Annotated in this window: 43 protein-coding genes, 1 rRNA gene, 1 pseudogene, 1 riboswitch and 1 other annotated feature; of the genes and pseudogenes, 40 read left to right on the top strand and 5 right to left on the bottom strand. The window is 29.3% G+C overall.

Annotation, left to right across the window (positions count from 1 at the left end):
- Positions 1 to 8 precede the first annotated feature (8 nt).
- Positions 9 to 116, top strand: a 5S ribosomal RNA gene (rrf, locus tag OCV55_RS10635).
- Between the two features lie 57 nt (positions 117 to 173).
- Here rrf and OCV55_RS10630 read toward each other — a convergent pair.
- On the bottom strand, positions 174 to 851 hold the full coding sequence (locus OCV55_RS10630) for a YjjG family noncanonical pyrimidine nucleotidase (protein ID WP_032089765.1): 678 nt from the start codon (positions 849 to 851) through the stop codon (positions 174 to 176).
- A gap of 179 nt (positions 852 to 1,030) precedes the next feature.
- On the opposite strand from OCV55_RS10630, the gene OCV55_RS10625 reads away from it, so the two are divergent.
- The 13 genes from OCV55_RS10625 (at position 1,031) to OCV55_RS10565 (ending at position 10,766) form a co-directional block, all read left to right on the top strand.
- Positions 1,031 to 2,512: a Y-family DNA polymerase gene (locus OCV55_RS10625; RefSeq protein WP_394802868.1), complete on the top strand. Its 1,482-nt coding sequence runs from the start codon at positions 1,031 to 1,033 to the stop codon at positions 2,510 to 2,512.
- Positions 2,512 to 2,919 carry a YolD-like family protein gene (locus OCV55_RS10620; protein WP_032089767.1) on the top strand — a complete coding sequence of 136 codons (408 nt, stop codon included), beginning with the start codon at positions 2,512 to 2,514 and terminating at the stop codon, positions 2,917 to 2,919. Before OCV55_RS10625 ends, OCV55_RS10620 begins: the two co-directional genes overlap by 1 nt.
- Positions 2,920 to 2,982: 63 nt before the next feature.
- Positions 2,983 to 3,255 carry a DUF2624 family protein gene (locus tag OCV55_RS10615; protein WP_032089768.1) on the top strand — a complete coding sequence of 91 codons (273 nt, stop codon included), beginning with the start codon at positions 2,983 to 2,985 and terminating at the stop codon, positions 3,253 to 3,255.
- Between the two features lie 73 nt (positions 3,256 to 3,328).
- Positions 3,329 to 3,946 carry a LiaF transmembrane domain-containing protein gene (locus OCV55_RS10610; protein WP_147580592.1) on the top strand — a complete coding sequence of 206 codons (618 nt, stop codon included), beginning with the start codon at positions 3,329 to 3,331 and terminating at the stop codon, positions 3,944 to 3,946.
- A 14-nt stretch (positions 3,947 to 3,960) separates the two neighbouring features.
- On the top strand, positions 3,961 to 5,163 hold the full coding sequence (locus tag OCV55_RS10605) for a class I SAM-dependent rRNA methyltransferase (protein ID WP_117783123.1): 1,203 nt from the start codon (positions 3,961 to 3,963) through the stop codon (positions 5,161 to 5,163).
- 99 nt (positions 5,164 to 5,262) lie between these two features.
- Complete coding sequence (locus OCV55_RS10600; protein WP_022002329.1) at positions 5,263 to 5,511, top strand: helix-turn-helix transcriptional regulator; 249 nt, start codon at positions 5,263 to 5,265, stop codon at positions 5,509 to 5,511.
- A 184-nt stretch (positions 5,512 to 5,695) separates the two neighbouring features.
- Entirely contained in the window at positions 5,696 to 7,054 is a 1,359-nt protein-coding gene (locus OCV55_RS10595) for an MATE family efflux transporter (protein ID WP_147580591.1), read from the top strand.
- A 78-nt stretch (positions 7,055 to 7,132) separates the two neighbouring features.
- On the top strand, positions 7,133 to 7,741 hold the full coding sequence (locus OCV55_RS10590; protein WP_147580590.1) for a helix-turn-helix domain-containing protein: 609 nt from the start codon (positions 7,133 to 7,135) through the stop codon (positions 7,739 to 7,741).
- A gap of 44 nt (positions 7,742 to 7,785) precedes the next feature.
- Positions 7,786 to 8,184 (top strand): C-GCAxxG-C-C family protein, encoded by a 399-nt coding sequence (locus OCV55_RS10585; RefSeq protein ID WP_117827202.1) that lies wholly within the window; start codon positions 7,786 to 7,788, stop codon positions 8,182 to 8,184.
- Positions 8,177 to 8,668, top strand: a complete 492-nt coding sequence (locus tag OCV55_RS10580; RefSeq protein ID WP_267309909.1) for an HD domain-containing protein — start codon at positions 8,177 to 8,179, stop codon at positions 8,666 to 8,668. Before OCV55_RS10585 ends, OCV55_RS10580 begins: the two co-directional genes overlap by 8 nt.
- 130 nt (positions 8,669 to 8,798) lie before the next feature.
- A complete protein-coding gene (locus OCV55_RS10575; RefSeq protein WP_147580589.1) occupies positions 8,799 to 9,614 on the top strand; it encodes a Cof-type HAD-IIB family hydrolase in 816 nt (271 codons plus the stop codon).
- A gap of 28 nt (positions 9,615 to 9,642) precedes the next feature.
- A complete protein-coding gene (locus OCV55_RS10570; protein WP_147580588.1) occupies positions 9,643 to 10,146 on the top strand; it encodes a GNAT family N-acetyltransferase in 504 nt (167 codons plus the stop codon).
- A complete protein-coding gene (locus OCV55_RS10565) occupies positions 10,143 to 10,766 on the top strand; it encodes a pentapeptide repeat-containing protein (protein ID WP_022002322.1) in 624 nt (207 codons plus the stop codon). Before OCV55_RS10570 ends, OCV55_RS10565 begins: the two co-directional genes overlap by 4 nt.
- 24 nt (positions 10,767 to 10,790) lie before the next feature.
- Here OCV55_RS10565 and OCV55_RS10560 read toward each other — a convergent pair whose 3' ends face one another.
- Complete coding sequence (locus OCV55_RS10560) at positions 10,791 to 11,807, bottom strand: M42 family metallopeptidase (protein WP_147580587.1); 1,017 nt, start codon at positions 11,805 to 11,807, stop codon at positions 10,791 to 10,793.
- A gap of 106 nt (positions 11,808 to 11,913) precedes the next feature.
- A riboswitch (Lysine riboswitch) is annotated at positions 11,914 to 12,082 on the top strand.
- 48 nt (positions 12,083 to 12,130) lie between these two features.
- On the opposite strand from OCV55_RS10560, the gene OCV55_RS10555 reads away from it, so the two are divergent.
- From OCV55_RS10555 to OCV55_RS10515, 9 genes are all read left to right on the top strand, one after another.
- Positions 12,131 to 13,627, top strand: coding sequence for a Na+/H+ antiporter NhaC family protein (locus OCV55_RS10555; RefSeq protein WP_032089777.1), 1,497 nt, complete (start codon positions 12,131 to 12,133; stop codon positions 13,625 to 13,627).
- A 51-nt stretch (positions 13,628 to 13,678) separates the two neighbouring features.
- On the top strand, positions 13,679 to 14,356 hold the full coding sequence (locus OCV55_RS10550; protein ID WP_147580586.1) for a Pr6Pr family membrane protein: 678 nt from the start codon (positions 13,679 to 13,681) through the stop codon (positions 14,354 to 14,356).
- A gap of 169 nt (positions 14,357 to 14,525) precedes the next feature.
- On the top strand, positions 14,526 to 15,449 hold the full coding sequence (locus OCV55_RS10545) for an AEC family transporter (RefSeq protein WP_022002318.1): 924 nt from the start codon (positions 14,526 to 14,528) through the stop codon (positions 15,447 to 15,449).
- Between the two features lie 9 nt (positions 15,450 to 15,458).
- Complete coding sequence (locus OCV55_RS10540; RefSeq protein ID WP_147580585.1) at positions 15,459 to 15,857, top strand: GNAT family N-acetyltransferase; 399 nt, start codon at positions 15,459 to 15,461, stop codon at positions 15,855 to 15,857.
- A gap of 222 nt (positions 15,858 to 16,079) precedes the next feature.
- Positions 16,080 to 18,152, top strand: coding sequence for a carbohydrate-binding domain-containing protein (locus OCV55_RS10535; RefSeq protein WP_147580584.1), 2,073 nt, complete (start codon positions 16,080 to 16,082; stop codon positions 18,150 to 18,152).
- 87 nt (positions 18,153 to 18,239) lie between these two features.
- Positions 18,240 to 18,473, top strand: a binding site (T-box leader).
- 43 nt (positions 18,474 to 18,516) lie between these two features.
- On the top strand, positions 18,517 to 19,383 hold the full coding sequence (locus OCV55_RS10530; protein WP_032089781.1) for a shikimate dehydrogenase: 867 nt from the start codon (positions 18,517 to 18,519) through the stop codon (positions 19,381 to 19,383).
- 86 nt (positions 19,384 to 19,469) lie between these two features.
- Positions 19,470 to 19,757, top strand: a complete 288-nt coding sequence (locus OCV55_RS10525) for a putative quinol monooxygenase (protein WP_147580583.1) — start codon at positions 19,470 to 19,472, stop codon at positions 19,755 to 19,757.
- A complete protein-coding gene (locus OCV55_RS10520) occupies positions 19,757 to 20,278 on the top strand; it encodes a nitroreductase family protein (RefSeq protein WP_147580582.1) in 522 nt (173 codons plus the stop codon). Before OCV55_RS10525 ends, OCV55_RS10520 begins: the two co-directional genes overlap by 1 nt.
- 2 nt (positions 20,279 to 20,280) lie before the next feature.
- Positions 20,281 to 20,694: a peptide deformylase gene (locus OCV55_RS10515; RefSeq protein WP_032089784.1), complete on the top strand. Its 414-nt coding sequence runs from the start codon at positions 20,281 to 20,283 to the stop codon at positions 20,692 to 20,694.
- Positions 20,695 to 20,719: 25 nt separating this feature from the next.
- Here OCV55_RS10515 and OCV55_RS10510 read toward each other — a convergent pair whose 3' ends face one another.
- A complete protein-coding gene (locus tag OCV55_RS10510; RefSeq protein WP_147580581.1) occupies positions 20,720 to 21,883 on the bottom strand; it encodes an FprA family A-type flavoprotein in 1,164 nt (387 codons plus the stop codon).
- Positions 21,884 to 22,092: 209 nt separating this feature from the next.
- Here OCV55_RS10510 and OCV55_RS10505 point away from each other — a divergent pair, with 209 nt between their 5' ends.
- From OCV55_RS10505 to OCV55_RS10490, 4 genes are all read left to right on the top strand, one after another.
- On the top strand, positions 22,093 to 22,734 hold the full coding sequence (locus tag OCV55_RS10505) for a LytR/AlgR family response regulator transcription factor (protein WP_267309913.1): 642 nt from the start codon (positions 22,093 to 22,095) through the stop codon (positions 22,732 to 22,734).
- A gap of 247 nt (positions 22,735 to 22,981) precedes the next feature.
- The gene (locus OCV55_RS10500) at positions 22,982 to 23,275 is read left to right on the top strand and encodes a MetQ/NlpA family ABC transporter substrate-binding protein (RefSeq protein ID WP_147580596.1); all 294 of its coding nucleotides are present in this window, start codon (positions 22,982 to 22,984) and stop codon (positions 23,273 to 23,275) included.
- A 527-nt stretch (positions 23,276 to 23,802) separates the two neighbouring features.
- Positions 23,803 to 24,348 (top strand): V4R domain-containing protein, encoded by a 546-nt coding sequence (locus tag OCV55_RS10495; RefSeq protein WP_147580580.1) that lies wholly within the window; start codon positions 23,803 to 23,805, stop codon positions 24,346 to 24,348.
- Positions 24,335 to 25,621, top strand: a complete 1,287-nt coding sequence (locus OCV55_RS10490) for a diguanylate cyclase domain-containing protein (RefSeq protein ID WP_147580579.1) — start codon at positions 24,335 to 24,337, stop codon at positions 25,619 to 25,621. The genes OCV55_RS10495 and OCV55_RS10490 overlap by 14 nt, the downstream gene beginning before the upstream one ends.
- 108 nt (positions 25,622 to 25,729) lie before the next feature.
- Here the strand turns inward: OCV55_RS10490 and OCV55_RS10485 are convergent, their stop codons facing one another.
- Positions 25,730 to 25,969 carry a hypothetical protein gene (locus OCV55_RS10485; protein ID WP_147580578.1) on the bottom strand — a complete coding sequence of 80 codons (240 nt, stop codon included), beginning with the start codon at positions 25,967 to 25,969 and terminating at the stop codon, positions 25,730 to 25,732.
- A gap of 78 nt (positions 25,970 to 26,047) precedes the next feature.
- Between OCV55_RS10485 and OCV55_RS14145 the strand changes: the two genes are divergently transcribed.
- The 8 genes from OCV55_RS14145 (at position 26,048) to OCV55_RS10445 (ending at position 36,816) form a co-directional block, all read left to right on the top strand.
- Positions 26,048 to 26,332: a DUF4143 domain-containing protein gene (locus OCV55_RS14145; protein ID WP_394802867.1), complete on the top strand. Its 285-nt coding sequence runs from the start codon at positions 26,048 to 26,050 to the stop codon at positions 26,330 to 26,332.
- 241 nt (positions 26,333 to 26,573) lie between these two features.
- Positions 26,574 to 29,141 (top strand): ATP-dependent chaperone ClpB, encoded by a 2,568-nt coding sequence (gene clpB, locus OCV55_RS10475; RefSeq protein WP_032089790.1) that lies wholly within the window; start codon positions 26,574 to 26,576, stop codon positions 29,139 to 29,141.
- 182 nt (positions 29,142 to 29,323) lie between these two features.
- Complete coding sequence (locus OCV55_RS10470) at positions 29,324 to 30,064, top strand: RsmE family RNA methyltransferase (protein ID WP_147580577.1); 741 nt, start codon at positions 29,324 to 29,326, stop codon at positions 30,062 to 30,064.
- Positions 30,061 to 30,813, top strand: coding sequence for a hypothetical protein (locus OCV55_RS10465; protein WP_147580576.1), 753 nt, complete (start codon positions 30,061 to 30,063; stop codon positions 30,811 to 30,813). The genes OCV55_RS10470 and OCV55_RS10465 overlap by 4 nt, the downstream gene beginning before the upstream one ends.
- An 8-nt stretch (positions 30,814 to 30,821) precedes the next feature.
- Positions 30,822 to 32,102 carry a tRNA (N(6)-L-threonylcarbamoyladenosine(37)-C(2))-methylthiotransferase MtaB gene (mtaB, locus tag OCV55_RS10460; protein WP_022002491.1) on the top strand — a complete coding sequence of 427 codons (1,281 nt, stop codon included), beginning with the start codon at positions 30,822 to 30,824 and terminating at the stop codon, positions 32,100 to 32,102.
- Positions 32,102 to 33,568, top strand: coding sequence for a UDP-N-acetylmuramoyl-L-alanyl-D-glutamate--2,6-diaminopimelate ligase (locus OCV55_RS10455; RefSeq protein ID WP_147580575.1), 1,467 nt, complete (start codon positions 32,102 to 32,104; stop codon positions 33,566 to 33,568). The genes mtaB and OCV55_RS10455 overlap by 1 nt, the downstream gene beginning before the upstream one ends.
- Positions 33,546 to 34,187, top strand: a complete 642-nt coding sequence (gene deoC, locus OCV55_RS10450) for a deoxyribose-phosphate aldolase (RefSeq protein WP_022002489.1) — start codon at positions 33,546 to 33,548, stop codon at positions 34,185 to 34,187. The genes OCV55_RS10455 and deoC overlap by 23 nt, the downstream gene beginning before the upstream one ends.
- 142 nt (positions 34,188 to 34,329) lie before the next feature.
- Positions 34,330 to 36,816, top strand: a complete 2,487-nt coding sequence (locus OCV55_RS10445) for an excinuclease ABC subunit UvrA (RefSeq protein ID WP_147580574.1) — start codon at positions 34,330 to 34,332, stop codon at positions 36,814 to 36,816.
- 25 nt (positions 36,817 to 36,841) lie between these two features.
- On the opposite strand, the gene OCV55_RS10440 is transcribed toward OCV55_RS10445, so the two are convergent.
- Entirely contained in the window at positions 36,842 to 37,531 is a 690-nt protein-coding gene (locus OCV55_RS10440; RefSeq protein ID WP_052010826.1) for a BglG family transcription antiterminator, read from the bottom strand.
- Positions 37,532 to 37,767: 236 nt separating this feature from the next.
- Here OCV55_RS10440 and pflB point away from each other — a divergent pair, with 236 nt between their 5' ends.
- From pflB to OCV55_RS10415, 5 genes and pseudogenes are all read left to right on the top strand, one after another.
- Entirely contained in the window at positions 37,768 to 40,032 is a 2,265-nt protein-coding gene (gene pflB, locus OCV55_RS10435) for a formate C-acetyltransferase (protein WP_032089796.1), read from the top strand.
- 62 nt (positions 40,033 to 40,094) lie between these two features.
- The gene (pflA, locus tag OCV55_RS10430) at positions 40,095 to 40,850 is read left to right on the top strand and encodes a pyruvate formate-lyase-activating protein (RefSeq protein WP_147580573.1); all 756 of its coding nucleotides are present in this window, start codon (positions 40,095 to 40,097) and stop codon (positions 40,848 to 40,850) included.
- Positions 40,851 to 40,979: 129 nt separating this feature from the next.
- Positions 40,980 to 41,855 (top strand): ROK family protein, encoded by an 876-nt coding sequence (locus OCV55_RS10425; RefSeq protein ID WP_147580572.1) that lies wholly within the window; start codon positions 40,980 to 40,982, stop codon positions 41,853 to 41,855.
- A gap of 85 nt (positions 41,856 to 41,940) precedes the next feature.
- A pseudogene (locus OCV55_RS10420) lies at positions 41,941 to 43,533 on the top strand (peptide ABC transporter substrate-binding protein).
- Between the two features lie 210 nt (positions 43,534 to 43,743).
- On the top strand, positions 43,744 to 45,008 hold a 1,265-nt coding region (locus OCV55_RS10415), incomplete at its 3' end, for a peptide ABC transporter substrate-binding protein (RefSeq protein ID WP_147580595.1).

Below are 45,008 nucleotides of genomic sequence, written 5' to 3'. Positions count from 1 at the left end.
AAGAAGAATCTGGTAATGATAGCATGATGGACACACCTGTACCCATTCCGAACACAGAAGTTAAGCATCATCGCGGCGAAGATAGTACATTGTGCGAAAATAGCTCGTTGCCAGTTCCTTTTTTTTTTTACGTTTTTTTATTCATCAAAAAAGGTTCTCCTGTATGAGAACCCTTATAACATATTTTCTAATTCTTTTAAATCATGGATAATATAATCAATTTTTATGGATGCTTTATCATGTTGTGGATTATACCAACATGTATCAATTTGTGCATTTATACCGCCTTGCATATCACTTGTAAGAGAATCACCGATAATAAGTGCTGTATCTTTATCAAAGTGTTCAATATGTCTAAAACAGTAATCAAAAAACTCAATTTTAGGTTTTTGGTATCCAATTTCTTCAGATATAAAAATATCTTTAAAATATTTATTTAAATCTAATAACTTTAATCGATTATATTGTGTACTAGCCACGCCATTTGTCACAACATAAAGATCATATTTTTTAGAAAGATATTCTAATATTTCAATGGCATGTTTAATCAAATACGTACCATGCCCTAAATTCCATTGATATTCATCTTCAAATGCAACACCATCTTCATTAATTCCAAGTTTATTAAATAATTTAACAAAACGCGTATAAACTACTGTTTTTTTATCAATTAATCCTAATTCAAAATCTTTCCATAATTTTGAATTTATTTCTTCATAAATTTCAAATATTTCTGATGTTAATTCTAAATGATGATCACTAAATGTTTTATGCATAGCATAGTCTTCAGCTTTTTTAAAATCAAGTAAAGTACCATCTATATCAAATAAAAGTGTTTTATATTCTTTCATAAATTCCTCCTAGGTCTTTATTATATAGAAAAGTTTAAAAAAATAAATAAAAAAGTGTATACACCATAAATAATCAGTTAAATATTATTTATAAAATAACTTATTACTTTTTTTGAATTTTTGTTATATATTTAGATAAGATATTTTACTATATTTTTATGAAAGAAAGGAGATGCAAAATGGGCATTTTTTTAGCGATAGATCTTAAATCATTTTATGCTTCTGTCGAATGTATTGAAAAAGGTTATGATCCTTTAGATACAAATCTTGTTGTTGCTGATGCTAGCAGGACAGAAAAAACAATTTGTCTAGCTGTTTCTCCTTCTTTAAAGAAATATGGTATTTCAGGTAGAGCAAGATTATTTGAAGTAATCCAAATCATTAACAGAGAAAATAATAAAAGGTTAAAAGAAAGTCATTATTTTAATGGTGAATCATGCTTAGAAAGTAAACTACAAAAAAATAAACATTTAAAAATAGCTTATGAAATAGCAACTCCAAGAATGTCCCATTATATGAAGTGGAGCCAAGAAATATATAAAATTTATCTTAAATATGTTTCTCCTGAAGACATTCATGTTTATTCAATTGATGAAGTTTTTATGGATATAACACATTATACTCACATTTATCAAAAAACACCTAAAGAGTTAGCTTCCCAAATTTTAAGTGATATTTATGAAACAACAGGCCTTATAGCGACAGCAGGAATTGGTACGAATTTATATTTATGTAAAGTCGCAATGGATATAGTTGCTAAGCATATAAACAAAGATGATAATGGGCAACGTATTGCCTTACTTAATGAAGAAAGATATCGAAAGTATTTATGGAATCATCGTCCAATCACTGATTTTTGGCGAGTAGGGAAAGGATATGCTAAAAAATTAGAAAAAGAAGGACTTTATACAATGGGAGATATCGCAAAATGTTCACAAGGTGCAGAGAATGAATATTATAATGAAAAACTTCTTTATGATTTATTTGGTGTTAATGCTGAGTTACTTATTGACCATGCATGGGGTTATGAATCATGTACAATGAAAGATATTAAAAATTATAAACCCGAAAGAAATAGTATTGGAACAGGTCAGGTATTAAGTCGTCCTTATAATTTTGAAAAAACAAAATTGATTGTTAAAGAAATGTTAGATTTGTTAGCACTTGATTTAGTAGAAAAAGGATTAGTAACCAATCAAATTGTTTTAACGATTGGTTATGATAAAGATAATGAATATCATGGAGAAATGATGATTGATCGTTATAATCGAAAGATTCCTAAACATGCACACGGAACAATCAATTTAGAGCGTTATACTTCATCATCAAAATTGATAATTAAAGAAGTAATAAAGAAATTTGATGAAATAGTAAATAGGAATTTATTGGTTAAAAGAATCAATATTTCAGCATCCAATGTTTTATATGAAGATAAAGTAAAAGATATGATTTATCATCAACAATTGAATTTATTTACAAATCATCAAAATATAAATCAAAAATATGAAAAAGAATCTTTAGAAAAAGAAAAGAATTTACAAAAAGCAACTCTTAAAATCAAACAAAAATATGGTAAAAATGCAATTCTTAAAGGAATGAATTTAGAAGAAGGAGCAACAACAAGAGAAAGAAATGAAATTATAGGGGGACATAAAGCGTAATGGCCACAATCAAAAATATTCATGATTATAGTGATATCATAAATCTTCCTTATAAAAAATCTAAAAAGTATAAACATATGTCTCAAAAAAATCGTGCAGCACAGTTTGCTCCTTTTGCTGCTCTTACAGGACATAAACAACTTATTCAAGAAACCCAAAGGCTAACAGAAGATAAAAAGGAGCTTGATGAAAATAAAAAAAGTATTTTAAATCAAAAATTACTTTATTTTATAGAAACTAAAGAAAAGATAAAAATTACTTACTTCAAAAAAGATCAAAAAAAATCAGGTGGAGATTATTTGACGACCATTCAAAGAATAAAAAAGATAGATTCAATTTATCAAACAATTACTCTTCAAAATGGTCAAATTATTAAAATGGAAGACATTTATGAAATCGAACAATAGGTCATATTCGTTGAATCCCTTATTTATTAGAGATATAATATTTGTAAGAAAGAAGGGGTGAATATGAAGGATATGAACGCATTAAATCATAAGTTACAAACCATGACAAGAAAGGAGTTAGGGGCAATTTGTAAATCACATAATTGTAAAATCAATGATGATAATTTATCGATTGCTTTACATTTGATGAAGAATAATCCTTCATCAATCCTAATCGAAGAATATCAAATTATATTTCTTATTGAATTAAAGAAAGAAACTTCTAAAGAAATATCAGATGAATTCGAAGATATCTTAAAACATGATTTCATTCATGAAATCGAATTACTTCATTAATAGCACATAAGTGCTATTTTTGTTTAATCAAAATGCTATTTATATGCTATAATGATGAATTGAGGAGAAATTTATGAAAAAAATTGAAAATACCGTTATAGGCCTTATTTTGATCATTATTGGAGTTATTATCGGACTAAATGCTTTTCATATTACAAATATAGATTTATTCTTTGATGGATGGTGGACATTATTTATTATTGTTCCTTGTTTTTTTGGTTTATTTAAAGATCAAGATAAAACAGGAAACATCATAGGTTTGATTGTAGGTATCTATTTATTGCTTTATTGTCAAGGATTAATAAATTTTCAATTTGCATGGAAATTAGTGGTTCCTGTTATCTTTGTATTAATAGGATTGAAAATGATTTTTAAAGATACTTTTAATAAAAAGAAACATCGTCAAAATATTTATGATAATCAGTTATATACAGGTGGAAATTATGATGTTACTTTTAATGGATTGATATTAGATTTATCAAAGGCTTATTTAAATGAGGAAACGAACATTACGATTTCAACTTTGTTTGGTGGGGTTGATTTATATTTGCCAGATGATGTAAATATTCAAATACAATCATCTAATTTTTTAGGTGGTGTCGATCTTCATAAAAGAGAAAATAAAATAGAAAATACAAAAGTTATTTATCTTAATGCACGTTGTATTTTTGGTGGTATAAATATTAAATAAAAGGAGTCAATAGAATGGAAAGAAATTATCCAGAAATTATTATTTCAGATGAAGGTGTTACTTGGCTTGATAAAGGTCAAATGTGGATGTATAAAAATAATTTAGAACAATGTGATCCTCAAATAAAAAATGGTGAACTTGTTGATATTGTTACAAATAAAGGAAGATATTTAGGAACAGGTTTTATTTCTTTAAAAAGTCATATTACGGTACGTATTTTATCTAAAGATAGAAAAGAAATAATTGATCGTGAATTTTTTAAAAAGAGAATTCAACAAGCTTATGATTTTAGAAAAACTGTTGAAGGAGATAATTTATCTAATTGTCGTTTAATTTTTGGAGAAGCTGATTTATTACCTGGACTTGTGATAGATCGTTATAATGATATTTTAGTAAGTCAAATCAGTTCTTATGGTTTAGAACAAATTAAAGATATGATTTATGAAATTGTTTTAGATGTCTTAAAAGCAGATGGAGAAGATGTTAAAGGTATTTATGAAAGAAATGATATCCAAATTAGAACTAAAGAAGGTTTAGAACAATATAAAGGCTATTATAAAAATAAAGATTTACCTACACAAACAATTATTAATGAAAATGGTTTATTATTACATGTAGATGTTGAAAATGGACAAAAAACAGGATATTTTTTAGATCAAAAATCAAATCGTTATTTACTTAGAAAAATTGCTCATGGAAAACGTGTCGTTGACTGTTTTAGTCATACAGGTGGTTTTGCCTTAAATGCTGCTATGGGAAATGCTAGTCATGTTGTTTCTGTTGATGTTTCTAAAACAGCATTAGATCAAGGCTATCAAAATGCTAAACTTAATCATTTAGAAGAAAAAATTGATTTTGTACAAGCAGATGTCTTTGATTATTTAGATGAATTAAAAGAAAATGAATTTGATATAATTGTTTTAGATCCACCAGCATTTACGAAATCAAGAAGAACTGTTCAAAAAGCTTATAATGGTTATAAAAGAATCAATAAACAAGCAATGAAAGTTTTAAAAAATGGAGGATATCTTATTACATGTAGTTGTTCACGTTTTATGGAAACAGCTAATTTTGAAAAAATGTTAAGAGAAGCTGCAAGTGAAGCAGGCGTTGTTTTAAAACAAGTTTCTGTTACTCAACAAAATGCAGATCATCCTATTTTATGGACAATGGAAGAAACATCTTATTTAAAATTCTATATTTTCCAAATTATTTAAGAGTTAGATTTTTTCTGACTCTTTTCTAAATTATTTCCTTGGAAATAATTTATTGCAACAAAATAACAGAAAGAATATAATACATATTGGGTGAAAAAGATGGATAAAAGTACAAATGCGGTTGCTTATGCACCGGGATATTATATTCGAGATATACTTACAACTTTAAATATCTCTTATAACGATTTTGCACAAAAGATGGATATGAATCTAGATGAAGTGACACAACTTATTTTAGGGGAATGTGAACTTAATGAAGAAATTGCTAAAAAATTAGAAGCATTCTTTCATGTGGAGGCATCACGTTGGCTTACTTTAGAAAAGCAATATCGTATGACAAAGAAATGATTTCATTTCTTTTTTCTTTGTCAAAATATGCTTTATAAGCATAATATTATCTACAATAAAAGTATTGGAATAATAAAAATAAAGAAGATAAAATATCACTATACATTTAAGTTATAGTAGATTGCACAATTATTATTGTACATCTTGAATTAAAAGAAATAGAATAGTAAACAGGAGGGATAATATGAAGAAAAAGAAAACATTTGATATGTTAAATGGTTCTATTTGGAACAAGCTCATACTTTTTGCTTTACCATTAGCAGCAAGTAGTATTTTACAACAATTATTTAATGCAGCAGATGTTGCTGTTGTCGGAAGTTTTGCAGGAAGCGGGGCATTAGCTGCCGTTGGAGCAAATGGTCCAATCATTAATTTACTTGTTAACTCATTTGTAGGGTTATCAATAGGTGCTAATGTTGTTATTGCATCATTTATAGGACAAAATGATGAAAAGAGAACATCACTTGCAGCACATACTTCAATTTTAATGTCGGTGATTATTGGAATTGTTTTATTGTTTGTAGGATTCTTTTTCGCAAGACCTATTTTAGAGTTGATGTCAACACCAGATGATATTATTAATCTTGCAGAAGTATATTTAAAAATTTATTTTATTGGGGTTCCTTTTGTCATGCTCTATAACTTTGCTGCAGCTGTTTTAAGAAGTAAAGGAGATACTCAAAGACCACTTATTGCATTATTTATTGGTGGAGTCATTAACATTATTTTAAATTTATTCTTTGTTGTTGTTTTACATATGTCTGTAGAAGGAGTAGCTATTGGAACTGTTGTTTCTAATATCTTTAGTTCTATGATGTTACTTTATTGGTTAATACATGAAACAGATGCTTTAAGAATTGATTTAAAAGAATTAAAAATTAATGGAAGAATTTTAAAAAGAATTGCGAAAATTGGGGTTCCAGCTGGTTTACAAGGTATGGTTTTCTCTATTTCAAATGTTTGCATTCAATCATCATTAAATGCTTTAGGATCAGATGCTATTGCAGCCAGTTCAGCAGCTTTAAACTATGAATATTTTGCTTATTATATATTAAGTTCATTTGCTCAAGCTGCGGTTACATTTATTGGACAAAATTATAGTGCTAAAAAATATGACCGTTGTAAAAAGATTACACTTCAATCTTTCTTATTAGGGGGAGCAACAACAATGGTTGCTTGTATGATATTTGTAATCTTTGATCATTTCTTTATTAGTTTCTTTACATCAGATGCTTCAGTAGCTAGTTTAGCTTATACAAGAATGAAAATTATTTTACCATTCCAATTCCTTAACATGTCAATTGAAGTTTTCTCAAGTGTAATGAGAGGTGTTGGTTATTCAAGTGTTCCAGCAGGTATTTGTGTTGCGGGAATTTGTGGAGTAAGACTTGCTTACTTATATACAATTTATCCATCAATTGCCTCATACGATCATTTATTAATCATTTATCCAATTAGTTGGTTTGTTACTGTATTAGCACTAGCACTTGTTTATTTCATTCATGTACGCCCAAAAGTTTATCATCATCAAGCAGCCAATTAAGGCTGCTTTTCTTATCTCTACGATACGTTTGTTTACATTTTGTATGAATATACATAAAATGCAAGTGAGGTGAAAGTTATGAATCAAGAAAAAATAGGAAGTTTTATTGCTCAAAGAAGAAAAGATAAAAAGCTTACACAAGCTAAACTTGCAAGCTATTTAGGAATTAGTGATCGGACAATTTCTAAATGGGAAAGAGGAAAGGGTCTACCAGATCCTATGTATATGTTAGAACTCTGTCAAATATTAGATATTTCAGTCAATGAGCTGTTAACGGGAGAATTTATCGAAGAAAGAAATTATCAACAAAAAGCAGAAGATAATTTATTAATGATGGCCAATCAGGAAGTAAAACAAACAAAGAAAATGTTCTTTTATGAAAATGTTATTGGCATTGGTTCAACGAGTATCTTTTTGATTTTAATTTTTATGTCTGTTTATTTTGTTGAAAACAGTGTATTAAAAGTCATCTTGTTTATCTTAAGCTTTATCTTTTTGATTATTGGTGTATCAATTGCTTTAAAAATAGAAACAGAAGAAGGCTATTATGAATGTCAAAAGTGTCATCATAAATATATTCCAAGCTATCAACAAGTTTATTTTGCAATGCATTATGGAAGAACAAGATATATGAAATGTCCACATTGTCAAAAAAGAAGTTGGCAAAAAAAGATTTATTCAAAATAAAAATTCGTTATAATAAAGATATAAAAAGAAAAGGAATTTGAAAGATGAATAAACATATAGAAAAAGCAAAAGAATTAAGAAATGCTACACCCATGGTTCATAATTGTGCACAAACAATTATGGAAGTTTATGCCGATGATTTAGGAATCAATAAAGAACTTGCTAATCATTTGGGATGTAACTTTGGTGGTGGTATGAAATGTGGGAGCGTCTGTGGTGCTATTACCAGTGGTTTAATGATTTTAGGAGCAAAAGGAATTGATTCACCAGCAAAAGTGAACCAATTTATCAAAACAATTTCTAATAATCATCATGGACTTATTAATTGTGCAGATTTACTTAAAGAAAATGCAAAGAATGGTGGACAAAAGAAACCTCATTGTGATGGGATGATTCAAGAAGTAATCGAACTTATTGATCAAATGGAGAAAGAAAATGATTGAAGAAATTGAACAAGGCATGATTTTATATACTCAAGGAAATAAAATCAAACATGATGTTGCCCATTTTTTAAAAGTGCATCAATATGCACGTATTATTGGAAAATTAGAGCATTTAGAAAAAAGAGAACAAGAAATACTCGAAGTAGCTGCTATTGTTCATGATATAGCTTGTCCAATGTGTCGTGAAAAATATGGAAATTCTACAGGATATTTACAAGAACAAGAAGGACCAGTTTTAGTAAAAGATTTCTTAAAAAATTATTCTTTAGATGAAGCTTTTATTGAACGTGTGGCTTATTTAGTAGGACATCATCATACGTATAAAGATGTAGATGGTTTAGATTATCAAATTTTATTAGAAGCTGACTTTTTAGTAAATGGTGATGAATCGAATTTCACTAAAGAAGCTATCGAAAAAATGAAAAAGAATGTTTTTAAAACAAAAACAGGAATAGAACTATTAAATCATATTTTTGAATTATAAAATATGTTATAATGAAAGTCCTTGGCAGGGGCGTGAAAAAGCAATGTGAAAACATTGTTTTTTCTTTTTAAGAAATAATTTTGTTTTTTATAAAGGCTTTGTTATAATAGTCGCAAAGGTAGGTAGAAAAATGTATAAATTAATAGCATTAGATTTAGATGGAACATTAACAGATAAAAATAAAAATATTTTAGAAGAAACAAAGCAAGAACTTATTAAATTAGCACAAAAAGGTGTTATTATTGTTTTAGCTTCTGGAAGACCAACAGCTGGTATCTTTAAAGAAGCAAAAGAATTAACTTTAGATCAAGTAGGAGGATATTTATTATCTTTCAATGGAGCAAGAGTTTTAGATTATAAAACAAATGAAGTTGTTTATGAACAAACATTATCAAGTAAAGTTGCTCATGAAATGTATGATCGTGCCAAAGCATTTGGTTTATCACCACTTACATATAACGCTACTGAAATCATTACAGAAGATATTGGAGATCATTGGATTCAATTAGAAAGTTTCACAACAAAAATGAATATTAAACATGTTCAAGATTTTAAAAAAGAAGTGAACTTTGATGTCAATAAAGTATTGATTACTGGAGAACCTGCATATGTGGCTCAAATTTTAGATGAATTCAAAGCTCCATATGAAGGAAAGATGTCTATTTATAGAAGTGATCCTTATTTTATTGAATGTATGGCAAATGGAATTGATAAAGCTGCTTCTTTAGATGTTTTATGTAAGAAATTAGGAATTAAACAAGAAGAAACAATTGCTTTTGGTGATGGTTATAATGATTTATCATTAATTGAATATTGTGGATATGGTGTTGCTATGGAAAATGCTGTAGATGAAGTAAAAGAAAGAGCAAACTACATTACTTTATCTAACAACGATAATGGAATTGCTTATTGTTTAAAACAATTAGAAGAAAAAGGACTTATTTAAACTCTTAAGAAATTAAGAGTTTTTTAAAATGATAAAAAAACAAATCGCTTTTCATAGCACAGAAATAGAAGAAGTGTATACCCTTTATCAACAAGCATTTCCAAAAAATGAACAAATGGATTTAACTCGATTATTTGATGAATTACATTTAGGCGCTATTTATGGTTATTATCAAGAAAATCAACTTGTAGGTTTTGCCATTTTATGTATTCAAAGTCAAATAGCGCATATTTTATATCTTGCTGTAAAAAAAGAATATCGTGATCAAGGTATAGGAAGCTATATTCTTAATGATCTAGCAAAACAATATGATTCTAAAAAGATTATTGTAGATATTGAAAAAATTAAAGATACTTCTAATAAAGAACAAAGAATAAAAAGAAAACAATTTTATTTAAAAAATGATTTTAAAGAAACAGATGTCTTTTATGCTTGGCAAGGAGAAGATTATGTTATTTTAAGTAAAAATGGAATTGTTCAAAAAAAAGAATTTTGGAATTTTTGGGATTCCTTAAAGAAGGAGAAAAAATGAAGTTAGTTGCACCTAAACTATCCTATATAGAAAAAACAAGTTTTGAAGAATGTTTAAAAAAAATGAAATTTCAAGATGTTCATATTGATCAAAATATTCAACAAAGAACAATTATTCAAGATTTAACTTTTGATGGTTGTCTTTTTGAAAATATTGATTTTACTAAAGTTTCATTAAAGCATCTTGATTTAATAGATGTTACTTTTGATAAATGTGATCTATCAAATCAAAATTTTGATCATCAATATTTAAATCGTGTACAATTTAAAAACTGTAAATTAACAGGAACTTCTTTTATTGAAACAAATTTAAAAGATGTTTTATTTGATCATTGTCAGGGACGTTATAGTAATTTATCATCAAGTCAATTGTTAAATGTTATGTTTGATCATTGTGATTTACAAGAAGCATCATTTTATGATGCAAACTTTAAAAAAATACAATTTAATGAAACAAATTTAATACAAAGTGAACTTGCTTCATTACATCATAAAGGATTAGATTTATCTACATGTCAAATACAAGGGGCAATGTTTGATCTAGCAAGTTTAAAAGGATTGATTATTAATGATTTTCAAGCTGTAGATTTAATAGGGATCCTTGGTGTTAAAGTAAAATAAAAATGTTGTCATTTGACAACATTTTTATGCTATATAAGCAAGTAATAATTTTAAAGTATTTTCTACAGCTTGAAGATGTGTTCTTTCCATACCATGACTAGCTGCTACACCTGGGCCAATTAAAGCGCCTTTAATATTTTGACCACCATGTAAAGCGGCTGAAACATCACTGCTGTAATAAGGATAAATATCAATAGCGTATTGTAACTGATGCGTACTTGCAAGTTCAATGAGTTTAGAAGTTAAATCATAATCATAAGGTCCACTACCATCTTTAGCACAAATACTGACATCATATTCACTACAAGCTAAATCTTCACCAATACATCCCATATCTACAGCAATCAATTCATCAATATTAGGATGAATATAACTACTTCCGTGTCCTACTTCTTCATAAGTAGAAATAATAACAATGAGATTATGTTTGGGTTTAATATGATTATTAGCTAAATGCTTAAGTATTCCAAATAAAATAGCGACAGACATTTTATCATCTAAAAAACGTGATTTAATAAAACCAGATGCTGTAATTTCAGTTTTAGGATTATAAGCAATATAATCACCATTTTGAATACCTAAAGCTTGTACATCTTCTTTATTTTTAACTACTTCATCAATTCTTACATGCATATTTTCACAATCTCTCGGTGCACTTTTAGCATCTTTATAAACATGAACAGCAGGATAATTAGAAAGAATTGTTCCTGTATAACATTTACCACTTCTTGTATGAATACGACAATATTCACCATCCAATGTAGGAATAATTGGACCACCAACATTTGTAAAAGCTAATGTGCCATCACTTTTAATACTTCTAACCATTAATCCTAAAGTATCCACATGACCACAAAATCCTACTGTATAATCATCTTGACCTTCAACATAAATTTCTAGATTTCCTTTATTTGTTTGATGCGTATGAAATCCTAAATTCTCAGCTTCTTTTTGACAATGGTGAATGACTTCTTTGGTATATCCAGAAGGACTATCAATTGCCATGATTTCTTTTAAAAAGTTTATGATATAATCATTCATTTTACTACCTCCTAAAGGTATTATATCATAATAAATTGTACTTGATTTCATACAATTTGATTGACAAGTATGTTGGACTTTGTTATTCTTGAAAAGACAAAATAGAAGAATTGGTAGAGGTGCATGAATCAAGAGTAATTGTTGATAATGTTTGGTGACAGTCAACAATGAAAGGGAAACGTGCCGAAGAAAATAACAGCACCAAATGTTATTTATCTGGGAAATTATAAAATATATAATTTCTTGTCACTTTTTAGTGGAGAGCTATCTTGTATGTAAAGTACTTTGATATTCTCAAGGTACTTTTTTTATGGAGGGAAAGAATGAATTATGTAAAGACAATATGGGCTTTATTACCGCCTGTAATCGCAATTATTTTTGCTTTAAAAACAAAAGAAGTTTATATTTCATTACTCATTGGAATTGTTTCAGGAACTTTATTACTAACAAATTTTCATCTTGTTGAAAGTTTAAATTTATTGTTTGATACAGTTGTTAATTGTTTAAGTAAACCTTCTAATATTGGAATTTTAATATTTTTAGTAATGTTAGGAATTATTGTGACTTTAATGACTAAAAGTGGAGGAAGTCAAGCTTATGGAAAATGGGCTAAAAAGAAGATGAAATCTTCTAAACAATCTTTGTTTTCTACTTTTATTTTAGGCGTTGTTATCTTTGTTGATGATTACTTTAACTGTTTAACAGTTGGAAGTGTTATGCGTGAAATCACAGATGAATTTAAAGTTTCAAGAGCAATGCTTGCCTATATTATTGATAGTACAGCAGCACCTGTTTGTATTATTGCACCTATTTCATCATGGGCTGCAGCTGTAAGTGGTTATACCTCAGGGGATGGTTTTCAATTGTTTTTAAATACAATTCCTTTTAATCTTTATGCTCTTTTAACAATTGTCATGGTTTGTTATGTTATTGGCAGTGAGTTTCATCTTGGAAAGATGAAAAAACATGAATTAGCTGCTCAAAATGGCGATGTTTGTTTTGGGGATGATTCTTATCAGACAAATGAAGAAATTTCTTATAATCAAAAGGGGAAAGTTCTAGATTTGATTTTACCTGTTATTGTTTTAATTATGAGTTGTATTATTGGGATGATTTATACTGGAGGATTCTTTGATGGAAAAGATTTAATTACTGCTTTTAGTCAATGTGATGCTTCGAGAGGGCTTGTTTATGGTACATTTGTTACTTTGATCTTTGTCTTTATTTTATATATTCCAAGAAAAATAATTTCTTATAATGAATTTGTAGAATGTATTCCTGAAGGTTTTAAAGCAATGGTTCCGTCTATTTTGATTTTGGTTCTTGCATGGTCTTTAGGAGATTTAGTTTCTAATCAGTTACAAGCAGGGGCATTTGTTTATAATACGTTACAATCTGCTTCTATTTCAACAGCTATTTTACCAGCATGTTTATTTATTGTTGGGGCAGGTCTTTCTTTTTCAACAGGGACATCTTGGGGAACTTTTGGTATTTTGATTCCGATGGCAACTTCTTTATTTCCAGAAGGATCAACAATGTTGGTGATTTCCATTGCTTCCATTCTTGCAGGTGCCGTTTGTGGTGATCATATTTCACCTATTTCAGATACGACAATTATGGCTTCTACAGGGGCGCAATGTAATCATCTTTATCATGTAACCACTCAAATTCCATATGCCTTAGTTGTCGCAAGTGCTTGTTTTATAGGATATCTTGTTGCTGGATTTACACAAAATGTATTATTAACATTATTTGTTGCTTTTGTTTCATTAAGTATCATTATTTTTGTAATTCGTCTTTATCAAAAAAAGAGTTCATAAAAACATTTGAACCTCAAAGTATATTGTGGTATAGTGTTGCGGGTGATAAAAATGAAAAAGAGTAAGATATCTTTAATAATGAAAATCATTGCAGTAGTCGCATCTCTTTATGGAATGTTACAATCATTAGATCATTGGATGTTTTTTACGTATTTTACGAATTTATCCAATATCTTTATAGATATTGTGTTAGTGATTTTCATTATTTATGATCTAAAAAAAGCAAAATATATACCACAAGGGATGTACCTTATTAAATTTATGGCAACGATTTCCATTACATTAACGTTCTTTGTTTATATGTTGTTACTTGCACCAACGAATAGTCAGGGATTTATTGGTGCCTATTTAAATAATGGAGCAGGAAGTTTATGTGTACATTTCATTACACCAGTTCTTGCTATTATTGATTTTCTATTATTTAGTGAACACTATAGACCAGATGAAAAACATGTTTATTATTCAGTAGTACCACCACTTGTTTATGTAGGTTATGTGATTGTTTTAGGAAATGTTTTTCATATAAGATGGTACAAGGATATGTTGGCTCCTTATAATTTTTTAAATTATGGTGCACCAACAGGATGGTTTGGATTTGATTTATCTTTATTAGGTTCAAAAACATTAGGTATTGGAACTTTCTATATGATTGTTGTTTTATTAATTATTTTTATTGGTTTAGGTACTTTATTTTTAAAATTAAAGAGAACAAAGAAAGATTTATATTAATCTTTGTTAGAATAATTAAAAGATTGTAATAATTTGGGATTACCCCTTTTATTACAATTTTTTTGTTATGATACACAGGCAAAAATGATATTATTTTAGTTTTTTGAAAAAAACAAAAGAAAAAATTGAGTTGTGATAAGATAGTAAGGATTTATAGAGGGGGAAATTTATGGATATCATGGTTGTCTTTCAAACAATGTTGAAATTGTTTTTATTACTTATTTTAGGATTTGTTTTATTTAAATGTCATATTTTTGATGAATATACAAATAAAAAAATATCAGCTTTAATTGTCAATGTTGCTTCACCAATGTTGATTATTAGTTCTATTGCGGGGGTTGAAGGAAGTAATAAAAGTATTGTCTTTTTAATGATAGGTGCAGGTATTTTAATGTATATCGGTTTTATTATTTTAGGGAAAATCATTAATCGAATCTTTCCATTTCCTAAAAAAGATTGGCCTGTTTATGAATGTATGGTCGTTTTTGCGAATACAGGATTTATGGGATATCCTGTTTTATTAGATGTTTTTGGACAAGAAGCTGTTTTCTATGCATCACTTATTCATATGGCTTTTAACTTTTTTGTGTATACATACGCTATTATGTGTCTAACAAAAGGAGACGATAGTGAATTTAAATTAAATTTTAAACAATTATTAACACCAGGAATTATTTTGATTTTTGTAGGAATATTTATTTACTTATTCGATATTCAACTTCCTAGTGTACTTATGGATACGATTAATAGTGTTGGTTCACTTACAGCTCCACTTTCAATGATGATGATTGGTTCATCATTAGCTGTTTATCCTATTAAAGATAGTTTTACAGATTGGCGTAGTTATGTCTTTGCTTTTGTTCGTTTAATGATTGTTCCTTTTGTAACAATGATCATGTGTCGTTTATTACACATTGATGCTTATTACGCTAATATTACAATTATTACAAATGCGATGCCAGTAGGATCAATGGTTTTAATGCTGGCAACACAATATAATGCAAATGTAAAAATCGTTACAAGAAATATTGTTGTTTCAACTTTATTATCAGTGATTACAATTCCAATTGTTGTCGCAACAATGTTATTATAGGAGAAAAATATGAATTATAAAATTTATGATCAATTGCCTCAAGAAGCAAAAGAAATTAGAATTAAAGTTTTTATGGAAGAACAAGGATTTAAAGATGAATTTGATGATTTAGATGATCTTTGTCAACATCTTGTTGTTTTTGGAAATAATCAACCGATAGGAACATGTCGTTTTTATTATGATGAATCTTTAAAGTCAAATGTGCTTGGAAGAATTGCAGTTATTAAAGAATATCGAGGAAAAAAAGTAGGACAATATATTGTTAAAACTGCCTGTTCTTTAATTCAAGGAAATGTTTGTTTACATGCGCAATTACAAGCTAAACCTTTTTATGAAAAATTAGGATTTGTTGCTTATGGAGATATTGATTATGATGAAGATTGTCCCCATACATGGATGAAAAAATAAAAGAGACATCAACTTTAAGATTATATTCTTAAGTTGATGTCTTTTATTTTGCATATAATTTTTGTGTGTGAAATTGACAAATAAGAGGGAAAGAAGTATATTATAGATAGATGAGACATGCAGTCTCAAAAAATGGTGCTTGTACAATTTAAAGTAACGATTATTTATTAGTTTTATATGAGAGTTGCGGTATCAATATTTAATGGTGAAGGAGGAAAAAATATGAATAAGAAACTCATTACAATGCTTGTAACATTTTGCTTTATGCTACTATTAGCGCCAGTTTCAGTAATGGCGGCAACACCAACGAATGCACCAATCGTCATTGATGTAGGAGGAGCAAATGTTGAAAATGAAAACTATAAAATTACAGATACAGGCATTAATATTCGTAAAAGAGATGTTAATTATGAATTGACAGGTACGACTGATAAACAAATTAATTTTTGGGGAAGTAATAATCCTAATGAAGTTGATCAAGCTTTTTATTTAAAACTTAATAATTTAGTATGTAATGGGGGCTTTATAGTACAAAATAGCCCTGTGAAGATGGTAGTTGAAGTGCCTAAAGATACAAGTAATAAACTAAAAAGAATTTCAGCTAATGATTTAACTATATATGGATCAGGAGTATTGAATACAGAAGGTTTTACTGTAACACAAAAAACATCTTATATGAATAGTGCACTTCATGTTACGGATACAACAATCAATGTAAATGTGGCACGAAATTCGGCTGAATGGAATGGAAAATGTGTGATATCAGGAAATGCGGTTCTTACATATACAGGAAATGGAACATACGCGCCTTTACAATTGGGAGTAAAGAATGGGGATACTACTCATTCGGTTTTATTAGAAGATAACGCGAAACTTATTTGTTTACAAGATGACCCTGAAACGCCATCGGAATATTCTGTTTCAGGACTAGAATCATTTGGTGCATCTATAACTTTAAAAGATAATAGTTATTTAGAAGCGGAAGCAAAATCAACAACAGGAAAATATGCAGGTTTTGGAATTATTTCTCTTTCTCCTATGAAAGTGCTTGGAAATTCTAAAGTGGTGGCTAGAGGCTATGATGCTGCTTTAAGCGTAGATAATAATTTAGAAATTAATGGTGGAACTATTAAGGCAATAAGTAAAGAAAGCAACGGTATTTATGCGAATAATTTAAAAATTGAAAATGCACAAATTGAAGCTGAAGGATACTATCCTGCTTTATTTGGAAATGCTGCTTTATCTATTTCAAATAGTACCATTAATGCAACTAGTACAGGTGATATCGCAATCTTTACAAGAGGTAATCTTTCTATAGAAAACAGTAAAGTAGACGCTAATGCTCCACAAGATATAGAAGGAATAAAAGCTAGACAAACAACAACAATTAATCAATCTTGGATAACAACAACAGGAAATGAATCTTATGATTCTATTAATGATAGTGTTCTTTTCAATGGTAATAATGGTAAAGTTATTGGTAATGCCACTGTAATCGGTGAAGAAACGGTTTCATCTGAAAAAACTTTAATAATACCAGAAGGAACAACATTAACAATTCCTGATAAAGCTAAATTTACGAACAATGGTACGGTTGTTGTAAATGGCACAATTATAAATAATGGACAAATTACATGTACAAATCATTCAGGTGGAAAAGCTACTTGCATACAAAAAGCTGTTTGTGAACTTTGTAATCAAGAATATGGTGATTTATTAGAACATAATTATTCTACAAAATGGATGAATAATGAAGAAATTCATTGGCAAGAATGTACAGTATGTCATAATCATAAAGATGAATCGAAACATATATTTGATGATGATAAAGATACTGTTTGTAATGTTTGTGGATATGAAAGAATGGTAAATATTAAAACGCCTAAAATTATAAAAGGTCAAAATAGTAAATGGAGAAAAGATAGCAAAATAGATTTTGTATTTGTTTCAGATGCAGATTATTCTGATTTTGTAAGTGTATCTATTGATGGTAAGATAATTGATTCAAAGAATTATTCATCTAAAGAAGGAAGCACGATTATCACATTAAAAAGTGATTATTTAAATACTTTATCAGTTGGAAAACATACAATAAGTATTAATTCAACAACAGGAAGTGCATCTACTGAATTTATTATTGAATCAAATGTGGTGGAAACACCTGTAAAAGCAGAAAACAAACAAGATGTTAAAAAAGTAAAAACAGGTGATGATGAAAATATTATAGGTATTGCTTTATTATTGGTAGGAAGTTTAGTTGTTTTAACTTATATTAGAAAAAAGAAAATAGATTAAAATAAATATCGTCCCATGAGGGGGCGATATTTTGCAATATGCTTATAAAAATCTTTGACAAATAAATGACGAAGTGGTTTAATACAAATAAATACAGTGAAAAGAAGTAGTAGATGATTAAAACATAAGTAGAGAGCTTTTGGTTGGTGAAAAAAAGTTATGTTTGATGATTGAATTCCTCTTGGAGTAGAGTATTGAAGTTAGTAAATATCTCCGGTAACACCCGTTAACGTGTATGAGTATGTAGGTACTTAGTAAGGTTATTATTGTGAAATAATAACGAAGTAAGGTGGTAACGCGATGGTCTCTTTCGTCCTTATGGGATGAAGAGACTTTTTTATTAGTATATATGGGGGAAATAAAAATGGAAAAAAGAATTACAGGACATACAGAATTATTGGGACTTATTGCTACACCAATTAGACATTCTAAATCACCAGTGATGCACAATGCTGCATGTCGTGCTTTAGGCTTAGATTATGCATATTTAGCTTTTGATATTCAACCAGATCAATTAGAAGATGCAGTAAAAGGTTTCAAAGCTTTAAATGTAAGAGGATGGAATGTTTCAATGCCTTATAAAACAACAATTGGTCAATATTTAGATCATATTACACCAATTGCTAAAATGTGTGGCGCTATTAATACTGTTATTAATGATCATGGTGTTTTAACTGGAACTATTACAGATGGAACAGGTTATATGACAGCTTTAAAAGATCAAGGAATTGATATTATTGGTAAAAAGATGACAATTGTTGGTGCAGGTGGAGCAGCTACTGCAATCGTCATGCAAGCTGCATTAGATGGTGTTAAAGAAATCAGTATTTTCAATATTAAAGATGCTTCATGGGATCGTGCTTTAGAAAATGTAGAAAAAATCAATTCACAAACTCAATGTAAAGCACAATTATTTGATTTAAATGATCATGAAACATTAAGAAAAGAAATCAATGAGTCAATTATTTTTACAAATGCAACAAATGTAGGTATGGGTAAATTAGAAGGAAAAATGGTTTTACCAGATACTTCTTATTTAAGAAAAGATTTAATTGTTTCAGATGTTATTTATATGCCAGAAAAAACAAAATTATTAGAAGAAGCTGAAAAAATAGGATGTAAAACAATTAATGGTCTAGGAATGATGCTTTATCAAGGAGCTGCTTCATTTAAATTATGGACAGATCAAGATATGCCAATTGATGTTGTAAAAGAAGCTTTAGACTTTTAAAATGTTATGCAGTGCATAGCATTTTTTTATTTGACAAATAGAATATTTTATTATATTGTTGATATATCAACTAACGGAGGTATACTATGATTAAAATTGTTGCAGAAAATTATATTAAAGAAGAATATCAAGAAGAATTTTTAAAACTTACAAAAGAACTTATTATTTTAAGTAGAGAAGAAAAAGGAAATATCTCTTATCATCTTTATCAAGATATTAATGATGATAGTCATTTTACTTTTATTGAAGAATGGCAAAATCAAGAAGCAATTGATGAACATAATCAAACAAAACACTTTATAACAATTGTTCCTCAAATCAAAAGCTTTGCTTCAAAACCTTCAAGAGCAATTAAATATAAAGAGGTGCAATAATGAATACATTAGAAACAATTTTTACAAGAAAAAGTGTTCGACAATTTAAAAATCAAAAAGTAGATGAAAAAGACATCAAAACAATCTTAAAAGCAGGAATGTCAGGACCAACATGTGTTAATTCAAAAGATTGGTCATTTATCGTTGTTGACGATCCAGAAGTTCTTCATAAAATGTATAAAGCAAATGGTGTACCAGCGAAACCATTACTTGAATGTGCTTTTGCTATTTTAATTTGTGGAGATTACTCAAAAGCATTTAAATTCTCTAAAGATTATTTTGCTGTAGATGGTTCTATTGCTGGACAAAATATGATTTTAGCAGCTTGGTCTTTAGGTATTGGAAGTGTTTGGCTTGGTACATGGCCACAAATGGATCGTGTTTTTGCCCAAAGTAAATTGTTTGATTTACCAAATGATCAAATTCCTCATTCAATTATTGCTTTTGGTTATCCTCTAGATGAAATTAAAGAGAAAGAAGAATATTATGATGAAGCTGTTGTTCATTATAATAAGTGGTAAAAATGGTTAAAGAAATTATTAAAGATGAATTCTTTTTAAAACAAAAATCAAAGTCATGTACAAAAGAGGATTTATATATCGCCAATGAATTATTAGAAACAATTCAAGCTTACAAAGAACAATGTGTTGGTATGGCAGCGAATATGATTGGATATTTAAAAACAATGATGGTTGTTTTAGATGAAAATAAATATCTTATTTTAATTAATCCTGTTATTTTAAAAACAAGTGGAAAAACGTATCAAACAGAAGAAGGTTGTCTATCATTACAAGGTGTAAGAAAGACACAAAGATATGAAAGTATCAAAGTAAGTTATTTAGATCAAGATTTTAAAAAGAAAATTAAAACGTTTAAAGGGTATACAGCTCAAATCATTCAACATGAACTTGATCATTTTGAAGGAAAAATCATATAAAAAAAATCAGCAATAGCTGATTTTTTTAATGACATATTTCTTCAACAAGTTGATTAATTGCCTCTTGATTTTCATCTTTATAAGTAGATTTAATTGTGACCGTATTTTCACAAATAGTAATATTTTTCATTGGAGTAAGCATATCTTTCATCACTTTATTTGCAAGAGGAGCCCAAGAACCATTTTCAATAAGTCCAACAGTTTTATTTTGATATCCTTTATGTTGTAATCTATGTAAGAAATCTTCCATTGGACTAAAGACACCACCATCATAAGTAGCTCCAGCTAAAATCATTTTAGAATATCTAAAAGCATCTTCAACTGCTTCAGCCATGTCATCTCTTGTAAGATCAGTGAAGGCAACTTTAACACCTTTTTCTTTTAATAAATCAACTACTTTTAAAGCCACTTCTTTGGTATTTCCATGGATAGAAGCACTGGCCACTAAAACACCTTCATCTTCACTTTGATAACTACTCCAAATTTGGTATTTATCAATATAATATCCTAAATTATCTTTTAAAATAGGACCATGTAAAGGACAAATCATTTTAATATCTAAAGTGCTGGCTTTTTTTAATAAAGTTTGTACAGGAGCCCCATATTTACCAACAATATTAAAATAATAACGTCTTGCTTCACAAGCCCAATCTTCATCATGTGATAAAGCCCCAAATTTACCAAAGCCGTCTGCTGAGAATAATATTTTTTCAGTTGTTTCATATTCAACCATTACTTCAGGCCAATGCACCATCGGTGCCATGATAAATTTCAAATGATGATTTCCTAAATCTAATTCTTCTCCTTCTTTAACCACAATACATCTTTCATCTAATCCTTCAATATTAAAAAATTGAGGAAGCATCGCTTTTGCTTTGGCACTTAAAACAAGTTTTGCTTCTTTATACTTTTCTGTAAATAATTGAATATTTGCGGAATGATCAGGTTCTAAATGAGAAACAATCAAATAATCAGGAACATGTTCCTTTAATTCCTTATCTAAATTATCAAACCATTCTTTTGTCTTTCTTGCATCAACTGTATCCATAACTGCAATCTTTTCATCTAAAATAAGATAAGAGTTATAACTAACCCCATTAGGTACAATATATTGACTTTCAAAAAGATCAAGTGTTGTATCATCAACCCCAATATATTTAATCGAATCACTAATTATAACATTATTCATAAAAATCCTCCTTTTAGTCATTATAACACTAATTTCTTAATGAAATATTGTTTTCGTGATATGAAAATAATATTTTATAAAAATTTCTTACCAAAAATAAAGGAGAGATATATTATTATCGATAAAATCAAAGTATTGAGGAGTATGTTATGAGAAAAATAGCTATTTGTGATGATAGTAAATTGGATCGATAGCTTTTAAAAGTTGTTATACAAACATATTTTGAAAATAATGAAGAAGAATTTAAAATCTTTGAATATGAATTAGGAGATAATTTATTAGATGATATTGAAGTAGAACTCTTATTTCTAGATATCATTATGAATGGAATGAAGATAGCTAGAAAATTAAGAGATATTCAATTTAAAGCACCAATCATCTTTCTTACAGCTCATGCAGACTATGCGGTAGAAAGTTATGAAGTATATGTAGCGGGATATTTGTTAAAACCTTATGATACAAATAAATTAACATTGCTTTTAGATGAAGTATTACAAAGAAGTGTTCAAAAAAGAATTGCTGTTAAAGTTAAAAAACAACATCGATATCTTGAAATTAATGATATTATGTATGTTGAAAGTGATAAACATGTATTAAATATTCATTTAAAAGATAGTAGAGTGATTCAAACAACAGAAAAGTTGAGTGAATTAGAAAAAACGATTAATTCAAAAAGATTTATTCGTTGTCACCAAAGTTATCTTGTTAATATGGATTATATAAAAGATGCGAAAACAGATTTTATTCTTAGTAATGATATAAGAATACCAATTAGAGTAAGAGGACGAAAAGAAATTATTGAAAGATATCATAAGTATTATAGTTCAGAAAGAATGAATGATCATTTATAAGGTACAATTGTTAGTTAATAAAACAAATGTGCTTTTTAACATGTGGAAAAGTCTTTTATGAAATAGGGTACATTAAAATAGAAAAGTATTTTAATGTTTTTTAAGTTGGAGGAATTTTGAAATTTATAAAATGATGTAATAAATAGAATTTGATTATAATTGTAGTTATATTATATGTCAAAATTCAAAGAACAATTTTGTCAATTTATAGATACAAATGCAAAAACTTTGTCAAAGATATTGAAGGATATCAATCAAGCAAAGATGGAAAAAAGTTATCAAAATTGGTATATGTGGTTCAGCAGATACATTTAGAGCTATACAAAAAGTTTTAGATGCTTATAATTTACCTAATGAAGCTTTAAATAATGGTGAAATTGATTTAAATTCATTCCAACATAAAGCTTATTTAGAAAATGAATGCAAAAAACAAGGGCATGATTTAACGACTATTGGAGATACATCTTCTGCTCCTTTTACATTATATTCTAAAAACGTAGATTCTTTAAAAGCATTAAAAACATTAGCTGGGGAAAAATAAACGTGTAAAAAAAGCACAATTGTTAAAAAACAAAACAAATGTGCTTTTTTTATTACTTTTTGTGCAAAAATAGAAGATTTTTAAAAACAAATGATACAATGTTTTAAATTAGAAACATTTATTGAAAAGGGGAAAAATGAAGAAAACACTTTATGTTTTTATTTGAAAAGAATGTATATGCTTTAGAAACAAGTAAAATCTTTTCAGATGAAATAAATAGGATCATTGTAATGGGTCTATTATAGTGTAATATCATTATTATGGTTATTAAAGAAACAAGACGTAGAAAATGACAAAACTCATTTTCTTTTTATTTCTTTTTTTATAGAGAGAATATTTCTTTTTTTGACATGCAATTTCTTGAAAAAAAAGATATTTTTATATCCTTATAATAACGCTTACAATTGAAATTGTATTTTAAAATTATGATGATATAATAAGCTACGAACTTAAACAAATTTCAAAGAGAAAAAAGAACTTCAGGAATAATGAAGATAAATATTTATATGAATGTTAGGAGGGAAAATATGAAAAATATCTTTGAAGTATCTCTTGAAAGCCATTATCAATTTGAATGGGATAAATTAGGAAATATCAAAAAAGGAAGAGAACATTTAGGTGAGGAGATGCCGGTTCTTGTCTATAGATTATTAGAATACAGTATGAATGATGTCTTGTTTAAAAATTTTGGTATTGAAAAAACAGATGAAATTTTTAGACAAGCTGGTTATCTTGCAGGATGTGAATTTGCGAAAAATGCATTGCCTCTTGATGCTGATGAAAGTACATTTGTAAGTACGCTTGCTCAAACTTTAGAAACTTTAAAAGTAGGTATTTTAAGAATGGAAGAAGTGGACTTTGAAAAAGGTGAATTTGTAATTACAATTCATGAAGATCTTGATTGTAGTGGATTGCCACCAACAGGTGAAGTTGTATGTAAATATGATGAAGGTTTTTTTGCGGGAATTTTAGAAGCATATACCAAGAAGCCTTTTAAAGTAAGAGAAGTTGATTGCTGGTCTAGTGGAAGTAGAGTATGTCGTTTTAAAGGGACAGTAGATGATGATCGATAAGGATCAAGAACTTTTCTTAGATTACATTAAACAACTTTTATATAACACAGATGAAGCAACACTTTGTCGTGATGAACTTTCAGATGATGTAACACAGCTTGCAGATGGAATTGAATATTTAGGTGAAGTGATCAAAGATGAAAAGATTGTTTTATCTAAAATGGCCCAAGGAGAAGTAGATGAAGAATTTTCTATATCTCACAATTATTTATCGGCTCCTGTTAAAAGCATTCAAAGTAATTTAAAGCATTTATCATGGGTTGCTCAAAGAGTTGCGGCAGGTGATTATAAACAACATGTTTCAAGCTTAGGAAGCTTTTCTGATTCATTTAATGAAATGATTGATCAATTAAGTCATTATCGAGAAAAGATGGAACATATCAGTAATACAGATGTCTTAACGGGAACTGCGAATCGACGTGCTTTTAATCAAATGATTAAAAAGCTTTGGGATAAAGATATTCCTTGTGCCATTGTATTTATTGATATTGATGGTTTGAAGTATGTAAATGATAATTATGGTCATTCTGGAGGAAATCGCTATATTAAAGAAGTATGTCAAATCTTGAAAATGAATTTAAAAGAAGATGAATTTATTTTTAGAATTGGTGGGGATGAACTACTTATTTTATCTAAAAAAGAAGATGCACATATATGTGAAGAACGTCTACTAGAAATACGCTTACAATTTAGAGAAGAAATGAAAAAGAAAGTACCGTATCCATGTGATTTTAGTTTTGGTTGTGTGGATATTGATAAAAAAGAAAATAAAACAATTAGTGAATATTTAAGTCTTGCTGATAAAAAAATGTATCATTTTAAAATGCAACATTATATTGATCAAAGACGACCTAAATACAGTAATCATATTGATAAAAGTGGTTTAGATAGTCGTATTTTTGATGCTTTTTCTCAAACATCAATCAACCGCTATGCTTATATATGTAATATGGAAACAAATGTTTCAAGATGGTCCGTACAAGCTGTCAAAGACTTTGATTTACCTTATGAATATATGTATGATGCAGGTAAAATATGGGAAGAACATATTCATCCAGATGATTGTAAAGAATATGAAGAAGATATTGAAGCAGTTTTCTCTGGAAAGAAAGAATGTCATGATTTAACATATCGTGCACGTTTAAAAAATGGTAAATATATAAAATGTCGTTGTGAAGGATATGTCTTAAGAGGAAGAACGGCTAAAGAACTCAATCTTTTTGCAGGAATACTTACACGAGTCGATGAAGCAGTGAATTATGAAGAAAGATAGTTTTAAGTGGGATCAAGGTGATCTCACTTTTTTATTTATCAAAAAAGAAAAGACTAAGAACATCTAAAATAAAACATCCAGAGCAATCACATTGATAATTTTTTCGATTCAATTTGATTTTGATTTAAAAGTAAACAAAATCATACCAATAACAGTTGTTCCAAAGAATAAACAAATTGGAAATGTCATGATTTGAGGTAAAAGGCATGCAAAGTGAATACTTTTTCTACCGGTATTAAACCAATAAAAAGGAGAAAGAACACATAACTGTTTATTTAAAAAATGAATGTTTCGTCTCTTTAAAGCAACAAGTATTTTCCAAAGTACTTTCCCACAACCAATATACAAAGAATGACCTCTATAAAAAGAACAAATTATGAAAATGTGAAGCAATTAAAAGTATGGTTATGCAAAAGAAAAGAATATTTGAAGATACTTGAAAAGTACTATATTGTAGATATTGGAATGCGCTATATGTTACTAGGAACACAAAAAATAGATGCTGGACATATTTTAGAAAATGTTGTGTATTTAGAATTATTAAGAAGAGAAAATAAAGTATTTGTAGGGAAAGTTGATCATTTTGAAGTGGATTTTGTTGCGCAAAATTCTAAAGGTATCGAATACTATCAAGTTGCATTAACTGTACGTGATGAAAAAACACTTCAAAGAGAGTTAAGACATCTTCAAGCTATTCAAGAATTACCCTAAAGTTATTCTTACAATGGATGATGATCCTGAAGTGCAATATGAAGGAATACGACGTATTAATGCACGAAATTGGTTATTAGGGCTAATTGAATAGTTTTATTAGTGTTAAATAATATAGAATAGGGGATCCTTTAAAGAGGATTTTTTTAATTTTTTAGCACTTATGTGTTGACAGTGCTAAAAATATGAATATAATAAAATTAGCACTAGGGATAAAGGAGTGCTAAAGGAGAGTGATAACATGGATATCGAAAAATTTACAGCCAAGATGCAAGAGGCAATTCAAAAAGCAAGTCAATTAGCATTAAGTTATAAGCATCAAGTAATTGACATTGAACATGTATTGTATGTTTTATTGAATGATAGTAGTGGTATTTTTCCAAGGGTGTTATCTAAGCTAAATAAAGATAAAAATCATTTCATTCAAGTATTAGAACAAAGGCTTCAACAAAAAACGACACTTGAAAATATTGATGTCAATAGCATGAGAATAAGCTATAGCTTAAATGATTTACTTGCGAAAGCAAATAGTCAAATGACATCGTTTAAAGATGAATATATGTCTGTAGAACATGTCATTATGGCTTTATTTGAAATAAATGAAAATTGGGTCAAAGATTTATTGAACCAAGAAGGTATGAATAAAAAGGATACAAAAAAGGTAATTTTAGAAATGCGGGGTGATCATATGGTAGATAATCCAAATCCAGAAAATACTTATGAAGTATTAGAAAAATATGGACGTGACTTAACAAAAGATGTGGAAAATGGAAAATTAGATCCAGTTATTGGACGTGACGATGAAATTCGTCGTGTCATTCAAATCTTGTCACGTAAAACAAAAAATAATCCAATTTTAATTGGTGAACCAGGTGTTGGTAAAACAGCCATCGTTGAAGGATTGGCATGGCGTATTTATAAAAATGATGTACCAATTTCTTTACAAAATAAAACTTTATATGAACTTGATTTAGGTTCACTTGTAGCTGGTGCTAAATACCGTGGTGAATTTGAAGAAAGATTGAAAGCAGTTTTAGGTGAAATTAAAAAAGCAAATGGAAATATCATCTTATTTATTGATGAAATCCATCAATTAGTTGGTGCTGGTAAAACAGATGGTGCGATGGATGCTGCTAACTTATTAAAACCAATGTTGGCTCGTGGTGAACTTCATTGTATTGGAGCAACGACTTTAGATGAATATAGACAATATATTGAAAAAGATGCGGCTCTTGAAAGACGTTTCCAAAAGGTACAAGTTGATGAACCAACAATTGATGATAGTATTGCTATCTTACGTGGTTTAAAAGATTCTTTTGAAAGACATCATGGGGTTAAAATCAATGATAGTGCTATTATTGGGGCTGTTAATTTATCACAAAGATATATTACGGATCGTTTCTTACCAGATAAAGCCATCGATTTAATCGATGAAGCGTGTGCTTCAATTCGTATGGAAATTGATTCTTTACCAGAAGAATTAGATGGTATTACACGTGAAAAGAATCGATTAGAAATGGAAAGAATTTCGATTGAAAAAGAAGATAGTAATGAAGATAATGTAAAACGTTTAAATGATATTAAAGAACGTATTGCTTCTTTAACTGAACAAGAAACAGCATTAAAAGCAAAATGGAAAGAAGAAAAGTCTTCATTAGATCATATTAAAGAATTAAAGAATCAAAAAAATAAACTTGTAGCTTTACAAGATAAATATATGCAAGAAGGTAATTTACAAGAAGCTTCTAAACTTCAATATGGTGATATTCCAAAAATCACCAAAGAAATTGCTGATCTTGAAGCAAAAGAATCGGATGATGCTTTACTTCAAGAAAAAGTAACTGTTGATAATGTCTCAGAAGTTATTTCAAGATGGACAGGTATTCCAATGAATAAATTAATGGCTTCTGAAAGAGAAAAACTTTTAGCCTTAGATGATACATTAAAAGTACGTGTTATTGGTCAAGATGATGCAATCACTAAAGTAACAGATGCTATCTTACGTAGCCGTGCTGGTATCAATGATGAAGAAAAACCAATTGGTTCCTTCTTATTCTTAGGTCCAACTGGGGTTGGTAAAACAGAAGTGGCTAAAGCTTTAGCAGAACAATTATTTGATACTGAAAAGAATATTGTGCGTATTGATATGTCTGAATATATGGAAAAATTCAGTGTCTCTCGTTTAGTAGGAGCTCCACCAGGATATGTTGGTTATGAAGAAGGTGGACAATTAACAGAAGCAGTAAGACGTCATCCTTATAGTATTGTATTATTGGATGAAATTGAAAAAGCCCATCCTGATGTTTTCAATATCTTACTTCAAGTCTTAGATGATGGACGTATTACAGATAGTAAAGGTAATACAGTTAGCTTTAAAAATACAATTATTATCATGACAAGCAATATTGGTTCTCAATATTTATTAGAAGGAAATAATGAAGAAAATAGAAAACTTGTCAAAGAAGAATTAAAAGCGCACTTTAAACCAGAATTCTTAAATCGTATTGATGAAATTGTTATGTTTAATTCATTAGATAGTTCAGTAGTAAGAAAAATTATTGATAAATTTATTGGTCAATTAGTTCATCGTTTACAAGATAAAAAGATTACGATTTCTTTAACTGATCAAGCTTATCAAATGATTCAAGAAGAAGGATTTGATCCAATCTATGGAGCAAGACCATTAAAGAGATTTATTCAATCTCAAATTGAAACAAAACTTGCTAAAGAAATTATTAAAGGAACAGTTCATCAAGGACAACATGTAGAAGTTGATTATCAAGATGGATTTGTTTTAAAAGCTCAATAAGGAAGTAGTATAAAAGCTACTTCTTTTTTTATAAAACTATTTTGTATTTAGAAAGAAAATAATAGCTAATTAAGTACGAAAAATCGTACTTTTCTTTTTGAAATTGTAGGAATATAAATAAAAATGTAAAATTGTTTTTTCTTGGGGAAATATTATGCTAGAATATGTTGGGGTGAAAGACGATGCAAAAATATTTTATAAATGAAAATATCGAATTAAATAAATCTTTCAAAATAGAAAGTAGTGATCAACATCATATAGAAAAAGTAATGCGTAATAAAAATGGTGATCAAATTATTTGTGTAGACTTAAAACATATTCAATATTTATGTTTAATTGAAAATGTTCAAGAAGGTGCAATTTTACCAATTGAAAAATTAGATATTAATAATGAATTAGATGTAGAAGTTACACTTGTTTATGCTTTACCTAAAGGAGATAAATTTGAATTTGTTTTACAAAAAGCTTGTGAGTTAGGAGTTCATCATATTATTCCATTAAGTTCTAAAAGATGTGTTGTTAAACTTACTAAAGACAAATTCAATAAAAAACTGCCCCGCTATCAAAAAATATTAAAAGAAGCAAGTGAACAATCAGGAAGAAATAGAATACCTTCAATAGAAGAAGTAAAAACAATTAAAGAATTAAAACCCTATTTAAAAGATTATAATTTAGTGGCTTATGAAGAAACTGCTAAACAACATGAACATGGTGAATTATTTCATACTTTACAACAATTAAAAGCAGGGGATCAATTATTGATTATTATTGGTTGTGAAGGTGGCTTTGATGAAAGTGAAATTCAAGAATTAAACGAGATGGGCGTTAAATGTTGTTCATTAGGTAACCGTATTTTAAGAAGTGAAACAGCACCACTTTATTTAATGAGTGTCATTGGTTATTCAAGGGAGCTTATAAAATGATTAAATTATTAAAGAAATATGGGGTAGAGTTAAAATTAAAAAAATGTGATTTGTTTCGTCTTATTGAAGGGCAAAAAGATACTTTTCTTGAAGATGGTTTTGCTTTTAAAATGACAAATGAAGAAGAAATGTTTAAATATGAAGTGATTTTAAATGGTATTTATAATAAGACAAAAATAGAAGGGGAATATAAGCGATTTGTTTATGAGACACAAGATGCTATTCAATATTTAAATTATGAAGAAAAACAAAAAATGTTTAATAGTATTATTAGTGAAACGTTAAAAAATTTAAAACTTATGAAAGCTGATCAACAAATTATTTTAATTCCTTATTTAGAACCTTTTGTAAATGAAAGATATTTAAATAATTATATGTTATTAACATTAAAACAACATCAATTGTATGTTAAAGATTATCAAAGAAATATAGAAATTCCTTATCAACTTTATGGTTTAAAAGTATTACGTTCTGCTTTTTCTTCTTTAAAAGGAATAGCTGAAGATGAAAATTATGAATATTATTATTATGATGGTTTAAAGAAAATCTATATTTTTGATAAGAAAGAATATGGTTTAGTAGATAGTTTTCCAATAATTGATAAATATTTCCAAGGAAATACATCTTTAGATGATATAAGAGAAATTATGACTTATTATAAACAACCTCAACAATTTATAAATCAATTACATGAATTAAATTATTTAAGTGATAAAGTACATAAAAAAATTATGAAAAAATTAAAGTAGGTGAAAGAATGAAAGTTGCATTCCATACATTAGGATGTAAAGTTAATTCCTATGAATCTCAAGCAATGCTAAATATGTTTGAAGAAGCAGGATATGAAGAAGTTGATTTTAAAGAAGTGGCAGATGTTTATGTTGTTAATACATGTACTGTCACAAATACAGGAGATAGTAAATCTCGTCAAATGATACGCAAAGCAATTCGTAAAAATCCTCAAGCAACCGTTTGTGTTGTTGGATGTTATAGTCAAGTAGCACCTCAAGATATTGAAGCAATTGAAGGTGTAAGTATCATTTTAGGGACACAATTTAGAAATGAAATTGTTGATTTAGTAGAAAAGTATCAACAAACACATGAAAGAATTGTGAAAGTTTCTGAAGTTAAACAATTAAGAAAATTTGAAGATTTAAATATTGATCGTTTTTTACATACGAGAGCTTATTTAAAGATTCAAGATGGATGTAATAATTTCTGTACATATTGTATTATTCCTTATGCTAGAGGAAGAGTGCGATCTAGAAAACCAGAAAGTGTTATTAAACAAGCAAAGGAATTAGTAGCTAAAGGATATGTAGAAATTGTTTTAACAGGGATTCATACAGCAGGATATGGTGAAGATTTAGAAAATTATAGTTTTTATGATTTATTAGTAGATTTAACAAAAATAGAAGGATTAAAGAGACTTCGTATTTCTTCTATTGAAACAAGTCAAATTACTGATGATATTATTGATTTAATTTCAAAATCTAAAATTATTGTGGATCATTTACATGTACCGCTTCAAGCTGGGTGTGATGAAACACTTAAACGTATGAATAGAAAATATAATTGTGAACAATATTATGAAAAATTATCAAAAATTAGAAGATTGATTCCTGATATTGTTTTTACAACAGATGTCATTGTTGGTTTTCCTGGAGAAAGCGAAGAAGAGTTTGAAAAAACTTATGAATTTATTAAAAAAGTGGGATATACACAACTTCATGTTTTCCCTTATTCTATGCGTAAAGGAACGCCAGCAGCACGTATGGTACAAGTTGATGAAAAAATTAAACATGAAAGAGTTAATCGATTGATTGCATTATCTCATGAGTTAAATGAAAATTATGCAAAATCTCAAATTGGTAAAACTTTAAGAGTTCTTTTTGAAAAAGAAGATCATGGATATTATGTGGGACATGGAGATAATTATTTACTTATAAAAGTACAAAGTGATGAACAATTGATAGGTCAATTGAAGAATGTTATAATTGATTCATATGATGAAATGTTAATTGGAAGAGTGGTATAATGAAACGATTAAATGAGTTGTTTAATATTGATAATGATATGAAAATATACTCAATTCATAGTGATTCAAGATATGTAAAACCCTATTCTATATTCTTTTGTATTGAAGGATTGAGTGTAGATGGACATCGTTATGTGGATGATGCTATTTTTCAAGGAGCAAAAGTTATTGTTCATAGCAAGGATATAGAAAAACAACCAGGCATTATTTATATTAAGGTAGCAGATGCTTTAGATGAATTAAATAGAGTTTCTAATGTATTCTATGATTATCCAAGTAAGAAAATGCGTGTTGTTGGAGTGACTGGAACAAGTGGTAAAACAGTTGTTGCTTCAATGGTTAAAAGTGTGATGGATCATTATTGTAAAGCAGCTTACATGGGAACAATTTCTTTAGAGTATGATGGGGTAGAAGAACAGTGCCCTTATACGACGCCAGAAACTTTATATGTACAAAAGAAATTGTTTGATATGGCAAGACGTGGTGTTAAGGTTGTTGCCATGGAAGCAAGTAGTCATGGTTTGGCACTTAAAAGAATTGATGCAGTCGATTTTAATATTGCTGTTTTAACAAATATTTCTGATGAACATTTAGATTTTCATGGAACTAGAAGACAATATATTGAAAGTAAGAAAAAATTATTTTCAATGTTATCTACAAATTCGATTGCTGTTTTAAATAAAGATGAAGAAGTTTTTGCTGAATTTAAAGCAGCTACGAAAGCAAGAATTATGACTTATGGTATTAAAAATGAAAGTGAAATTATGGCTAAAAATATAGAACTTTATATTGATCATAGTGAATTTGATCTTTCATTAAAAGGAAATCTATATCATATTGTTTGTCCAACAATTGCTGATTTTAATATTTATAATGTTCTAGCAACGGTAGGAGTACTTGTTGGTTTAGGATTTGATGATCGCATGATCATTGAAGCCATTAGTGATTTAAAACCAGTTAATGGAAGAATGGAGCTTATTCCTAATAAACATAAAATTACGATTATTGTCGATTATTGTTGTCATACAAAAGATTTTGAAAATGTTTTTAAATTTGCAGATCGTGTTTCTAGAGGAAATATTATTGCTGTTTTAGGAGCACCAAGTAAAAGACATATGGCAAGAAGAAAGAAAATAGGAGCATTGGCCAATAGATATTTAGATCATGTGATTTTGACTGAATTAGATGATCGAGGAGAAAATATTGAGGAAATTTGTAAAGAAATTCAAAGTGAGATTACAGATATTCCAAGCATTATTATTCCTAATCGTGCAGTAGCTGTTGAACAAGCCATTGAACAAGCAAGTCCAGGAGATGTTGTTTTATTATTAGGAAAAGGTCATGAAAAATTTATTGCCTTAGAAGTTGGTCAAAGAGAGTATGAAGGAGATAAAGCGATAGCATTAAAAGCTATTAAAAGAGTATACGAAGGAGAAGAAGAAAATGAACTACAACAAAATGATTGATCATACTGTTTTAAAAGCAGATACACCTTTAGAAACAGTTAAAAGAATTTGTGATGAAGCAATGGAATATGGTTTTGCAAGTGTTTGTATTAATCCATGCCATGTTGCTTATTGTGCAGACTATCTAAAAGATAGTGATGTCAATGTATGTACAGTTATTGGTTTTCCATTAGGGGCTAATACAAGTGCAGTGAAAGCATTTGAAACAAAGGATGCGATTGCTAATGGGGCTGATGAAATTGATATGGTAATGAATATCGGAGCTTTAAAAGATAAAAATTATGATTTAGTAAGAGATGATGTTAAAGCGGTAGTTGAAGCTGCTAATGGAACATTAGTAAAAGTTATTTTAGAAACTTGTTTACTTACAGAAGATGAAATTAAAAAAGCATGTGAATTATGCGTAGAAGCAAAAGCTGATTATGTAAAAACAAGTACTGGTTTTTCAACAAGAGGGGCTACAATTGAAGATGTTAGAATCATGAAAGAAGCTGTTCATGGAAAAGCAAAAGTAAAAGCTGCAGGTGGTGTTAGAACACCTGAAGATATGGTGAAAATCGTTGCTGCTGGAGCTGATCGTATTGGAACAAGTGCAGGATGTTCTTTAGTTAAAAAATAAGTTGGATGTAATTTTAATTTTTTAATGTTATTTACAAAATACAGGTATAAAATGAAAAATATGTAAATGGTATTCGAAATGAATATCATTTACTTTTTTATTCCAAAAATAATATATAACTAAAGAAGAAATGAGGGATTATATGGGAAATACACCAAAGAAAATAAAAGTAAGAGGTGCAAAAGTACATAACTTAAAAAATATCAATGTTGATATACCATTAAATCAAATAGTTGCTATTACAGGTGTTTCAGGGTCAGGAAAATCATCACTAGCCATGGGTGTTCTTTATAGTGAGGGTTCAAGAAGATACTTAGAATCTTTATCAACTTATACAAGAAGGCGTATGACGAGTGCAACGAAGGCACAAGTAGATGAAGTTCTTTATGTTCCTGCGGCTTTAGCACTTCACCAACGACCATCTGTTCCAGGTATTCGTAGTACGTTTGGAACAGGGACAGAACTTTTAAATAGTTTAAGACTCATGTATTCACGTCTTGCTAAGCATTGTTGTAAAAATGGTCATTATATTGAACCAACTTTAAATGTGGCGGCTGAAAAAGAAATCATCTGTCCAATTTGTAAAGAAAAAATACATGCACCAAGTGCTGAAGAGTTAGCTTTTAATAGTCAAGGAGCTTGTCTTAAATGTGGTGGAACAGGAATTGTTAGAACTGTTGATATTGATTCGCTTGTTCCTGATAAAACACTTACCATAGATGAAGGAGCAGTCGCTCCATGGAACTCATTAATGTGGACTTTGATGACAGATGTTTGTCGTGCTATGGGAGTAAGAACAGATGTGCCTTTTAATCAATTAACTGATGAAGAAAAAAATATTGTTTATTATGGACCGGCGGAAAAGAAACATATTTTTTATAAGGCTAAAAATACAGATCATGCAGGAGAAATGGATTTTACTTATTTTAATACAACTTATACAGTAGAAAATGCTTTATCAAAAGTTAAAGATGATAAAGGAATGAAAAGAGTTGAAAAGTTTTTAAAAGAAGAAATTTGTCCAGAATGTCAGGGAACACGTTTATCAAAAGAAGCAAGAAAACCTTTGATTAGAGGAATTGGTTTAGATAAAGCTTGTCAAATGCCATTAAATGATTTAGTAGAATGGGTAAGAGATATTCCAGATTCAATGCCTGATGAAATGAAGCCAATGGCTCGTGAAATCTGTGATTCGTTTTTAGATGTTTCTAAAAGGCTGTTAGATTTAGGATTGGGCTATCTTTCTTTAGATAGAGCTGCTTCTACACTTTCAACAGGAGAAAGACAACGTATGCAACTTGCTAGAGCAGTAAGAAATCGTACAACAGGTATTCTCTATGTTTTAGATGAACCTTCTATTGGATTACATCCTTCTAATATTTATGGACTTATAGAAGTCATGAATGATTTAATTCATGATGGAAATTCTATTTTATTAGTAGATCATGATACTGAAATTATTAAAGAAGCGAATTGGCTCATTGAAATGGGACCAGAAGCAGGAAAAAATGGAGGTTATGTTTTTACGGAAGGAACAATAGAACAAATTAAAAATGATAAAAAGTCAATGATTGGGCCATTCCTTACAAATCATTATGATGAAAAAATGCGTCCAATATCTCCAATTGAACAACTATTTGAATTTGGGAAAATTCATCTTTCAACAAATCAAATACATACAGTCCATCCTTTAGAAGTAGATATTCCTAAAGGAAAATTAACGGTTGTTACAGGAGTGTCAGGTTCTGGAAAAACAACGATGATTCTAGAAAGCTTGTTACCAGCGATTCAAACTAAAATCAATGACTCATCATTACCTGATCATGTTAAAGATGTTCAAATGGAAGGAATAGAACATATTAAACTGATTGATGCTTCACCTATTGGTATTAATATTCGTTCGACTGTTGCTACTTATATTAATGTTCATGATGAACTTAGAAAAAGATTTGCCAAAACAGAAAGCGCTAAGTCTAAGGGGTATAAAGCAGGAGATTTTTCTTATAATACAGGAAAGCTTAGATGTCCAACTTGTGATGGAACAGGGACATTAAGTTTGGATATACAATTCTTGCCAGATGTTCATGTGACTTGTCCTGATTGTCATGGTTCTAGATATAATAAAGAAAGTTATTTTATTAAATATAAAACGTCAAAAGAGAAAGAGTATTCTTTACCTGAATTGATGGAAATGGATGTGAGTTTTGCTAAAGAAGCTTGTCAAGGTTTAAAAGGTGTTTATCGAAAACTGGAAGTATTAGAAAACTTAGGTTTAGGATATTTGACATTGGGTGAGGAAACACCAAGTTTATCTGGTGGAGAGGCACAGCGTTTAAAACTTGCAAGTGAAATGAGTAAGTCTCAAAATGATTCAATTTTTATCTTTGATGAACCTACGATTGGATTACATCCTTTAGATGTTCAAATATTAGTTAAAGTTTTTCAATCACTTGTAGATCAAGGTGCGACAGTCGTCGTCATTGAACATGATCGTGATGTGATGAAAAATGCGGATTATATAATTGATATGGGACCAGGTGGTGGTCAAGATGGTGGAATGATTGTAGCTACTGGTAGTGTTGAAGAAATAAAAAATAATATAAAGAGTATTACAGGTAAATATTTATAAAAAAATAGAAGTTCAATGTGAACTTCTATTTTTGTCTTGCTGAAACAATAAAGTGTAATGCAAAATAAGCCACTTCATCTTCAGTAAATCTTTTATGATAAATAGATTCAATAGCGTCATTTAAGATTTCTGCCATTGCAAATTCTTTAGGATGTCTTTCTTTAATCTTTGCAGTTAAAGGATTTTCGATTTGACTATCATCTAATAATCGATCAAGTGCAGGTGTTAAATGTAATCCTAAAGAAACAAGTAATTTTTCATTATTTCTTAAATCTATACCTTTTTGTTTAAATAAAGAATCTAAAGTGTTTTGTAGAACATCAATAATTTCATCATCTAATAAATTAACACCAGCATTAAATTCAACATCTAATACGTTATTTTTAGATAGGTACATTGAAATAAGTGCTAATTCTGATTCTGGAAATTCAATATCAAATTTTTTACTAAGAATATTACAAATTTCAACTGCTGAATCATAGTTAGTGTTTGCTTTATATGATGTGATTTGTCCTTGACTTAAAGGAATGTAATTGTTTGTTTTGATTCTAAGTATTGCAATTGCAAGATGTACAACGAGATTTTGCGTAAATTGTGGAGATAATGTTAAATGATTTTTCTCAATTACTTCATTTACTGCTTCGCGACATACTTGTTTTGATAATTCTAAATCTTTATCAGCAGCGCTTGATAAAGCTTGGTTTGTTAATGTCATAAAAAAGCCTCCTAAAATGTCTACGTAAACTATATACTAAATCAATTAGAAAAGCTAGGAAAAAATAAATATTCTTTATAAGAGCATATGATTGGATTTTAGGAATGATTCCTGTTATACTAAACTTGTAAAATAATTATGTAAGCGCTCATCATTTTCTTTAAGTTTTTGTTGTCTATGCAAAATGTAAGTGCTATAATTATGAAGGAATTTTGATTTAGGAGGAAATAAACAAAATGGCTTTAACAGATAAATTCAATGAAGAATGGAACGGATTTAAAGGAAGACTTTGGAAAGAAGAAGTAAACACTCGTCAATTCATTCAAGATAACTATAAACCTTATGATGGAGATGAATCATTTTTAGCTGGTCCTACAGAAGCTACTAATAAACTTTGGGGAAAACTTCAAAAGTTACAAAAAGAAGAAAGAGCTAAAGGTGGAGTATTAGAATGTGAAACTAAAGTAGTAAGTGGACTTACTGCTTATGGTCCTGGATATATCGATGAAGAAATGAAAGATTTAGAAAAAGTTGTTGGTTTACAAACTGACAAACCTTTAAAAAGAGCTTTCATGCCTTATGGTGGTATCAAAATGGCAGAACAAGCTGCTGCAACTTATGGATATGAACCAGATGAAAAATTACATGAAATTTTCACAAAATATCATAAAACACATAACCAAGCAGTATTCGATGTTTATACACCAGAAATTAAAAAAGCTCGTCATAATAAAGTAATTACAGGTTTACCTGATACATACGGACGTGGACGTATTGTTGGTGACTATCGTCGTGTTGCTTTATATGGTATTGATTTCTTAATTGAACAAAAAGTAAATGATTTCAATCATTGTGGTAGTGGATCAATGACTGAAGATATCATTCGTAAAAGAGAAGAAATTGCTGAACAAGTAAAAGCATTAAAAGGTATGAAAGAAATGGCTGCTATCTACGGATATGACATTTCTAAACCAGCTAAAAATGCTCATGAAGCATTCCAATGGTTATACTTTGGATACTTAGCTGCAATCAAAACTCAAAATGGTGCTGCAATGTCAGTTGGACGTATTTCTACTTTCTTAGATATCTATGTAGAAAGAGATTTAGCTAACGGAACATTAACAGAAGAAGAAGCACAAGAATTAGTAGACCATTTCGTTATGAAATGTAGAATGGTTAAATTTGCTCGTATTCCTTCTTACAACCAATTATTCTCTGGTGACCCAGTATGGGCTACACTTGAAGTTGCAGGTTTAGGAACTGATGGACGTTCAATGGTTACTAAAAACTGTTTCCGTTTCTTACACACATTAGAAAATATGGGTCCTTCACCAGAACCAAACTTAACAGTTTTATATACAAAAGCATTACCAGAAAACTTCAAACGTTTTGCTGCTAAAATCTCAGTAGATACTAGCTCAATCCAATATGAAAATGATGATGTAATGCGTCCTGTATGGGGAGATGATTACTCAATTTGTTGTTGTGTATCAGCTACTCAAACTGGTAAAGAAATGCAATTCTTTGGTGCACGTGCAAACTTAGCTAAATGTTTAACATATGCTATCAATGGTGGTATTGATGAAAAAACTAAAGATCAAGTGGCTCCAAAATATCGTCCAATTACTTCTGAATACTTAGACTATGATGAAGTTATGGAACGTTATGACCAAATGATGGAATGGTTAGCAGATCTTTATGTTAATACATTAAACTTAATTCAATATATGCATGATAAATATTATTATGAAGCTGCACAAATGTCATTAATTGATACTGATCTAAAACGTACTTTCGCAACTGGTATTGCTGGATTCTCACATGTAGTAGATTCATTAAGCGCAATCAAATATGCTAAAGTTAAAACAATCAGAGATGAAGATGGTATCGTAGTAGATTATGAAGTTGAAGGTGACTTCCCAAGATATGGTAACGATGATGATCGTGCTGATGATATCGCTGTATGGTTATTAGGTGAATTCTTAGCTAAAATCAAAAAACATCATACTTATAGAGATTCAGAACCAACAACTTCTATCTTAACAATCACTTCAAACGTTGTTTATGGTAAAGCTACAGGTTCATTACCTGATGGACGTAAAGCAGGTGAACCATTATCACCAGGTGCTAACCCATCTTACGGTGCTGAACAAAATGGTTTATTAGCTTCATTAAACTCAGTTGCTAAATTACCATATGAATGGGCATTGGATGGTATTTCTAATACTCAAACAATCAACCCAGATGCTTTAGGACATGATGAAGGTGAAAGAGTTAATAACTTAGTACAAGTTATGGATGGATATTTTGAACAAGGTGCTCATCACTTAAATGTTAACGTATTTGGAACTGAAAAATTAATTGATGCTATGGAACATCCAGAAAAAGAAGAATATGCAAACTTCACAATTCGTGTATCTGGATATGCTGTTAAATTCATTGACTTAACTCGTGAACAACAATTAGATGTTATCGCAAGAACTTGTCATGAACATATGTAATCAATAACTTAATCAAATAATGAAAACAACCTCTTATGAGGTTGTTTTGTTACGGAGGAAAAATGGAAACAATTGGTAGAATTCATTCAATAGAAAGCTTTGGATCAGTCGATGGTCCAGGAGTACGTTATATTTATTTCTTACATGGATGTCCTTTAAGATGTCAATTTTGTCATAATCCTGATACATGGGGTTCAAAGAAATACGAAGAATATACTCCTGAAAAAGCGCTTCAACAAGCAATGAAGTACAAAACATATTGGGGTAAAAAAGGGGGCATTACGATTAGTGGTGGAGAACCTTTAGCTCAAATAGATTTTGTTTTAGAATTATTTAAACTTGCAAAAAAAGAAGGTATCAATACATGTATTGATACCAGTGGTGGATGTTTTACTAGAGAAGAACCTTTCTTTTCTAAATTTAATGAACTGATGGAGTATACAGATTTATTACTTGTTGATATTAAAGAAATCAATAATGAAAGACATATTGCACTTACAGGAAGAAGTAATGAAAATATTTTAGATATGGCAAAGTATTTATCTGAAATTAATAAACCAATTTGGATTAGACATGTTCTTGTTCCAGAAAGAAGTGATTATGATGAAGATTTAATTGAATTAGATCGTTTTATTTCTACCCTTTCTAATGTTTATCGTGTAGAAATACTTCCTTATCATACTTTAGGTGTCTTTAAGTGGGAAGAATTGAAGATTCCTTATCAATTAGAAGGAATAAAACCTCCAACTAAAGAACGTGTAGATAATGCTAACAGATTATTACATGTAGATCGTTATACAAGATATTTAGATAATTAATGAAAAAAGAGTTCATGAATTTAGAGTTATCATCTAAATCATGTAACTCTTTTTCAATTTATAATTGCATATTTACTTTATAATCAGAGTTGTTTAAAATAAGAGTAAAGGAAAAAAGGAGATATAATAATGAAATTAGGAGCAATTGAAGCAGGTGGAACTAAATTTGTAGTTTGTATTGGAAATGAAAAAGGAGAAGTTTTAGAAAGAGAATCATTTCCTACAGAAGCACCTGAAAAAACAATGGAAAATGTTTTTAAATTCTTTGATGGAAAAGAAATTGAAGCATTAGGTGTAGGAAGTTTTGGACCTATTGATCCAGATCTTACAAGTCCAACTTATGGTTATATTACAACAACACCTAAACCAGGATGGAATAATTATAACATTATGGGTGCTTTAAAAGAAAGATATGACATTCCTATGGCTTTTGATACAGATGTTAATGGGGCTGCTTTAGGTGAAGCAACATTTGGTGCGGCAAAAGGATTAGACAGTGCCCTTTATCTTACAATTGGAACAGGAATTGGTGGAGGAGCCGTTGTTGGTGGTAAACTTGTACACGGGTTACTTCATCCAGAAATGGGACATATGAAAATGATTGTTAGAGAAGATGATAAATATTCAGGAAAATGTCCATATCATGGAACATGTTTTGAAGGTTTAGCAGCTGGTCCTGCCATTGAAGCAAGATGGGGAGTAAAAGGAAGTGAACTTCCAGGAGATCATCCGGCATGGGATTTAGAAGCTTATTATATTGGACAAGCGATGGCAAATTATATTTTAACTCTTTCACCTAAGAAAATTATTCTAGGTGGTGGTGTTATGCATCAAAAACAACTTTTTCCAATGATTCATAAATATACTCAAGAATTCTTAAATGGTTATATTCAAAAAGAAGAAGTGACTACTGATAAAATTAAAGATTATATCGTTTATCCAGAATTAGGGGATAATGCTGGGGTTGTTGGAGCTTTAGCTCTTGCCATGAGTGTAGTAAAATAATGAAGTAGAGAAATCTACTTCTTTTTTTGATAAAAAAGGAGAAAGGGAATATGAAAAAATACTCTCATTATTTTTATGTTGTTTAATGGTTTTAACATTAACGGGATGTGTTGGATCAAATGGAGATGACATAACGACTTATACGTATTCAAGTGAATTGGATATTAAAAATTTAGATTCGTCAGATGCAGATGATGGATGTTCACTCAAGGCAATTCATGCAGTAATCGATGGACTTACAAAAACAGATAAAAAAGGAAATATCGTAAACGCGGTTGCTAAAAGTGAAGAATTGTCTGAAGACGGTTTAACACATACCTACAAACTTCGAAAAGATTTTAAATGGACAAATGGAGATCCTGTAACAGCTCATGATTTCGTTTATGCATGGCAACGTATTTTTAGAAAAAAGGGAAGTTATTATTATATGTTTGCAGATGGAATTGCAAGTATTGAAGGGGCTCAAGAGTTATCAGATAAAATTGATGCAGGTGAAGAACTTACGGATGATGATTTAAATTCTATGGGTGTAAAAGCAATCGATGACTATACTTTAGAAGTAAAAACAACTGTACGTGTTTCTTTCTTTGATGAATTAATGGCATTTCCATGTTTTTTCCTAATTAATGAAAAGTTTTGTGAAAAACAAGGAGATAAATATGGTAAAAGCGCAAAAGCTATTTTAGGAAATGGTGCTTTTATTATGACAAATTGGGAACCAGGATCTATTGCGGAATTTAAAAAGAATGAAGATTACTATGAAGCAAAAACTGTAAAGATTGAAAAACTTGTGATGAAACTTGTTCAAAATCCAAAAGTTGCGGCTCAATCATTTATGGCAGGAGAAACAGACTATGCACCAATCAATTAGGATTTGGTAGATAAATATAAAGATGATGAAGCTTTTAAACAAGTACCAGAAGGCTTCCTTTATTATTTATCTGTGAATTTTCAAAATGCAAATCTTGCTAATGCGAATATCAGGCAAGCAGTTTCACTTTCAATTAATCGAAATGATTTATGCGAAAAAATATTAAAAGACGGTTCTTTTGCAGCAACAGGATTTATTCTTTCTGGTTTAGCAACGAGTCCAGATGGCGTTGATTTTAGAAAAGATTCTGGAAACTTTACATCTTATGATAAGAAAAAAGCACAAGAATCTTTAGATGAAGGATTAAAAGAATTAGGAAAAGATCAAATTACGTTAAGATTTACATATGGTAAAGATGAATCTCCAAAGGATGTATTTGTAACTTATTTACAAAATGCTTTAAGTGAATTAGATGGTATTAAAGTAGAAATGGTAGCTACTACTAAACAAGATCGTATTTACAACAAACAAAAAAATGGTGATTTTGATTTAGCAGTAACACGTTGGGGACCGGATTATGGAGATCCTACAACTTATTTAACAATTGCATTATCAACAAATGGTAGCAACTATGGTAAATATACAAACAGTGAATTAGATGCATTAATGGATAAAGTTGCTAATGAATCTGATGCTAATACTCGTTGGCAAAAAATGAAAGATGCAGAAAAAATCTTACTAGCTGATTATGCATATATTCCTGTTTTTGAAAAAGGAGCGGCAACATTACAAAATCCAAAAGTAAAAAATCTAGTTATTAAACCATGTAGAACAATTTCTTTTGAATATGTAGAAAAAACTGAATAAAAAGAGAAAAGGCATAATAAGAAAATATGATGTCTTTTTTAATAAAAAACTATCACGGTAATAAATTAATATATTGCATTGTATACAAATATCCAAAATAGTATTGACTTTTAAAGACTAATCCACTATTATGAAGTTAATAAATCGATAAATTGTATACAACATGTCGATTTATTGCACAAAAGATAATTTAAGAAGGGAAGAGAGAATATGAAAAAACTATTATCAATGGTGCTTTGTGCTATGATGGCTCTAACTCTTGCTGGTTGTGGGGGATCAGGAGGAGATTCATCTACTTACACTTTCTCAAGTGAATTAGATATTAAAAACTTAGATTCATCAGATGCCGATGACGGATGCTCATTTACAGCAATGCATGCTGTTATTGATGGGCTTATGAAAACAGATAAGAAAGGTAATATCGTAAATGGTGTTGCTTCATCTTCTGAAGTTTCAGATGACGGGTTAACTCATACTTACAAAATCAGAAAAGATGCTAAATGGGCTAACGGTGATCCTGTTACTGCAAATGATTTCGTTTATGCTTGGCATAGAATCTTCCAAAAGAAAGGTCAATATTACTACATGTTCTGTGATGGTATTGCAAGTATTGTAGGGGCACAAGAAATGTCAGATAAAATTGACAATGAAGAAGATATTACAGATGCTGATTTAGATGCAATGGGTGTTAAAGCAGTCGATGATAAAACATTAGAAGTTACTACAACTACTCGTGTTTCATTCTTTGATGAATTAATGTCATTCCCATGTTTCTATCCAATCAATGAAAAGTTCTGCGAAAAACAAGGTGACAAATATGGTAAGAGTGCTAAAACTATTTTAGGAAATGGTGCTTTCACTATGACAAACTGGGAACCAGGTTCAGTAGCTGAATTTGAAAAAAATGATAAATATTATGATGCTAAAACAGTTAAAATTGACAAATTAGTAATGAAATTAGTTCAAGATCCAAAAGTTGCTGCTCAAGCATTCGAAGCAGGTGAAACTGATTTCGCTCCAATCAACTCAGACTTAGTTGATAAATACAAAAAAGATGATTCATTCAAACAAATTAATGAAGGTTACTTATTCTATATTTCAGTAAACTTCCAAAATAGTGATTTAGCTAACTTAAATGTAAGAAAAGCAATCTCACTAGCAATCAATAGAAAAGATTTATGTGAAAACGTCTTAAAAGATGGTTCACAAGCTGCTTCAGGATTTGTTCCATCAGGATTATCAATTTCTCCAGAAGGAAAAGATTTCCGTGATGAAGCAGATACTTATACTTCATATGATAAAAAAGCTGCTCAAGCTGCATTAGATGAAGGATTAAAAGAATTAGGAAAATCTGAAATTACTTTAAGATTAACTTATGGTACAGATGAATCTCCAATGGATGTATTTGCAACTTATTTACAAAACGCTTTAAGTAAATTAGATGGTATTAAAGTAGAAATGGTAGCTACTACTAA

Origin of the sequence: [Clostridium] ammoniilyticum (assembly GCF_025566905.1) — a bacterium.
Lineage (GTDB): Bacteria > Bacillota_I > Bacilli_A > Erysipelotrichales > Coprobacillaceae > Faecalibacillus > Faecalibacillus intestinalis.
This window is presented reverse-complemented; position numbering and strand designations above follow the sequence as displayed.

Bases quoted from the DNA above. Each gene is read 5' to 3' on its own strand.
- OCV55_RS10570 (WP_147580588.1), top strand. From the start codon at position 9,643: ATGATAAAAAAACAAATCGCTTTTCATAGCACAGAAATAGAAGAAGTG.
- OCV55_RS10610 (WP_147580592.1), top strand. From the start codon at position 3,329: ATGAAAAAAATTGAAAATACCGTTATAGGCCTTATTTTGATCATTATT.
- OCV55_RS10555 (WP_032089777.1), top strand. From the start codon at position 12,131: ATGAATTATGTAAAGACAATATGGGCTTTATTACCGCCTGTAATCGCA.
- OCV55_RS10580 (WP_267309909.1), top strand. From the start codon at position 8,177: ATGATTGAAGAAATTGAACAAGGCATGATTTTATATACTCAAGGAAAT.
- OCV55_RS10455 (WP_147580575.1), top strand. From the start codon at position 32,102: ATGAAACGATTAAATGAGTTGTTTAATATTGATAATGATATGAAAATA.
- OCV55_RS10630 (WP_032089765.1), bottom strand. From the start codon at position 851: ATGAAAGAATATAAAACACTTTTATTTGATATAGATGGTACTTTACTT.
- OCV55_RS10440 (WP_052010826.1), bottom strand. From the start codon at position 37,531: ATGACATTAACAAACCAAGCTTTATCAAGCGCTGCTGATAAAGATTTA.
- OCV55_RS10490 (WP_147580579.1), top strand. From the start codon at position 24,335: ATGATGATCGATAAGGATCAAGAACTTTTCTTAGATTACATTAAACAA.
- OCV55_RS10530 (WP_032089781.1), top strand. From the start codon at position 18,517: ATGGAAAAAAGAATTACAGGACATACAGAATTATTGGGACTTATTGCT.
- OCV55_RS10550 (WP_147580586.1), top strand. From the start codon at position 13,679: ATGAAAAAGAGTAAGATATCTTTAATAATGAAAATCATTGCAGTAGTC.
- OCV55_RS10600 (WP_022002329.1), top strand. From the start codon at position 5,263: ATGGATAAAAGTACAAATGCGGTTGCTTATGCACCGGGATATTATATT.
- OCV55_RS10510 (WP_147580581.1), bottom strand. From the start codon at position 21,883: ATGAATAATGTTATAATTAGTGATTCGATTAAATATATTGGGGTTGAT.
- OCV55_RS10625 (WP_394802868.1), top strand. From the start codon at position 1,031: ATGGGCATTTTTTTAGCGATAGATCTTAAATCATTTTATGCTTCTGTC.
- OCV55_RS10465 (WP_147580576.1), top strand. From the start codon at position 30,061: ATGATTAAATTATTAAAGAAATATGGGGTAGAGTTAAAATTAAAAAAA.
- OCV55_RS10525 (WP_147580583.1), top strand. From the start codon at position 19,470: ATGATTAAAATTGTTGCAGAAAATTATATTAAAGAAGAATATCAAGAA.
- OCV55_RS10545 (WP_022002318.1), top strand. From the start codon at position 14,526: ATGGATATCATGGTTGTCTTTCAAACAATGTTGAAATTGTTTTTATTA.
- OCV55_RS10470 (WP_147580577.1), top strand. From the start codon at position 29,324: ATGCAAAAATATTTTATAAATGAAAATATCGAATTAAATAAATCTTTC.
- OCV55_RS10620 (WP_032089767.1), top strand. From the start codon at position 2,512: ATGGCCACAATCAAAAATATTCATGATTATAGTGATATCATAAATCTT.
- mtaB (WP_022002491.1), top strand. From the start codon at position 30,822: ATGAAAGTTGCATTCCATACATTAGGATGTAAAGTTAATTCCTATGAA.
- pflB (WP_032089796.1), top strand. From the start codon at position 37,768: ATGGCTTTAACAGATAAATTCAATGAAGAATGGAACGGATTTAAAGGA.
- OCV55_RS10605 (WP_117783123.1), top strand. From the start codon at position 3,961: ATGGAAAGAAATTATCCAGAAATTATTATTTCAGATGAAGGTGTTACT.
- OCV55_RS10595 (WP_147580591.1), top strand. From the start codon at position 5,696: ATGAAGAAAAAGAAAACATTTGATATGTTAAATGGTTCTATTTGGAAC.
- OCV55_RS10515 (WP_032089784.1), top strand. From the start codon at position 20,281: ATGGTTAAAGAAATTATTAAAGATGAATTCTTTTTAAAACAAAAATCA.
- pflA (WP_147580573.1), top strand. From the start codon at position 40,095: ATGGAAACAATTGGTAGAATTCATTCAATAGAAAGCTTTGGATCAGTC.
- OCV55_RS10520 (WP_147580582.1), top strand. From the start codon at position 19,757: ATGAATACATTAGAAACAATTTTTACAAGAAAAAGTGTTCGACAATTT.
- clpB (WP_032089790.1), top strand. From the start codon at position 26,574: ATGGATATCGAAAAATTTACAGCCAAGATGCAAGAGGCAATTCAAAAA.
- OCV55_RS10590 (WP_147580590.1), top strand. From the start codon at position 7,133: ATGAATCAAGAAAAAATAGGAAGTTTTATTGCTCAAAGAAGAAAAGAT.
- OCV55_RS10425 (WP_147580572.1), top strand. From the start codon at position 40,980: ATGAAATTAGGAGCAATTGAAGCAGGTGGAACTAAATTTGTAGTTTGT.
- OCV55_RS10585 (WP_117827202.1), top strand. From the start codon at position 7,786: ATGAATAAACATATAGAAAAAGCAAAAGAATTAAGAAATGCTACACCC.
- OCV55_RS10565 (WP_022002322.1), top strand. From the start codon at position 10,143: ATGAAGTTAGTTGCACCTAAACTATCCTATATAGAAAAAACAAGTTTT.
- OCV55_RS10535 (WP_147580584.1), top strand. From the start codon at position 16,080: ATGAATAAGAAACTCATTACAATGCTTGTAACATTTTGCTTTATGCTA.
- deoC (WP_022002489.1), top strand. From the start codon at position 33,546: ATGAACTACAACAAAATGATTGATCATACTGTTTTAAAAGCAGATACA.
- OCV55_RS10560 (WP_147580587.1), bottom strand. From the start codon at position 11,807: ATGAATGATTATATCATAAACTTTTTAAAAGAAATCATGGCAATTGAT.
- OCV55_RS10540 (WP_147580585.1), top strand. From the start codon at position 15,459: ATGAATTATAAAATTTATGATCAATTGCCTCAAGAAGCAAAAGAAATT.
- OCV55_RS10495 (WP_147580580.1), top strand. From the start codon at position 23,803: ATGAAAAATATCTTTGAAGTATCTCTTGAAAGCCATTATCAATTTGAA.
- OCV55_RS10575 (WP_147580589.1), top strand. From the start codon at position 8,799: ATGTATAAATTAATAGCATTAGATTTAGATGGAACATTAACAGATAAA.
- OCV55_RS10445 (WP_147580574.1), top strand. From the start codon at position 34,330: ATGGGAAATACACCAAAGAAAATAAAAGTAAGAGGTGCAAAAGTACAT.
- OCV55_RS10615 (WP_032089768.1), top strand. From the start codon at position 2,983: ATGAAGGATATGAACGCATTAAATCATAAGTTACAAACCATGACAAGA.